This window comes from Streptomyces marinisediminis (genome assembly GCF_026262575.1).
In the GTDB taxonomy this organism is placed as follows: domain Bacteria; phylum Actinomycetota; class Actinomycetes; order Streptomycetales; family Streptomycetaceae; genus Streptomyces; species Streptomyces marinisediminis.
Genome location: NZ_JAPKFL010000004.1, coordinates 169,664 through 227,334 on the forward strand (window position 1 = coordinate 169,664; position 57,671 = coordinate 227,334).

The 57,671-nt window shown below is 76.8% G+C and carries 42 protein-coding genes and 1 pseudogene; 28 read left to right on the plus strand and 15 right to left on the minus strand.

Annotation, left to right across the window (positions count from 1 at the left end; genetic code table 11):
* Positions 1–86: 86 nt before the first annotated feature.
* From OSB71_RS05060 to OSB71_RS05105, 10 genes are all read left to right on the plus strand, one after another.
* Entirely contained in the window at positions 87–1,826 is a 1,740-nt protein-coding gene (locus OSB71_RS05060) for a serine hydrolase (RefSeq protein WP_265944625.1), read from the plus strand.
* A gap of 313 nt (positions 1,827–2,139) precedes the next feature.
* On the plus strand, positions 2,140–4,752 hold the full coding sequence (locus tag OSB71_RS05065) for a bifunctional FO biosynthesis protein CofGH (protein ID WP_265944627.1): 2,613 nt from the start codon (positions 2,140–2,142) through the stop codon (positions 4,750–4,752).
* Positions 4,753–4,879: 127 nt separating this feature from the next.
* Positions 4,880–6,007: an ADP-ribosylglycohydrolase family protein gene (locus OSB71_RS05070; protein ID WP_265944780.1), complete on the plus strand. Its 1,128-nt coding sequence runs from the start codon at positions 4,880–4,882 to the stop codon at positions 6,005–6,007.
* 153 nt (positions 6,008–6,160) lie between these two features.
* Positions 6,161–9,154: a Na+/H+ antiporter subunit A gene (locus OSB71_RS05075; RefSeq protein ID WP_265944629.1), complete on the plus strand. Its 2,994-nt coding sequence runs from the start codon at positions 6,161–6,163 to the stop codon at positions 9,152–9,154.
* A complete protein-coding gene (locus OSB71_RS05080; protein ID WP_265944631.1) occupies positions 9,151–9,576 on the plus strand; it encodes a Na(+)/H(+) antiporter subunit C in 426 nt (141 codons plus the stop codon). Before OSB71_RS05075 ends, OSB71_RS05080 begins: the two co-directional genes overlap by 4 nt.
* Positions 9,573–11,084 (plus strand): Na+/H+ antiporter subunit D, encoded by a 1,512-nt coding sequence (locus OSB71_RS05085; protein WP_265944633.1) that lies wholly within the window; start codon positions 9,573–9,575, stop codon positions 11,082–11,084. The genes OSB71_RS05080 and OSB71_RS05085 overlap by 4 nt, the downstream gene beginning before the upstream one ends.
* Positions 11,081–11,623: a Na+/H+ antiporter subunit E gene (locus tag OSB71_RS05090; protein WP_265944635.1), complete on the plus strand. Its 543-nt coding sequence runs from the start codon at positions 11,081–11,083 to the stop codon at positions 11,621–11,623. The genes OSB71_RS05085 and OSB71_RS05090 overlap by 4 nt, the downstream gene beginning before the upstream one ends.
* Entirely contained in the window at positions 11,620–11,886 is a 267-nt protein-coding gene (locus OSB71_RS05095) for an MrpF/PhaF family protein (RefSeq protein ID WP_265944638.1), read from the plus strand. Before OSB71_RS05090 ends, OSB71_RS05095 begins: the two co-directional genes overlap by 4 nt.
* On the plus strand, positions 11,883–12,245 hold the full coding sequence (gene mnhG, locus OSB71_RS05100; protein ID WP_265944640.1) for a monovalent cation/H(+) antiporter subunit G: 363 nt from the start codon (positions 11,883–11,885) through the stop codon (positions 12,243–12,245). The genes OSB71_RS05095 and mnhG overlap by 4 nt, the downstream gene beginning before the upstream one ends.
* 137 nt (positions 12,246–12,382) lie before the next feature.
* Positions 12,383–13,849, plus strand: coding sequence for a CehA/McbA family metallohydrolase (locus OSB71_RS05105; protein ID WP_265944642.1), 1,467 nt, complete (start codon positions 12,383–12,385; stop codon positions 13,847–13,849).
* Between the two features lie 7 nt (positions 13,850–13,856).
* Here the strand turns inward: OSB71_RS05105 and OSB71_RS05110 are convergent, their stop codons facing one another.
* Complete coding sequence (locus tag OSB71_RS05110) at positions 13,857–15,362, minus strand: tryptophan 7-halogenase (protein ID WP_265944646.1); 1,506 nt, start codon at positions 15,360–15,362, stop codon at positions 13,857–13,859.
* A 222-nt stretch (positions 15,363–15,584) separates the two neighbouring features.
* Between OSB71_RS05110 and OSB71_RS05115 the strand changes: the two genes are divergently transcribed.
* The 5 genes and pseudogenes from OSB71_RS05115 (at position 15,585) to OSB71_RS05135 (ending at position 23,338) form a co-directional block, all read left to right on the plus strand.
* Entirely contained in the window at positions 15,585–16,085 is a 501-nt protein-coding gene (locus OSB71_RS05115) for a pyridoxamine 5'-phosphate oxidase family protein (protein WP_265944648.1), read from the plus strand.
* A 41-nt stretch (positions 16,086–16,126) separates the two neighbouring features.
* Positions 16,127–19,351 (plus strand): non-ribosomal peptide synthetase, encoded by a 3,225-nt coding sequence (locus OSB71_RS05120; RefSeq protein ID WP_265944650.1) that lies wholly within the window; start codon positions 16,127–16,129, stop codon positions 19,349–19,351.
* A 353-nt stretch (positions 19,352–19,704) separates the two neighbouring features.
* Positions 19,705–22,647: pseudogene (gene afsR / locus OSB71_RS05125) on the plus strand (SARP-family global regulator AfsR); the annotation flags it as partial.
* A 187-nt stretch (positions 22,648–22,834) separates the two neighbouring features.
* Positions 22,835–22,981 (plus strand): hypothetical protein, encoded by a 147-nt coding sequence (locus OSB71_RS05130; RefSeq protein ID WP_265944655.1) that lies wholly within the window; start codon positions 22,835–22,837, stop codon positions 22,979–22,981.
* Between the two features lie 168 nt (positions 22,982–23,149).
* On the plus strand, positions 23,150–23,338 hold the full coding sequence (locus OSB71_RS05135) for a hypothetical protein (protein ID WP_265944657.1): 189 nt from the start codon (positions 23,150–23,152) through the stop codon (positions 23,336–23,338).
* A 161-nt stretch (positions 23,339–23,499) separates the two neighbouring features.
* Here the strand turns inward: OSB71_RS05135 and afsK are convergent, their stop codons facing one another.
* Together afsK and OSB71_RS24575 are read right to left on the minus strand one after the other, a co-directional pair.
* Positions 23,500–25,941: a protein serine/threonine kinase AfsK gene (afsK, locus tag OSB71_RS05140; RefSeq protein ID WP_265944659.1), complete on the minus strand. Its 2,442-nt coding sequence runs from the start codon at positions 25,939–25,941 to the stop codon at positions 23,500–23,502.
* 184 nt (positions 25,942–26,125) lie between these two features.
* Positions 26,126–27,484, minus strand: coding sequence for a VOC family protein (locus OSB71_RS24575; protein WP_416237195.1), 1,359 nt, complete (start codon positions 27,482–27,484; stop codon positions 26,126–26,128).
* Positions 27,485–27,667: 183 nt separating this feature from the next.
* Here OSB71_RS24575 and OSB71_RS05155 point away from each other — a divergent pair, with 183 nt between their 5' ends.
* A complete protein-coding gene (locus OSB71_RS05155) occupies positions 27,668–28,315 on the plus strand; it encodes a TetR family transcriptional regulator (RefSeq protein ID WP_265944661.1) in 648 nt (215 codons plus the stop codon).
* Positions 28,316–28,394: 79 nt separating this feature from the next.
* Here OSB71_RS05155 and OSB71_RS05160 read toward each other — a convergent pair whose 3' ends face one another.
* Positions 28,395–29,600 (minus strand): S8 family peptidase, encoded by a 1,206-nt coding sequence (locus tag OSB71_RS05160; protein WP_265944663.1) that lies wholly within the window; start codon positions 29,598–29,600, stop codon positions 28,395–28,397.
* A gap of 348 nt (positions 29,601–29,948) precedes the next feature.
* On the opposite strand from OSB71_RS05160, the gene OSB71_RS05165 reads away from it, so the two are divergent.
* Positions 29,949–31,151, plus strand: coding sequence for a flavin-containing monooxygenase (locus OSB71_RS05165; RefSeq protein WP_265944665.1), 1,203 nt, complete (start codon positions 29,949–29,951; stop codon positions 31,149–31,151).
* Positions 31,152–31,452: 301 nt separating this feature from the next.
* Here OSB71_RS05165 and OSB71_RS05170 read toward each other — a convergent pair whose 3' ends face one another.
* The gene (locus OSB71_RS05170; protein WP_265944667.1) at positions 31,453–32,025 is read right to left on the minus strand and encodes an ATP-binding protein; all 573 of its coding nucleotides are present in this window, start codon (positions 32,023–32,025) and stop codon (positions 31,453–31,455) included.
* Between the two features lie 361 nt (positions 32,026–32,386).
* A complete protein-coding gene (locus OSB71_RS05175; protein WP_265944669.1) occupies positions 32,387–32,761 on the minus strand; it encodes an STAS domain-containing protein in 375 nt (124 codons plus the stop codon).
* Between the two features lie 328 nt (positions 32,762–33,089).
* Here OSB71_RS05175 and OSB71_RS05180 point away from each other — a divergent pair, with 328 nt between their 5' ends.
* Positions 33,090–33,695 (plus strand): sigma factor, encoded by a 606-nt coding sequence (locus OSB71_RS05180; RefSeq protein ID WP_265944671.1) that lies wholly within the window; start codon positions 33,090–33,092, stop codon positions 33,693–33,695.
* Positions 33,692–34,978 (plus strand): zf-HC2 domain-containing protein, encoded by a 1,287-nt coding sequence (locus tag OSB71_RS05185; RefSeq protein WP_265944673.1) that lies wholly within the window; start codon positions 33,692–33,694, stop codon positions 34,976–34,978. The genes OSB71_RS05180 and OSB71_RS05185 overlap by 4 nt, the downstream gene beginning before the upstream one ends.
* A 130-nt stretch (positions 34,979–35,108) precedes the next feature.
* On the opposite strand, the gene purU is transcribed toward OSB71_RS05185, so the two are convergent.
* Positions 35,109–35,996 (minus strand): formyltetrahydrofolate deformylase, encoded by an 888-nt coding sequence (gene purU / locus OSB71_RS05190; RefSeq protein ID WP_265944675.1) that lies wholly within the window; start codon positions 35,994–35,996, stop codon positions 35,109–35,111.
* Between the two features lie 32 nt (positions 35,997–36,028).
* On the minus strand, positions 36,029–36,529 hold the full coding sequence (locus OSB71_RS05195) for an SCO4402 family protein (RefSeq protein ID WP_265944677.1): 501 nt from the start codon (positions 36,527–36,529) through the stop codon (positions 36,029–36,031).
* Between the two features lie 155 nt (positions 36,530–36,684).
* Here OSB71_RS05195 and OSB71_RS05200 point away from each other — a divergent pair, with 155 nt between their 5' ends.
* Positions 36,685–38,079: an ABC transporter substrate-binding protein gene (locus OSB71_RS05200; protein ID WP_265944679.1), complete on the plus strand. Its 1,395-nt coding sequence runs from the start codon at positions 36,685–36,687 to the stop codon at positions 38,077–38,079.
* A 56-nt stretch (positions 38,080–38,135) separates the two neighbouring features.
* Here the strand turns inward: OSB71_RS05200 and OSB71_RS05205 are convergent, their stop codons facing one another.
* Together OSB71_RS05205 and OSB71_RS05210 are read right to left on the minus strand one after the other, a co-directional pair.
* Positions 38,136–39,779, minus strand: coding sequence for a hypothetical protein (locus tag OSB71_RS05205; protein WP_265944681.1), 1,644 nt, complete (start codon positions 39,777–39,779; stop codon positions 38,136–38,138).
* 181 nt (positions 39,780–39,960) lie between these two features.
* Positions 39,961–41,364, minus strand: coding sequence for an NsdA family TPR-like regulatory protein (locus OSB71_RS05210; RefSeq protein ID WP_265944684.1), 1,404 nt, complete (start codon positions 41,362–41,364; stop codon positions 39,961–39,963).
* A 316-nt stretch (positions 41,365–41,680) separates the two neighbouring features.
* Here OSB71_RS05210 and OSB71_RS05215 point away from each other — a divergent pair, with 316 nt between their 5' ends.
* The gene (locus OSB71_RS05215) at positions 41,681–42,316 is read left to right on the plus strand and encodes a bifunctional DNA primase/polymerase (protein WP_265944686.1); all 636 of its coding nucleotides are present in this window, start codon (positions 41,681–41,683) and stop codon (positions 42,314–42,316) included.
* Positions 42,317–42,771: 455 nt separating this feature from the next.
* Here the strand turns inward: OSB71_RS05215 and OSB71_RS05220 are convergent, their stop codons facing one another.
* Together OSB71_RS05220 and OSB71_RS05225 are read right to left on the minus strand one after the other, a co-directional pair.
* Positions 42,772–43,728 carry an alpha/beta fold hydrolase gene (locus OSB71_RS05220; protein ID WP_265944687.1) on the minus strand — a complete coding sequence of 319 codons (957 nt, stop codon included), beginning with the start codon at positions 43,726–43,728 and terminating at the stop codon, positions 42,772–42,774.
* A gap of 698 nt (positions 43,729–44,426) precedes the next feature.
* Positions 44,427–45,122 carry an iron-dependent transcriptional repressor DtxR gene (locus OSB71_RS05225; RefSeq protein WP_265944689.1) on the minus strand — a complete coding sequence of 232 codons (696 nt, stop codon included), beginning with the start codon at positions 45,120–45,122 and terminating at the stop codon, positions 44,427–44,429.
* 120 nt (positions 45,123–45,242) lie between these two features.
* On the opposite strand from OSB71_RS05225, the gene OSB71_RS05230 reads away from it, so the two are divergent.
* Complete coding sequence (locus OSB71_RS05230; RefSeq protein ID WP_265944692.1) at positions 45,243–45,998, plus strand: SIS domain-containing protein; 756 nt, start codon at positions 45,243–45,245, stop codon at positions 45,996–45,998.
* On the opposite strand, the gene OSB71_RS05235 is transcribed toward OSB71_RS05230, so the two are convergent.
* On the minus strand, positions 45,986–47,404 hold the full coding sequence (locus OSB71_RS05235) for a PAS domain-containing protein (protein WP_265944694.1): 1,419 nt from the start codon (positions 47,402–47,404) through the stop codon (positions 45,986–45,988). The two genes, OSB71_RS05230 and OSB71_RS05235, sit on opposite strands and share 13 nt — an antisense overlap.
* Positions 47,405–48,213: 809 nt before the next feature.
* A complete protein-coding gene (pdxH, locus tag OSB71_RS05240; RefSeq protein WP_265944781.1) occupies positions 48,214–48,837 on the minus strand; it encodes a pyridoxamine 5'-phosphate oxidase in 624 nt (207 codons plus the stop codon).
* Positions 48,838–49,373: 536 nt separating this feature from the next.
* Here pdxH and OSB71_RS05245 point away from each other — a divergent pair.
* Positions 49,374–50,480 carry a citrate synthase 2 gene (locus tag OSB71_RS05245; protein ID WP_265944696.1) on the plus strand — a complete coding sequence of 369 codons (1,107 nt, stop codon included), beginning with the start codon at positions 49,374–49,376 and terminating at the stop codon, positions 50,478–50,480.
* Positions 50,481–50,707: 227 nt separating this feature from the next.
* Here the strand turns inward: OSB71_RS05245 and OSB71_RS05250 are convergent, their stop codons facing one another.
* Positions 50,708–51,550 carry an NAD(P)H-binding protein gene (locus OSB71_RS05250; RefSeq protein WP_265944697.1) on the minus strand — a complete coding sequence of 281 codons (843 nt, stop codon included), beginning with the start codon at positions 51,548–51,550 and terminating at the stop codon, positions 50,708–50,710.
* Positions 51,551–52,031: 481 nt separating this feature from the next.
* Here OSB71_RS05250 and OSB71_RS05255 point away from each other — a divergent pair, with 481 nt between their 5' ends.
* The 5 genes from OSB71_RS05255 to OSB71_RS05275 all read left to right on the plus strand — a co-directional run bounded on the left by OSB71_RS05255 (position 52,032) and on the right by OSB71_RS05275 (position 57,274).
* The gene (locus tag OSB71_RS05255) at positions 52,032–52,535 is read left to right on the plus strand and encodes a VOC family protein (RefSeq protein WP_265944699.1); all 504 of its coding nucleotides are present in this window, start codon (positions 52,032–52,034) and stop codon (positions 52,533–52,535) included.
* Positions 52,532–53,497: a 3-methyl-L-tyrosine peroxygenase-related protein gene (locus OSB71_RS05260; RefSeq protein ID WP_265944701.1), complete on the plus strand. Its 966-nt coding sequence runs from the start codon at positions 52,532–52,534 to the stop codon at positions 53,495–53,497. Before OSB71_RS05255 ends, OSB71_RS05260 begins: the two co-directional genes overlap by 4 nt.
* Before the next feature lie 210 nt (positions 53,498–53,707).
* Positions 53,708–54,595, plus strand: coding sequence for an LLM class flavin-dependent oxidoreductase (locus OSB71_RS05265; protein WP_265944703.1), 888 nt, complete (start codon positions 53,708–53,710; stop codon positions 54,593–54,595).
* Positions 54,592–55,449, plus strand: coding sequence for a PhzF family phenazine biosynthesis protein (locus tag OSB71_RS05270; RefSeq protein ID WP_265944705.1), 858 nt, complete (start codon positions 54,592–54,594; stop codon positions 55,447–55,449). The genes OSB71_RS05265 and OSB71_RS05270 overlap by 4 nt, the downstream gene beginning before the upstream one ends.
* Before the next feature lie 34 nt (positions 55,450–55,483).
* The gene (locus tag OSB71_RS05275; protein ID WP_265944707.1) at positions 55,484–57,274 is read left to right on the plus strand and encodes a gamma-glutamyltransferase family protein; all 1,791 of its coding nucleotides are present in this window, start codon (positions 55,484–55,486) and stop codon (positions 57,272–57,274) included.
* Positions 57,275–57,671 lie beyond the last annotated feature (397 nt).

Consider the following 57,671-nt stretch of genomic DNA (forward strand, 5'->3'; position numbering starts at 1 on the left):
CGGGAGGGGAACCGGCGGACGGCCCGGCCGGGGAACCCACGGAACGACCGGCGAACGGACCGGCGAAGGAGCCGACGGACGGACCCGTGAAGAGCCCGACGGACGAGCCGGCACCGGAGTCGGCGAAGGAACCCGCGGACGGACCGGCAGCGGAGTCGGCCAAGGAACCGGCGGACGAGCCGACCGAGGAACCGGCCGAGGAACCGGCGGACGAGCCGACCAGGGAACCGGCCGAGGAGCCGGTCAAGAGCCCCGCGGCGGAGCCGCCCGCCGAACGGACCAGCCAGTTCGTGCCCCTGCGCTCGGCCGACGACGCCCGCCCCGCGCGGCGCACCGGCCGGGCGGACGCGACGACGGACCCGCGCCCCGCGCCGGACGAGCCCCGGAAGGCGGGCGCCGCCGCGGCTGACGCCCCCGCGCCCCCCGGAGCCTGCGCCCCCGCGCCCTCCGCCGGAACCGCCGCCTCCGCTCGGTCCGCCGGGGCCGTTCCGGCGCCCGAGGCCGCCGAGCCGGAGCGGACGCGGCAGCAGCCGATGCCACCGGAGCCCGGGCGGCGTCCGCTCGACCTGCTCGCGGAGCTGACGAACAGACCGGCACCGCCGGAGACGCCGCTGCGGGCGGCCCTGCGCCGACTCAAGATCTACACCCCGCTGGTCGCCCTGCTGGCGGTCGTGTTCGTCACCGTGCAGCTCCTGCGCCCGCTCCCGGCCCCCGAGCTGGACCTGACCGCGAACGCCACCTACTCCTTCGACGGCGGTGAGCCGCGGATCGCCTGGCCCGAGGAGGGGCAGGCGGCGATGGAGGTGGACGGGCTCGGCTCGTTCGGCACGTCCGGCGCCCAGGAGCCGGTGCCGATCGCGAGCGTGGCGAAGGTGATGACGGCGTACCTGCTGCTGAAGGAGCACCCGATGGAGCCGGGCGAGCCCGGCGCGTCGATCCCGGTGGACCAGCAGGCCGAGGACGACGCGGGGCTGAGCGAGCAGGGCGAGTCGACGGTGGGGGTGCGGGCCGGGGAGACGATCAGTCAGGAGGAGGCGCTCAACGCGCTCATGATCGCCTCGGCCAACAACGTCGCCCGCCTGGTGGCCCGCTGGGACGCGGGGTCGGAGAAGGCGTTCGTGGAGAAGATGAACGCCACCGCCGAGGACCTGGGCATGCAGAACACCACCTACACCGACCCCAGCGGCCTGCGCGCGGAGACCGTCAGCACGGCCGAGGACCAGGTGAGGCTGGGCAAGGCGGTGATGGAGTACGAGGTCTTCCGCGAGATCGTGCGCAAGCCGTCCTACGAGGACCGCAACGGCACGTCGCACCGCAACTGGAACTTCCTCGTCCCGGAGTACGGCACGGTCGGCATCAAGACCGGTACGACGACGGCGGCGGGCGGCAACCTGCTCTTCGCCGCGACGGCCGACGTGGGCGGCACCGAGCAACTGATCATCGGGGCGGTGCTGGGCCAGCACGCGCCGCCGATCATCGACTCGGTGCTGGCGGAGGGCAAGGAGCTGATCCTCTCGGCGCAGGCCGCGCTCCGGTCGGAGACCGTCGTCCGGCAGGGGGAGGTCGTCGGCGCGGTGGACGACGGGCTCGGCGGGCGGACGTCGCTGGTGGCCACGGAGGACGTCGCGGCGGTGGGCTGGGCGGGGCTCACCGTCGAGCTGGACCTCGCCGCCGGGAAGGACGGCGTGCCGCACACGGCCGGACCGGGCACGGAGGTGGGCCACCTGACGGTCGGTGACGGCCCCGGACAGGTGCGGGTGCCCGTCGCCGTCCAGCGGGAGCTGACGGAGCCGGACGCGACCGCCAAGATCACCCGCCTCTCCTGACCCCTCCCCCACCCGCCGCCGGGCCACGCCCGGCGGAGCCCCGGTGGCGCCCGGCCGGAGCCACGGACCCGGCGCGCGACGCGGGCGTCGGGGCCGATGCCCGGCGCGGCGGGCGTCGGCCCCCCGGCGAGGGCCCGACGGGGGGCCGAGGCCCAGCCGAGGCCCCGACCAGGCCCGGGCGAGGCCCGGTTGCCGGCGCGGGCGCGGGTCCGGCCGGGCGGTTCCCGGGCGCGAGGCCGCCCCACCCGCCCCGCGCCCCCGCGCGTGGGTGCGGGGGCGCGGGGCGGGTGGGGCGGCGTCGTACGCTCGGGTAATGCATTCCGACGCGCAGCCCTCCGCCCCGTCGCCCGCACCCGCCACCCCCGCGCCCACCGCCACCGCCATGCGCCGCGCGCTCAGGCGCGCCCGGGACGGCGTCGCGCTGGACGTCGGCGAGGCGGCCGTGCTGCTCCAGGCCCGCGGCACCGACCTGGCGGCGCTGACCGCCTCCGCCGCCCGGGTGCGCGACGCCGGACTGGCGGCGGCGGGGCGGCCCGGCGTCATCACCTACTCCAAGAGCGTGTTCCTCCCGCTGACCAGGCTGTGCCGCGACCGGTGCCACTACTGCACGTTCGCCACCGTGCCCGGCAAGCTCCGCCGCGCCGGGCACGGGATGTTCATGTCGATGGACGAGGTGCTCGACATCGCGCGCAAGGGCGCCGCGCTCGGGTGCAAGGAGGCGCTCATCACCCTGGGCGACCAGCCCGAGGACCGCTGGCCGGAGGCGCGCGAGTGGTTGGACGCGCACGGCTACGACGACACGCTCGCCTACGTGCGCGCCGTGGCGATCCGGGTGCTGGAGGAGACGGGGGTGCTGCCGCACCTGAACCCCGGCGTGCTGTCCTGGTCGGACTTCCAGCGGCTGAAGCCGGTCGCGCCGTCGATGGGCATGATGCTGGAGACGACGGCGCGGCGGCTGTGGAGCGAGCCGGGTGGGCCGCACCACGGCTCGCCGGACAAGGAGCCGGCCGTCCGGCTGCGCGTGCTGGAGGACGCGGGGCGCTCGTCGGTGCCCTTCACCAGCGGCCTGCTCATCGGCATCGGGGAGACGGCCGAGGAGCGCGCGGAGTCGCTGTTCGCGCTGCGCCGGGTGGCCCGCGCCTACCACGGCGTCCAGGAGCTGATCATCCAGAACTTCCGCGCCAAGCCGGACACGGCGATGCGCGGGATGCCGGACGCCGAGCTGGACGACCTGGTGGCCACGGTGGCCGTCGCACGCCACATCATGGGCCCGGCGGCGTGCCTGCAGGCCCCGCCGAACCTGGTGGACGGCGAGTACGCGCGGCTCATCGGCGCCGGCGTCGACGACTGGGGCGGAATCTCACCGCTGACCCCTGACCACGTCAACCCCGAGCGGCCGTGGCCGCAGCTCGACCTGCTCGCCGAGCGGTCCGCCGCGGCCGGGTTCGAGCTGCGCGAGCGGCTGTGCGTCTACCCGGAGTTCGTCCGGCGCGGCGAGCCGTGGCTGGACCCGCGGGTGCTGCCCCACGTGCGCGCGCTGGCCGACCCCGAGACGGGTCTGGCGCGCCCGGACGCCGCCGTCACCGGGCGCCCCTGGCAGGAGCCGGACGAGCCGTTCACCGCCGCCGGGCGCACCGACCTGCACCGCACGATCGACACCGCCGGCCGCTCGGCCGACCGGCGGGAGGACTTCGACGAGGTGTACGGCGACTGGGCCGCGCTGCGCGAGCAGGCGGCCTCCGGCATGGCGCCGGAGCGCATCGACGGCGACGTGCGCGCCGCGCTGTCCCAGGCCGCCGACGACCCCACCGGGCTCACCGACGCCCAGGCCCTGGCCCTGCTGCACGCCGACGGGCCCGCCCTGGACGCCCTGTGCGGCGTCGCCGACGCGCTGCGCCGCGACGTCGTGGGCGAGGACGTCACCTACATCGTCACCCGCAACATCAACTTCACCAACGTCTGCTACACCGGCTGCCGCTTCTGCGCCTTCGCGCAGCGCCGCACCGACGCCGACGCGTACACGCTGTCGCTGACCCAGGTGGCCGACCGGGCGCAGCAGGCGTGGGACGTCGGCGCGGTGGAGGTGTGCATGCAGGGCGGCATCCACCCCGACCTGCCGGGCACCGCCTACTTCGACATCGCCCGGGCGGTCAAGGAGCGCGTCCCGGGGATGCACGTGCACGCGTTCTCCCCGATGGAGGTGGTCAACGGCGCCTCCCGCACCGGCCTGTCGATCCGCGACTGGCTGACGGCGGCGCGCGAGGCCGGCCTGGACTCGCTGCCGGGCACGGCCGCCGAGATCCTGGACGACGAGGTGCGCTGGGTGCTGACGAAGGGCAAGCTGCCGGCGGCCACCTGGATCGAGGTGGTCACCACGGCGCACTCCCTGGGCCTGCGCACCTCCTCCACGATGATGTACGGCCACGTCGACCAGCCCCGGCACTGGCTGGCCCACCTGCGCACGCTCGCCCGCGTCCAGCGGGAGACGGGCGGCTTCACCGAGTTCGTCACGCTGCCCTTCATCCACACCAACGCGCCGGTCTACCTGGCCGGGATCGCCCGCCCCGGCCCGACGGCGCGTGACAACCGCGCGGTGACGGCGATGGCCCGCCTCCTGCTGCACCCGCACATCACCAACATCCAGACGAGCTGGGTGAAGCTCGGGGCCGACGGCGCGGCCGAGATGCTGCGCTCCGGGGCCAACGACCTGGGCGGCACGCTGATGGAGGAGACCATCTCCCGCATGGCGGGCTCCGGCTACGGCAGCTACCGCTCGGTGCGCGACCTGCGCGCCATCGCCGAGGCCGCCGGCCGCCCCGCGCGCCCCCGCACCACCACCTACGGCGAGGTCCCCGCCGAGCGCGTCGCCGCCGCCGAGTCCTCCGACGGCCACCTCCCCGAGCTCCTCCCCGTCCTGGAGCCCTGACCCCGCTCGCCCCACCCGCCCTCGCGGCCCCCGGGGCCCTCCCGGGGCCTCCGGGCGTTCGCACGGGTGCAATACAGTGCGGGGGCTGACGGTGTCCGAGCGCGTGGAGGGGGCTGGCGTGACCGGGGTGGACGGGACCGGGGGTGGGGCGGGCGTGTGGGGGCGTGCCGAGCAGGAGGCGTTCCGCAGCCGGGTGCGCGGGTGCCTGTTGGGCGGGGCGATCGGGGACGCGCTGGGCGCGGGGGTCGAGTTCGACGCGCTGGCCGCGATCCGCGAGACGCACGGGCCGCAGGGCGTCACCGGCTTCGTGCCCGCCTACGGGCGGCGCGGCGCGGTGACGGACGACACGCAGATGACGCTGTTCACCGTGGACGGGCTGATCCGCGCGCACGTGCGGCGGGACAGCGGCGCCTGGCACCCGCCCACCGACGTGCACGCCGCGTACCGGCGGTGGGCCGCCACGCAGCACGACTGGGGGCCGGACGAGCGCAAGCGCGAGGACGGGTGGCTGGCGCGCGAGGAGTGGCTGTACGCGCGGCGGGCCCCGGGCAACGCCTGCCTCACCGGGCTCGCGGACGAGCGCATGGGCACCCTGGAGCGGCCGAAGAACCCGGAGTCCAAGGGCTGCGGGACGGTCATGCGCTCCGCGCCGTTCGGGCTGCTGGTGGGGTGGGAGCCGGCGCTGGTGTTCCAGCTCGCGATGGAGTGCGCCGCGCAGACGCACGGGCACCCGACGGGCGTCCTGGCGGCCGGGGCGTTCGCGACGATCGTGCACGCGGTGACGCGCGGGGAGCCGCTGGACGCGGCCGTGCAGCACGCGCTGACCCAGCTCGCCGTCCACCCCGGGCACGAGGAGACCACCGACGCGCTCAAGCGGGCGCTGGGCGCCGTGCGCCAGGGCCTGCCCAGCGCCGAGCGGGTGGCGTCGCTGGGTGAGGGCTGGGTGGCCGAGGAGGCGCTGGCGATGGGCGTGTACTGCGCGCTGGTCGCCGAGGACGTGCGGCACGGGCTGCTGCTGGCCGTCAACCACGGCGGCGACTCCGACTCCACCGGCTCGGTCTGCGGCAACCTGCTGGGCGCCCTGCACGGCGAGACCGCACTGCCGCCGCACTGGGTGGTGGAGGTGGAGGGCCGGGCGACGATCCTCCAGCTCGCGGACGACTTCGCCATGGAGATGACCCAGGGCTCCGCCCTGCACAGCCCCGCCACTCCGGCCGGCACCCCCGGCTGGCTCGACCGCTACCCGAGGGCCTGACGGACCGGGGCCCGGCCGGCGGGAGTCCGAACGGAGTAATCCCCCACCCGCCTGACGCCGCGTCCGTTACACCGCCGCTCCACTGGGAACACGTGGCCTGCGGCCCCCGGGCGGGGGCCGCCCTGGTTCCCGGCGGGAGAGGACGGCGAGCGCGTGCTGAGCCTGGTGGTGCTGCACCTGGTGGGTGCGGCGCTCCTGCCGGTGGTGGCGCGGCGGTTCGGGCGCGCGGTGTGGGCGGTCGCGGCGCTGCCGCCGCTGGCCGCGTTCGGCTGGGCGCTGACGCGGGCCGGTGCCGTGCTCGACGGGCAGGCGGTGACCGAGACCGTCGCGTGGGCCCCGGCGCTCGGCCTGGAGCTGGCGTTCCGCCTGGACGCGCTGTCGCTGCTGCTGGCCTGCGTCGTCACCGGCGTCGGCGTCGCGGTGCTGGCGTACGGCGCGTCCTACTACGCGGCGGGGCACGGACGGGAGGCCGGGCTGCTGCTGGCCTTCGCCGGGGTGATGCTCGGGCTGGTGCTGGCCGACCACCTGTTCCTGCTGTACCTGTTCTGGGAACTGACGACCATCGCCTCGTTCCTGCTCATCGCCGGCCGGCGCGAGGGCAGCGAGCGGCGCCGGGCGGCCGAGCAGGCGCTGCTGACGACGATCGCGGGCGGCCTGGTGCTGCTGCTGGGGCTGGTCGTGCTCGGGGAGGCGGGCGGCACCTACCGGATCTCCGCGCTGCTGGCGGACCCGCCGCGCGGCGGGCTGGTGGGCGTCGCGCTCGTCCTCGTGCTGCTCGGGGCGTTCGCGAAGTCCGCGCAGTTCCCACTGCACGCGTGGCTGCCCGCCGCGATGACGGCGCCGACGCCGGTGAGCGCGTACCTGCACGCCGCCACCATGGTCAAGGCCGGGGTGTACCTGGTGGCGCGGCTGGCGCCGGGCTTCGCCGAGGTCGCCCCCTGGCGGCCGCTGGTGCTCGTGGTCGGCCTGTACGCGCTGGCCGTGGGGGCCTGGCGGGCGCTGCGCGAGAGCGACCTGAAGCGGCTGCTGGCCTACGGCACCATCAGCGAGCTGGGTCTGATGATCGCCCTGTTCGGCGCCGGGACGCGCACGGCCGCGCTCGCGGGCGCCCTGCTGCTGCTGGCGCACGCGCTGTTCAAGGCGAGCCTGTTCATGGTCGTCGGCGTGCTGGACCACCAGGCCGGGGGGCGGGACCTGCGCGAGCTGTCCGGCGTGGCGCGGGCGCTGCCCGGGGTGTGCGCGGTGGCGGTGCTGGCGGCGGCGTCGATGGCCAAGCTGCCCCCGCTGCTGGGCTACATCGCGCAGGACGGCGCGCTGGAGGCGTTCCTGCACGCCCCGCTGACCGGGCACCAGGCGGCGCTGGCGGCCCTGTGCCTGGGCTCGGTGCTCACCGTCACCTACACCGCGCGCTACCTGTGGGGCGCGTTCGCCCGCAAGCCGGACGCGGCCGGGCCCACCCCGGTGGAGCGGCCGTCCGCCGCGTTCGTCGCGCCCGGCGCGGTGCTGGCGGTGCTCGGGTTGGCCGCCGCGGTGGCCTACCCGGTCACCGGCGCCCTGACGGCGCCGTACGCCGACCGCTACCCGGTGCTCTCCGCCGAGCCCTACAAGACGGCGCTGTGGCACGGGTGGACCCCGGCGCTCGGGATCGCCGCGCTGATCGTCGCGGCCGGTCTGGCCCTGCACGCCGCGCGCGGCCCGCTGACGCGGCTGCTGCGGCGGCTGCCCCGGCTGCCGGACGCGGAGGAGTGCTACCGGCGCACGGTGCGCGCCGTGCACCGTGCGGCCGTCACCGTCACGCGCACCACGCAGGTCGGTTCGCTGCCGCTGTACCTGACGGTCACCCTGGCGACCGTCGTGCTGCTGCCCGCCGTCGGCCTGCTGGCCGCGCTGCCGCCTCTGGAGGGCGTGCGGCCGTGGTGGACGCCGCTGGAGGTGCCGCTCGCGCTCGCCGTGCTGGCGGCCGCCGTCGCCGCCACCTTCCTGCTGCACCGGCTGGCGGCGGTCCTGGTCACCGGCGCCGTCGGCTACGGGGTGGCCGGCCTGTTCGCCCTCCAGGGGGCGCCCGACCTGGCGCTGACCCAGTTCCTCGTGGAGTCCCTCACGCTCGTCGTGGTGGTGCTGGTGCTGCGCCGCATGCCGGCCAGGTTCACCCCGGGCGGGCAGCCCCGGCTGGGACGCTGGGTGCGGGTGGCCGTGGCCGTCTCGGTGGGCGCGTTCGTCGCCGGGTTCGCGGTCGTGGCCACGCAGGCCCGGCAGACCCCGGGGGCGTCGACCGACTACCTGCGCCGGGTCTCCGAGACCGGCGGCGAGAACGTCGTCAACGCGATCCTGGTGGACTTCCGCGCGCTGGACACGCTCGGCGAGATCTCCGTGCTGCTGGTCACCGCGATCGGCGTGGTGAGCCTGGTGCGGCTGTGGCGGGGGGAGGGGCCCGAGCCCGCCGCCGCGGCCGCCGGGCCGGACCGGCCGCCGGTCCGGGCCCGGCGCACGGGCCGGACGCCGGTGCCGCGCGCCGCACGCTGGGACGAGCCGCGCGAGCGCTGGCTGCCCGGGGCGGGGGAACGGCCGGGCACCGAGCGCTCGGTGCTGCTGGAGGTCGTCACCCGGCTGCTGTTCCCCTCCATCATCGTGCTCTCCCTCTTCCTGCTGTTCTCCGGCCACTACCGGCCCGGCGGCGGCTTCGCGGGCGGGCTGGTGGCCGGCCAGGCGTTCATCCTGCGCTACCTGGTCGGCGGCCGGGCCGACCTGGGGCTGGCCGCGCCCGTCGAGCCGGGGACGCTGGCCGGCGCCGGGCTGGCCCTCGCCGCGACGGCGGGCGCGCTGCCGCTGGCGTTCGGCGCCCCGCCGCTGACCAGCGCGCTGTGGGAGTTCCACCTGCCGCTGCTGGGCGCGGTGAAGAGCTCGACCAGCCTGTTCTTCGACATCGGGGTGTACGTGCTGGTGCTCGGCGTCGTGCTCAAACTGCTGGCGGCGGCGGGCACCTCCCCGCAGACCGAGTCCGGCGCCGAGGAGGGCGACGAGGCCGGCGGACCGGAAGCCGCCGGAGGGCCCGGGGAGGCCGGGGAGGCCGGGGAGGCCGGGACCGCTGAGTCCGCTGAGACCGCCGGGAACGCCGGAGACGCCGGAGAAGGGGGGCGCGCACGGTGAGGAGCCTGGACGCCACCATGGCCGTCGTCGTCGGCGTGCTGTTCGCCGCCGGCGTGTACCTGCTGCTGCAACGCTCCCTGATGCGGGCCCTGCTGGGCTTCATCGTGCTCGGCCACGGCACCAACCTGCTGCTCCTGGTCGCCGGCGGACCGCCCGGGACCCCGCCGCTGGTGCACGGGGACGCCGGGGACACCGGGGAGTACGCCGACCCGCTGCCGCAGGCGATGGCGCTCACCGCGATCGTCATCACCTTCGGCGTCACCACCTTCCTGCTGGCCCTCGCCTACCGCTCCTGGCGCCTGTCCGGCCACGACGAGGTGCAGGACGACCCCGAGGACCGCCGCATCGGCGACGTCAGCGAACGCGCCGACGACGAGCCGGCGCCGCCCGAACCGCGCCCGGACGAAGGGGGCGCCGGATGACGCTCGCGCTCGTGTCCCTGCCCGTGCTGCTGCCCGTGCTGGCGGCCGGGCTCTCGCTGACCGCCGCCCCGCACAGCACCCGGCAGCGGCTGCTCACCGGCGCGGTGCTCTCGCTCGTGCTGGCCGACGCCGTCGCCCTGCTGGTGCTCGTGGAGCGGGACGGTCCCGTCGTCGTCCGGGCCGGGGACTGGGCGCCGCCGATCGGCATCGTGCTCGTCGCCGACCTGCTGTCCGCCCTGCTGCTGGCCCTGGCCGTGCTCGTGGCGCTCGCCGTGCTGCTGTTCGCCGTCGGCCAGGGCACGGCCGACCGCAGCGGGTCGCTGGCCATCCCCTACCACCCGGCGTACCTGCTGCTGGTGGCGGGCATCGCGCTCGCCTTCCTCTCCGGCGACCTGTTCAACCTCTTCGTCGCCTTCGAGATGCTGCTCGCCGCCTCCTACGTGCTCATCACCCTCAACGCCGGCGAGCCCCGGGTGCGGGCCGGGATGACCTACGTGATGACGAGCCTCACCTCGTCGCTGATGTTCCTGACCGCCATCGGCCTGGTGTACGCGGCCACCGGCACCGTGAACCTCGCCGACCTCGCCGACCGCGTGCCGCAGCTCGACCCCGGCCTGCGCACCGCGCTGAGCCTGCTCCTGCTCGTCGTCTTCGGCATCAAGGCCGCCGTCGTACCGCTGCACTTCTGGCTGCCCGACAGCTATCCCACCGCGCCCGCGCCCATCACCGCCGTGTTCGCCGCGCTGCTGACCAAGGTCGGCATCTACGCCATGGTGCGCACCCAGACGCTGCTCTTCCCGCGCGACGACACCTGGTGGGTGGGGGCCTGCCTCGCCGTCGCCACGATGCTCGTCGGCATCCTCGGCGCGCTCGCCCAGGACGACGTCAACCGGCTGCTGTCCTTCACCCTGGTCAGCCACGTCGGCTTCATGGTGTTCGGGCTCGCCCTGTTCGACGTCGCAGGGCTCACCGGAACGATCCTCTACATCGTCCACCACATCACCGTGCAGGCCACCTTGTTCCTCGTCGCCGGCCTCGTCGTGGACGCGGCCGGCACCCCGGAGCTCTCGCGCATGGAGCGGGGCGAGCGGCGGCGCCCGGTCCACCCGGCCACCGGCGTGTTCTTCTTGCTCGGCGCGCTCAGCCTGGCCGGCATCCCGCCGTTCTCCGGGTTCATCGCCAAGTTCGCGCTGCTGCGCGCGGCCGTCGGCCAGGGCGGGACCGCCGCCTACCTGCTGGCCGCCGCCGCGCTGGTGACCAGCCTGCTGACCCTGTACGCCATGGTGCGGGTGTGGCGCGGCGCGTTCGCCCCCGCCAACCGGCCCCCCGCGCGCCTGCGGCACCGGCGCGGCTCGCTGCTGACCGTCACCGCCACGCTCGCCATGGCGGCGACCGGCGTGCTCCTCGCCGTCGCCGCCGGGCCGCTGGCCGACCTCAGCGAGCGCGCGGCCACGGGGCTGATCCGCACCGACGCCTACCGCGACGCGGTGTGGGGAGGTGAGCGGTGAACCGCCGACCGCCGCACCGGCTGCCCGCCGTACTGTGGCTGTGGCTGCTGTGGGTCCTGCTCTGGTCGACGCCGACGGCCCTCGTCGTCACCGGCGGCCTGCTGGTGTCCGTGGCCGTCGTCTTCGCGTTCCGGCTGCCCCCGGTGAGCCCGCAGATCACCGTGCGCCCGCTGCGGGTGCTGCGGCTGGTCGGCGGGCTGCTGCGCAACCTCGTCGCGTCCGCCGCCTCCGTCGCCTGGGCCGCCGTGCGGCACGGGCCCCGGGTGCGGGCCGCCATCGTCGAAGTACCGCTCACCAGCGACAGCGACCTGCTGGTCACCGGCACGTCGATGCTGACCACCGTGACGCCGGGCAGCCTCGTCCTGGAGATCGACCGTGAGCGGGGCCTGCTCTACGTGCACGTGCTGCCGGTGGCCGGGCCCGAGGACGCCGCCGGCGAACGCGAGCGCCTGCGCCGGGCCGAGGCGGCCGTCGTCTCCGCCCTCGGCCGCGACGCCCGGGCCGCCTCCAGCCAGCCTCCCCGGAAGGAGTCCCCGTGACCGCCGTGTACGCCGTCACCTTCGCCCTGCTCGGCCTGGCCGCCGTGCTCACCACCGTCCGCCTCGTGCGCGGCCCCGGTGTGCTGGACCGCATCGTCTCCCTGGACGTGCTGGTCACGCTGCTGGCAGCCGGGATCGCGGTGGGCATCGCCGTGCGCTCCGACGGCTCGGGCGTGCCGGTGCTGCTGGCCGTCGCCCTGCTCGCCTTCGTCGGTTCCGTCACCGCCGCGCACCTGGTGGAGCGGCGGGAGGGCATGCGGTGAGCGCCGTATCGGACGTCGCCTCGGCCGTGCTGCTCCTGACCGGCGCGCTGTTCTGCCTGCTGACGGCGGTCGGCGTGCTGCGCTTCCCCGACGCCGTGTGCCGCCTGCACGCCGCCGCCAAGGCGCAGACCCTCGGGCTGCTTTTGATCCTGCTCGGCGCGGCGCTGCAACTGCCGCTCCGCTACGCCGTCCCGCTGGTGCTGGTCGCCCTCTTCCAGCTCCTGACCGTCCCGGTCACCACGCAGGTCGTCGGCCGCACCGCCTACCGCACGTCGTCGCTGCACACCCCGTCGCTCGTCGAGGACGAGCTGGCGCACCGCATCCCTCCTGAGGAGCGCGCGCCGAGCGCCGAGGGCTGACGCCGCGCCCGGCGTGCGGGCGGCGCACCGCGCCGTCCACCGGGCGTCGGGCGGGTGTCGCGCGGGGTTCTCGCGGACTTCGCCCGCGTGTGGCACCGTCGAAGGCCGGGGTCCGGGACGGCGTCGGGGGTGGCGGGGTGGAGCGACGGGTGGTCGTGGGCGGCGCGGCGGGCGCGGCGGCGCTGACGCTGGCACCGGTGCGGTTCGCCGGGGCCGGCGGGCGCGCCCGGGAGACGCGCACCCTGCGCGGGCGGCTGGCGCCGGGCGCGCCCGACTTCGTGTACCTGCCGGTGGAGGTGGAGCGCGGCGTGCACGAGATCGCCGTCTCCTACACCTACGACAAGCCGGAGGTGCCGCCGGGCACGCCGGGCAACGCGCTGGACATCGGCGTCTTCGACGAGCGCGGCACCGCCCTGCCCGGCCGCGGCTTCCGGGGCTGGTCGGGCGGGTTCCGCGACGCGTTCGCCATCAGCGCGGAGCGCGCGACGCCGGGCTACCTGGCCGGGCCGGTGCGGGCGGGCACGTGGCACGTGGTGCTGGGCCCCTACACCGTGGCGCCGCAGGGGCTGGCGTACGAGGTGACGGTGACGCTGCGGTACGGCGCCCCAGGGCGGACGCGGGAGCCGGTGTACCCGCCGGAGCGGGCGCGCGGCCGGGGCCGGGCCTGGTACCGGGGCGACGGGCACCTGCACACCGTGCACTCGGACGGGCGGCGGACCCCGGCCGAGGTGGCGGCGGCCGCCCGCGCGGCCGGACTGGACTTCATCGTGTCGACCGAGCACAACACCACCTCGGCGCACGGCGCCTGGGAGGGGCTGTGGGGGGACGACCTGCTGGTGCTGTGCGGCGAGGAGGTCACCACCCGCAACGGGCACTACCTGGCCGTGGGCACCGACCCGGGCACGTTCGTCGACTGGCGCTACCGGGCCCGCGACGACGCCTACGGGGGGTTCGCGCGGCGCGTGCACCGGGCGGGCGGGCTCGTGGTCCCCGCGCACCCGCACTGCCCGTACGTCGGCTGCCAGTGGAAGTTCGGCTACGCGGGGGCGGACGCGGTGGAGGTGTGGAACGGGCCGTGGACCGACGACGACGAGCTGGCCCTCGCCGGGTGGGACAGCCGGCTGGTGACCGACGGCGCCCACGGCTGGCTGCCGGCCGTGGGCAACAGCGACGCGCACAGCGAGCCGCAGGTCGTCGGGTTGCCGCAGACCGTCGTCCACGCCGACGACCTCAGCCGCCGCGCGGTGCTGGACGCACTGCGGACGGGCCGGTCCTACCTGGCGGAGTCGAGCGCCGTCTCGGTGCGGCTGACGGCGAGCGACGAGCGCGGCCGGCACGCCGGGATCGGGGAGCGGCTGCGCACCCGGTCCACGTCCCGTGTCACCGTGCGGCTGGAGGTCACCGGGGCGCCGCCGGGCGCGACGGCGCGGCTGCTCACCGACCAGGGCGAGTTGCGCGCGGGCCCGGCGGGGACCCTTGAGTGGCGGACGACGGCGTCGCTGGCCACCTACGTCCGCGCGGAGGTGCGCCACCCCGGCACGGGCGGCGGGCGGCCGGGGGCGATGGTGGCGCTGACCAACCCGGTGTGGCTGGAGGCCGACTGACCGGGCGTCACCGCACGTCGGGCGGCGTCGGCCGCGCCCAGTGGACGCCGTCGGGGGTGGCGACCAGGCCGCCGGGCAGCAGCGGCTCCCGCTCGCCGAAGTGGGTGTCCGGCGCGGCGCCGCGCTCCAGGGCCACGCCCTGCTCCCAGGTGCTGAGCAGCATGTCGTCGGGCTCGGGCGGGGCGTCCACCCGGTGCGCGTCGGCGGCGTCGGGGCTCGTGGCCAGGCTGAGGGCGCGGGAGGCGCGGGCCATCTGGTCGCCCACCGCGCCGGGGTGGGCGAGCGAGGGCTCCCCGGAGGCCACGCCGCCGACCAGGGACACGAAGGACTCCAGCTCGCCGGCGTCGCAGCGGGCGACCTTGCGGGCCTGCCAGAAGTAGGAGTCCCGGTCCCCGTGCACGTCGTAGAAGGCGACCAGGAACTCGTAGAACAGCCCGTACTCGCGCCGGTAGCGGCCCTCGAACTCCGCGAAGGCCCGCTCCTCGGGCAGCGTCCCGGCCAGCACGGTGTTGACCGAACGCGCCGCCAGCAGCCCGGAGTAGGTGGCCAGGTGCACGCCGGAGGAGAACACCGGGTCGACGAAGCACGCGGCGTCGCCGATCAGGGCCAGCCCCGGCGTCCAGAACGCCGTGCCGCAGTACGCGTAGTCCTTGCGCACGCGCACCCGGCCGTAGGGGCCCTCGGTGACGCGGCGCGCGCCGGCCAGGTGGTCGCGGATCAGGGGGCAGCGCTCGACGAACCCGGCCAGCGCGTCCGCCGGCGCGCCCTGGACCGCGTGGGCGGCGTCCCGGTGGACGACGGCGCCGACGCTGGTGAGGTCGGGCCCGAGCGGGATGTACCAGAACCAGCCGTCGTCGAAGGCGGCGCACAGGATGTTGCCGTCGTCCGGCGGCGGCAGGCGGTGCCCGCCGGTGAAGTAGCCGAAGACGGCGAGGTTGCGGAAGAAGTCGGAGTACACCCGGCGCCCGCCCGCCGCGCGGTGGAGGTTGCCGCGGTGACCTGAGGCGTCCAGGACGTGGCGGGCCCGGACCTCGCGGTGCCGCCCGGCCTCGTCGGCGTACCGCAGCCCGGTGACCCGGCCGCCCGGCCCGTCCCGCAGCGCCCCCAGCACGCGGTGCCGCTCGCGCACCTCGACGCCGCGGCGGCGCGCGTTGTCCAGCAGGATGGCGTCGAACCGCATGCGTTCGACCTGGTAGGCGTAGGGCGCTGGCCCGGCCAGCCGGGGCGACTCGTCGAAGGTGAACGTCCACGGCTCCGGGGAGGCGCCCCAGCGGAAGGTGCCGCCGCGCTTGACGGTGAACCCGGCCGCGCGCAGCTCGTCGGCGACGCCCAGGAGCGCGGCGACGCCGTGCACGGTGGCCGGGAGCAGCGACTCGCCGATCTGGTAGCGCGGGAAGGACTCCCTCTCCAGCAGCAGCACGCGGTGGCCCGCCCGCGCGACGAGGGTGGCGGCCGTGGCACCGGCCGGGCCTCCCCCGGCCACCACGACGTCGTACTCCGCCGCCCTGCTCACTGGCCCGGCGCGGCCGAAGTACGGCCGAGGGTCGACGTGTTCGCCACCTGGTCCTCCATCCGCCGTCGCGGGAGCCGGTGTTGCGGGCACGCTACCCGCCCCGTGTGTCAGGGTATAGCCCAAAACGCTCGGCATCGGTACCGTGTTCGGTGTTTCTTCCCCGGCCCGGCGACGGCCAGGCCCTCGCGTCCGGGCCGCCTCCGGAGCGTAAGGAGCACCGCCGTGGACACCCCTCCCCCGGCCGGGAACGGCGCGGAACAGGACTTCGGCCTCCCCGGGATGTCGCGCGCCCGGCGGGAGGCGTTCCTCGCCGAAGCGCGCGTCGGCGTGCTCGGCGTGCGGGACGTGCGGCGGGACGCGGACGGGCCGCTGCTGGCCCCGGTCTGGTACGCCTACGAGCCGGGCGGCGACGTCCTCGTGCAGACCGGCCGCGCGTCGCTGAAGGCGCGCTGCGTGCGGGCCGCCGGGCGGTTCAGCCTGTGCGTGCAGGACGAGCGGGCGCCCTACCGCTACGTCAGCGTGGCGGGTCCGCTCGTCGAGGTGCGCGACCCGGTGGACGCCGCGGTCCGCACGGCGCTGGCCCACCGCTACCTGCCCGCCGACACCGCGCCCGGCTACCTGCGGGCCACCCGCGCCCAGCTCGTGGACGACGTCACCCTGCGCCTGCGTCCGGAGCGCTGGCGCACCGCCGACTTCTCCGCCTTCGCGCAGGCGTTCGCCTGAGCCTCCGCCGCCCGCGGGGCCGCCCGTCCCAGGGAGGTGCCATGAACCCGCTGCCCGACGCGGCCCGGCCGGTGCCCGCCGCCTGGCACGGCACCGTCACCGACTACCCGCGCACCCGCTGCCTGCACCACCTCTTCGACGACGTCGCGCGCGCCCACCCCGACGCGCCCGCCGCCCGCCACCACGGGCGCGTGCTGACCTACCGCCTGCTGCACGCCCGCGCCGCCGCGCTGGCCGCCCGGCTGCGCGCGGCGGGCGTGCGCCGGGGGCGTCCGGTGGGCGTGTGCGGCACCCGGTCCCTGGAGGCGCTGGTGGCGATCCTCGGCGTCCTGCGGGCGGGCGGCGTCTGCGTGCCGCTGGACGGCGCGCTGCCGCCCCGCCGGCTGCACGCGATGGCCGAGGACGCCGACGTGAGCGCCGCCGTCGTCCTGCCGGGCAGCGGCTGCCCGGTGCGGCGCCCCGGCGTGCGCGTCGACCTGGCCGACGGCGGCCTGCTGCCGGGGGGTGACGCCGCCGCGGCGCGCGGTGGTGCGGACGGGCCGGAGGACCCCGGCACGGCCGCCGGGGAGTGCGCCCAGATCGTGTTCACCTCCGGCTCGACCGGCCGCCCCAAGCCCGTCGCCGTCCCGCACCGCGGCATCGTGCGGCTGGCGCGGTCCGACGCGCGGCTGGGCGCGCCGGGCCCGGGGGACGGCGTGCTGCACGGGTACGAGCTGTCCGCCGACGCGTCCACCATCGAAATCTGGTCCGCGCTGCTGGGCGGGGCGTGCCTGGTGCTCGTGGACCGCGACGAACTCCTCTCCCCCGCCGCGCTGGAGCGCCGCCTGCGCGCCGACGGCGTCACCGTCGCCTACCTGACCACCGGGGTCTTCCACCTGGTGGCCCGCACCCGCCCCGGCGCGCTGCGCGGCCTGCGCTACGTCTCGGCGGGCGGCGAGGTGCTGGACCCCGCGCTGGCCGCCGCCGTCACCGCCGCCTGCCCGGACACCACGGTGTGCAACCTGTACGGGCCGACCGAGAACGCGGTCGTCTCCACCGTGCACGTGCTGCGCCGGGGGCCGCGCGGCCCGGCCGCCCGCCCGCTGCCCATCGGCCGCCCGCTGGCCAACTCCACCTGCCACGTGCTGCGCCCCGACGGCCGCGCCGCCGCCGTCGGCGAGGTGGGCGAGCTGTACGTCGGCGGGGACGGGCTGGCCCTGGGCTACCCCGGCGACACCGCGCTCACCGCCGCCCGCTTCGGCGCGCACCCCGCGCGCCCCGGCGAGCGGCTGTACCGCACCGGAGACCTCGTCCGGTGGCGTGCCGACGGCGCGCTGGACTACCACGGGCGCGCCGACCGGCAGGTGAAGGTGCGCGGCCACCGCGTGGAGCCGGCGGAGGTCGAGGCCCGGCTGCGCGCCTGCCCGGAGGTGGGCGAGGCCGTGGTGGTGTGCGGCGGGGCGCCGGGCGGCGGGCCGGCGCTGGCCGCGTTCGTCACCCCGGCGGGCGACGGCGCTCCGGTGCCCCTGCCCCGGATACGCGCCCGCCTGGCCGACTGGCTGCCCGCGCAGGCCGTCCCCGACGTGCTGCGCTGCCTGCCCGCGTTCCCGGTGACCGAGGGCGGCAAGGTCGACCGGCGACGGCTGCGGGCGCTCGCCCGCGATGACGCCGCCGCGCCCCGGCCCGCGGCGGGGGCGGGGGCGGGGGCTGCGGTGGGCCACGGCGAACCGCTCGCCACGCTCGCCGGGATCTGGCGCACCGCGCTGCGCGCCGACCCCGCGCCCGGCGACGACTTCTTCCGCCTGGGCGGCGACTCGCTGCGGGCCGCCGAGGTCGTCGCGCGCACGCTGGCGGCGCTCGGGCTCGACGCGGCGCACGGCAGCCGCCTCGTCCGGGCCCTGCTCACCGACCGCACCCTCCAGGGGTACGCCGCCGCGGTGCGCGCCCTGCGCCCCGGGGAGGACGACGGCGCCCGCAGCGCCCCGCCCGCCCGGGGACCGCGCCGGCCGGAGGCCCGCGCCGCCCCCGGGCCCCCGGTCGGCTCGGTGGGCGGGGCCGCCCCGGAGCCGCGGGAGGCGGTGGACTTCGCGGCCGAGGCCCGGCTCGGCTTCCCGCTGCCCCGCGCCCGCGGCCCGGCCCCCGCCTGGCGCACGCCCCGGCACGTCCTGCTCACCGGCGCCACCGGCTTCGTCGGCGCCTACCTGCTGGACCGGCTGCTGCGCCGCACGGACGCCACCGTGCACTGCCCCGTGCGCGCCCGCGACCCCGGCCACGCCGCGCGCCGGGTGGCGGCCAACCTCACCCGCTACGGCCTGTCCACCGACGGCCTGGCCGACCGGGTCGCCTGCGTGCCCGGGGAGTTGGGCGCGGCGCGGCTCGGGCTGGCCCCCGAGCGGTGGGCGGCGCTCGGGGACACGCTCGACCTGGTGCTGCACTCCGGCGCCCGGGTCAACTTCCTCTACCCCTACGGCGCGCTGCGCGCCGCCAACGTGGGCGGCACCCGCGAACTGGTCCGGCTGGCCGCCCCGCGGCGCGTGCCGGTGCACTTCCTGTCCACGGTCGCGGTGCTGGCCGGGTGCGGCGTCGCGGGCGCGGACGAGGTGGCCGAGGACGCGCCACTGGCCCACCCCGAGGCGCTGAGCATGGGGTACGCCGAGAGCAAGTGGGTGGCCGAACGCCTGCTGCGGCACGCCGCCGACGCGGGCCTGCCCGTCACCGTCCACCGCCCCTACGAGGTGATGGGCGACCAGGAGCGCGGCGTCTGCAACACCGAGACGGCGATCTGCTCCCTGCTGCGGGTCGTCGTCGACACCGGGCTCGCCCCGGACATCGCGCTGCCGATGGACTTCGTCCCCGTGGACCACCTGGCCGACGCGGTCCTCGCGCTGGCCACCGGACACCGGGCCACCGGGCGCACCTACCACCTCACCAGTCCGCGTCCGGCGCTTCTGGGCGACGTGCTGGAGCGCCTGCGCGCGTTCGGCTGCCCGGTGCGCACGCTGCCCTACGCCGCCTGGGTCGACCACCTCGTGCGCTACGTCGGCCGCCACCCGACGAGCCCCACGGCGCCGTTCGTGTCCCTGTGCGTGGACGCGTGCCGCACCGCCGACATGTCGGTCAAGGAGATGTACCTGCGCGGCACGTTCCCCCGGCTGCGGCGCGACAACGCCGAGCGCGACCTGGCGACGGTCCCGGCCTGCCCGCCCACCGACGCCTCCCTCGTCGACCACTACCTGCGCCACCTGTTCCGCACCGGCTACCTGACGCGCCCGCACGGCGGCGGATGACCCGCGCCCCGTCCGCCCGCACGGCCGGGCGCCGCGCCCCGGCCCCGGGCGCTGCCGCCCGCGCGAACCCCGCCCCGCACCCGGCCCCGCGTCCGGTCCGGGACGCCCCGCGCGGCGGACCCCGGCGCCGCCACGGGGCTTCCGCTCCCGGCACGGGCGGCGCCCCGAGGGCTCTTTTCGGCCAACCGGACGGCCGGGGTGGGGCAGCGCCGGGCCCGCGGTGTCTTGTAACTTCTGTCAGTTGGCGGGTGACGCGTGGCCACGCGGGCGCGCTGGGTGAGGTGTCAGACCAGCCATAGCGTTCGGGGGGAACTGCCCATTCCGGCAGGGAGAGGGCAGACTGTGGGGCACGCGGCACCGCACGACGGGAACACCCGGAACACGAGGGGGCACTCATGGTCGCCGACCCGGGCACGGGGCTGCGCTTCGCGGTGTTGGGCCCCATACGGGCCTGGCGCGACGGGGAGGCGCTGAACACCGGCTCACCGCAGCAGAAGGCGCTGCTCGGCGCGCTGCTGCTGCGCGGCGGACACACCGCGACCGCACCGGAGCTGGTGGACGGCATCTGGGGCGAGGAGCCACCGCAGCAGGCGCTCGCCGCGCTGCGCACGTACGCCTCCCGGCTGCGCAAGGTGCTCGGGGCGCAGACGCTGGTCAGCGAGTCCGGGGGCTACGCCATCCGCACGGGCCCGGCCGCCCTGCTGGACGCCGACGAGGCAGCCCGGCTGGCCGGCGAGGCGGAGAAGGCCGCGCACGCCGGGGACCGCCAGGGGGCCCGCGCCCTGTACACCGAGGCGCTCGCGCTGTGGGACGGCGAGACGCTGGCCCACGTCCCCGGCCCGTACGCCGCGACCCAGCGCACCCGGCTGGAGGAGTGGCGGCTCACCCTGCTCGAACACCGGCTGGACCTGGACCTGGAGACCGGCTGCCACAGCGACGCCGTCTCGGAGCTGACGGCGCTGACCTCCGCCCACCCGCTGCGCGAGCGGCTGCGCGAGCTGCTGATGCTGGCGCTCTACCGCAGCGGCCGGCAGGGCGAGGCGCTGGCCGTCTACGCCGACACCCGGCGCCTGCTCGCCGAGGAGCTGGGCGTGGACCCGCGCCCGGAGCTCTCCGACCTCCAGCAGCGCATCCTGCGCGCCGACGACTCCCTGTCCGCGCCGGCCGAGGCCGCCGCCGAGCCGTCCTTCGTCCGCCCGCACCAACTCCCGGCCACCGTGCCGGACTTCACCGGCCGCGCCACGTTCGTCACCGAGCTGAGCTCGCAGCTCGCCACCGCGGAGGGGCGGATCATGGCCGTCTCGGCGGTGGCCGGCATCGGCGGGGTGGGCAAGACGACGCTGGCCATCCACGTCGCGCACGCCGCCCGCGAGCACTTCCCCGACGGGCAGCTCTACGTCGACCTCCAGGGCGCCAGCGCCAGCCCCGCGGACCCGCAGGCCGTGCTCGGCGCCTTCCTGCGCGCGCTGGGCACCCCCGACACCGCGGTCCCCGACGGCCTGCACGAGCGGGCCGCGCTGTACCGCTCCCTGCTGGCCGGGCGGCGCGTCCTGACGCTGCTGGACAACGCCCGCGACGCCGCGCAGGTGCGGCCGCTGCTGCCCGGCACCGAGGGCAGCGCCGCGCTCATCACCTCCCGGGCCCGCATGATCGACCTGGCGGGCGCACACCTGGTCGACCTCGACGTGATGAGCCCCGAGGAGGCCATGACCCTGTTCACCCGCATCGTGGGCGCCGAGCGGGTCTGCGCCGAGCGCGAGGCGGCGATGGACGTCGTCGCCGCCTGCGGCTTCCTGCCGCTGGCCATCCGCATCGCCGCCGCCCGCCTGGCCGCCCGCCGCACCTGGACGGTCGCCGTGCTGGCCCGCAAGCTGGGCGACGAGCGGCGCCGCCTGGACGAGTTGCAGGCCGGCGACCTGGCCGTGGAGGCGACGTTCGAACTCGGCTACGGCCAACTGGACGCCGAACAGGCGCGCGCCTTCCGGCTGGTGGGCCTGGCCGACGGGCCCGACATCTCGCTCGCCGCCGCCGCCGCGATGCTGGACCGTGACGCCGACACCGCCGAGGAACTGCTGGAGTCCCTGGTGGACACCAGCCTGCTGGAGTCGGCCGCGCCCGGCCGGTACCGCTACCACGACCTGCTGAGGCTCTACGCGCGTGCCTGCGCCGGGCGGGAGCACCAGACGGGCGAGGGCGACGCGGCCCTGTCCCGGCTGCTGGACTTCTACCTCGCCACGGCCACCGAGGTCTACCGCCTGGGCCGCCCCGGCGACCGCGTCCCCGCCCACCTGGCGCCCACCGACCGCCCCGGCCTCGTCTTCCCGGACCGCGCGGCCGGGCTGAACTGGCTGTTCACCGAGGCCGACTGCCTGCTGGGGGCGGCCAGGACCACCGCGCCGGCGATGCTGCGACGGGCCGTGGACCTGCTCATCGTCGCGCGGAACCTGGCCGAGTCCGGCTCCTACGTGCGCCAGGCGGTCCAGATCGCCACGGACCTGCTGGCCCTCGCCCAGCGGACCGGGGACCGCCACAGCGAGGGCCGGGCGCGCACGGTCCTGACCGTCGTCAACGTCTCCTCCGGGGCGCTGACGCAGGCGGAGGAGCACGGCCGCGCGGCCCTGGCGCTGGCCGAGACCACCCGGGACCCGCTCGTGCTCGGGCAGGTGCGCAACGAGCTGGGCATCGTCCGCACGTACCAGGGCCACTACACCGAGGCCAAGAAGAGCCTCAGCGCGGCGCTCGACGCGTTCCGCCTGGACGGCAACCGCGCGGGCGAGGCGAGCGCCATGAGCAACCTCTCGCGGACGCACGGCGACAGCGGCTTGCCCCAGGAGGCCCTGAAGCTGGCCCGGCAGGCCCTCGCCATCTACCAGGAGCTCGGCGTCACGCTGCGCATGGCGAACGGCATGTACGCGCTCGGGGTGGCCCTCAGCTACACCGACCAGCACGCCGAGGCCCTGGACCACTTCAGCAGGGCGCTGACGATCTTCGAGAGCAACCGCATGGCCCTGTGGGAAGGCATGACGCGCTTCCGGATGGCCCGGTGCCAGCTCGAACTGGGCAACGTCTCCCAGGCGATGAGCCTGTCGGAGCAGGCGCTGACCAAGCTGCGGGGCATCGGCGGGGACTGGCGGCACGGCCAGGTCCTGACCGTTCTGGGCCGCTCGCTGCACGCCCTGGGCCAGACGGACCGGGCCCGGGCCTGCTGGCAGGAGGCGCTGCACAGCTTCCAGCAGCTCCGGGTGCCCGAGAGCGTCGAGGTGCAGCGGCTGCTCGACGCCTCGGTCACCGTCTGAGGGCTTCGGCCCCGCCGCCGCGTTCATCGTTCGTTTATCGCCGTTGGCCATGCTCAGGACATCGACGCGTTTCCGCCAGGCCGGGGTGACGCGTCGGCGTTGGGGGGGTGCCCGTCCGGCGGTTGGCGGGGGAGCCGCCGGTCGGGCTCAGGCCACCGGCAACAACAACGGGGAAAGAGAGACGGACATGACGGAGCAGGAGAAGCGGAAGATCGTGGTCAAGCCGCTGGGCGAGGGGGAAGGCCCGGCCGACGCGGTGGCGATGGGGGACGGTCACATGACCGGTGAGCCCCAGCACCGCGAGCCCGGGGCGTCGCACAAGCCCACCGACTGACCACCGCCTCGGGGGAGGCGAGGGGACCGGCCACGACGGCTGAGAGGGGAGTCGTCGTTGCCGGTCCCCAACGCTTGTTCTCAGCCAATTAGTTCATGTATTCACTGTTCTGACCGGCTTGCGGCTAACGTCCTCTTCGTAGGCATTCCCGAGGAGTTGGAGAACCCCATGACCTGGACCAAGAAGCTGCTCGTCGCCGCCGCCGTCACGGCCGGGGTGTTCGGCGCCGTCGCGGCCCCCGGGCTCACGGACGGGGCCATGACCGCCCCCGTCGCGTCCGACAGCCACATCACGGTGGCCCCGACGGGCGACGGCCACATCCTCGTCGCCCCGAGCGGCGACGGCCACATCTCGTGACCCCCCGAGCGCCCCGCCCGCCGATCCGGGCGGCGGGGCGCTCACCACGCGTCCCGTGCCCGCCCGAGCGCCCCGGCCCCGCCCACGGAGCCGGGGCGCTCGCGCGTCCGCCTGGACGCCCGCCGCGGTGCCGGCGCCGGCGCCGCGCGCCGCGCGGGCGGTCAGGCGGGTAGCCGGGTGCCGTGCTCGGCGTCGAGGGCGTAGACGCAGCGGTCCTTGCTGCACGCGTACACCACGCCCCCGGAGACCAGCGGCGGCCCGGTGATCTCGCCGTCCGTGGCGAGCTTCCAGCGGAGTTGGCCGCCGACCGCGTCCAGGGTGTAGAGCGACTGGTCGGTGGAGCCGAAGTGCACCCGGCCCTCGGCGGCGACGGGGGCGCCCACCAGGTCGCCCTGCGCCTCGAAGCGCCAGCGCCCGGTGCCGGGGACGGCGTCGATGGTGTAGAGCGCGCTGCCGCTGGCGACGTGCACCAGGCCGTCGGCGACGACGACGGGCTCGGCCGAGGTGCGCGGCTGGGTGGGGATGCGCCAGCGGTCGTGCCCGGTCGCCGGGTCCAGGGCGTAGACGACGCCCCGGTAGTCCGCGACGTACACCCCGCCCCCGGCCACCGCGGCGCCGGGCGCGAACGCGGCGGGGCTCAGGAAGGGGTCGGGGCCGTGGAAGCGCCACCGCTCGGTGCCGGTGGCCGCGTCCAGGGCCAGCACGCGCGAGCCCGCGCAGACGTAGAGCGCGCCGTCGGGCGCGGGCAGCAGGCGCACGGGCACGCCGCCGGTGGCGGAGGCGTCGCCCACGGGGTACGTCCAGCGCTCGGTGCCGCTGCGGGCGTCCAGCGCGTACAGGTGGCCGTCGGCCCACAGGTGGACGGTGCCGGCGTGGAGCACGGGGGCGGCGTCGGGGGTCTCGAAGTCGCTCTGGGCGCCGGTCAGCTCCCACAGGCGCTCGCCGTCGGACGCCGACCAGGACTGCACGGCGCCGCCCCGGGTGGCGGTGACGACGACGCCGTTCCCGGCGCGCAGCGCGTAGACCCAGCCGTCGACGGCCGTCTTCCACCGCTCGGTGCCGTCGCGGGCGTCGAGCGCGAACAGGCTGGGGCCGTCGGAGGCGTGCACCCGGCCGTTCGCGACGGCCATGGACCAGGCGACGTCGCGCGTCTTGAACCGGCGCCTGCCGGTGGTGGTGTCCAGGGCGTGCACCTCGAAGGAGGTGACATAGAGCAGGTCGTCCGCGACGGCCGGGGTGCCCCAGACGTCGTTGGACATGCGGAAGCGCCACGGCCGCCAGCGTCCGGGCCCGGCGGGGCCCGGCGCCGGGGCGGGCGTGGCGGGCGACGCCGCGGACGGCGCGACGGGGGCCGGTGCGACGGCGGACGGCGTGGGCGTGCCCGGGGACGCGCCCACGCCGGCGGGCGGGCGGACCCACTCGGCGGCCGGAGCCGGGGCGGGCTCCCGGCGCACGTCGGCCCGCAGCGGCCCGGGGCCGATGGGCGCGGGGGCGCCGGGCAGGTGCACGGGCGAGCCGTCGGCCGTGCCGGGCGGCGCGACGGCGCCCACGCTCACCGGGGCGGGCCCGGACGGCGGGCCGGGGGCGTGCGGCGGCGGCGCGGGCACCTGGGGCGGCACGGGCGGCGGCGCGGCGGGGGCGGGCCCGGCCGGGGCGGGCCCGGGGGCGTGCCCGGGGCCGCCGACCGGGCGGCGCGGGGGCCGGTTGCGCCCACCGCGCTTGCGCTCGATCAGCTCCACGGCGCCGCCGGGCAGCCAGGCCGAGGCGGTGCCGCTGTCGTCCCCGCCGGAGGAGAACAGGTGCGGGGCGAGCTGGGCCTGGAGGTCGGCCGGGGTGGGGCGCTGCTCGGCCTCCATGTGCATGCAGGACTCGATCAGCGGCCGCAGATCCCCGGGCAGCCCCTCCAGGTCGGGCCCGTCGCGCAGCAGCATGAACACCGTCTCCACCGGGTTCGCGCCGTGGAAGGGGGCGTGCCCGGTGGCGGCGTAGACGAGCGTCGAGCCGAGCGAGAACACGTCGCTCGCGCCCGTCACGCTGCGCGAGTCCTTCGCCTGCTCCGGTGACATGTAGGCGGGCGTGCCGACGGCGACGTTCGTCATGGTCAGCCGGGTGTTGGAGACGCCGGAGGCGATGCCGAAGTCGATGACCCGGGGCCCGTCCTCGACGACGAGCACGTTCGACGGCTTCAGGTCCCGGTGCACCAGGCCCGCGCTGTGGATGGACTGGAGCGCCTCGGCGATGCCCGCGGCCAGCCAGCGCACCGCCTGGGTGGGCAGCGGGCCGCACTCGGTGACGATCTCCTCCAGCGAGGGCGCGGGCACGTAGGCGGTGGCCAGCCAGGGGATCGCCGCGCGCGGGTCGGCGTCCACGACGGCGGCGGTGTAGAAGCCGCTGACGGCGCGGGCGGCCTCGACCTCGCGGGTGAAGCGCACGCGGAAGAGCTGGTCCTCGGCCAGCTCGGTGCGCACCGTCTTGATCGCCACCCGGCGACCGGAGGCCGACCGGGCGAGGTAGACCAGACCCATCCCCCCGGCGCCGAGCCGCCCGAGCACCTCGAACGGACCGATCCGGCGCGGATCGTGCTGGGTCAACTGATCCACCATGCCCTGTCACCTCCCCGTGGGGGCCCGACGTCGTTCCCGCCCCGCGCAGCTTCTCACCGCTGCCCGGTGCCAGCGGTCCCCGGCCGATTCTTCCTGTCCAGCGCCCCGGAGGCGAACCCGGGGGCGGTTCGGTCGAGTCTCCCGCACTCCCCCACAAAGCGGGTCCCCGCGCCCCCGGCGGCGCTCAGTGCTCCCCGCCGTGCCGCGCGCTTTGCTCCGGCTCCGCGGGCGGCGCCCCGGCGGCCCCGGTGCCGAGGACGGCGAAGGCCGCGCCCTGGTCGTCCGCGAGCACCGCCCAGCGGCCGTAGGGGCCGGTCTCGGGCCCCCGGGTGACGCGCCCGCCGAGCCGCCGGGCGGTCGCCGCGGTCGCGTCGCAGTCGGCCACGGCGAAGTAGGGCAGAAAGTGCGCGGGGAGCGCCTCCGGAGTGCCCGGGGGCACCAGGCACCGGGCGACGACGGCGTGCTCCTCGTCGGCGGGCTCGCCCCCCGGCACCCACACCACCCGCTCCGCCACCCCGGCTTCCGTCCCCGCCTCTCCGGTACCCGCCCCGTCGGAACCGGCCACACCGGCCGCGTCGGCACCGGCCGCACCGGCCCCGTCGGCACCGGCCGCACCGGCCGTGCCGTCGGCATCGCGAGCACCGGCCGCCCCGGGCGCGCCGGGTCCACCGGCGGTTTCCCGCCCGGCCTCGCCCGGCGCCGCCTCGCCCGAGGTCTCCGGACGCGGGTCCGGCCCGCCCGGGGCGGTGCGGTCCGGGGCCACGTCACCCGCGGAGCCGGCGCCCGGGGGCACCTCACCCGAGGTCGCCTCACCCGAGCGCTCCCCACCCGAGCGCTCCTCGTCCACGGGGTCGGGCCCCGGAACCGTCTCCGCCGAGCCCGCCCCACCCGCAGGGGCGCCCTCCGGGCCCGTCCGCTCCGGGGCCGTCCGCTCACCGGGGTCGCCGGGGCCGCCCGGGGCGCCGGGCCGGGGCGGCGCGTCCGGCCCGCCGGGGTCCCCCGGCTCACCCGGTTGGCTCAGGGCCCGGTAGCCGAAGACCTCCGGGTAGAAGGCGTCGACCGCGCGGGGGTGGCGGGTGAAGAGGTCCACCCACCGGTACGCGCCCGGTTCGCCCAGCGCCTCGAAGCCTCGGTGGGCGCCGGGCTGCCACAGCCCGAACACCGCGCCCCCGGGGTCGGCGGCGACGGCCATGACCCCGGCCGGGCCGGTGCCGACGGCCCGCGGTTCGGTGATCACCTGGCCCCCGGCCGCGCGCACCCGCCCGGCGGTCGCCTCGGCGTCGGGCGTGGCCAGGTAGACCGTCCACACCGTGGGCATCCGGCCGTCGGTCTTCTGCATCAGCCCCGCGACCCGCCGCTCGCCCGCCCGGGCGGCCGCGTAGGAGCCGGGGCCGGGGGCCGCGTCCTCGAAGGTCCAGCCCAAGAGGCCGCCGTAGAAGCGCCTGGCCGCGGCCAGGTCCGCGACCATGGCGTCGGCCCAGCAGGGCGCCCCCTCCGCGAAGGCCGCCGCCGTGCCGGTCGGTCCGTCCGTCAGTGCCGCCATGGGACGCGCCCCTTCCTCCCGGGATGTCCGGTTCACCGTATGGTCCCACCGCCGACGGGGTTCGGCCCCCGCTGCCGGGCCGCCCGGGGTACCCGGACGGCCCGGATCGCCGCGCGGTCGCGGTCGGGTACCCGTTTGCCTGTGGGCAGATGCGGGCAAATCCCCCGTCGGTAAGCTGACGACATGACAGGAACAGTTCGAACTGTTGACGGCCGGGTGGCCGGACGGCGCGGGCAGGCGACGCGTCAGAAGCTGCTCGACTGCCTCAGTGACATGCTCAGCTCGTCGCCCTACCGCGACGTCAGGGTCATCGACGTCGCGCGCAAGGCGGGCACCTCGCCCGCGACGTTCTACCAGTACTTTCCCGACGTCGAGGGTGCGGTGCTGGAGCTGGCCGAACGGATGGTCAAGGACGGCGGCCGGCTCACCGACCTGGTCTCCGGCCGCTCGTGGACGGGCAAGGCCGGGGCCAGAGCCGCCGAGGAGCTCGTCGACGGCTTCCTGGCGTTCTGGCGCGAGAACGACGCCATCCTCCGCGTCGTCGACCTCGCGGCGGCCGAGGGGGACAAACGATTCACCAAGCTGCGCACGAAGCTGCTGACGCCGGTGACCGGCACGCTGGCGGACGCCGTCCGGGAGCAGCAGGCCAAGGGCCGCGTCGACCAGGGGGTCAGCCCGGCCGCCGTGGCCGGCTCGCTGGTGACCATGCTCACCGGCGTGGCCGGGCACCAGAAGGGCTTCTCCGCCTGGGGCGCGAAGCAGGCCGACATCAAGCCCGCCCTCACCCTCCTGGTCCACCTCACCGTCACCGGGCGCAAGCCCGCCCGCTAGCGGCACGGGCCGAAGCGCCCGGTGCCCGGACCTGTCACCGGGACGCCGCGCGCGCACCGGCCCCCGCCGGGCGGCGCCGTCAGCCGGTGGGGCGTGTGTAGAGCAGCCGGTCGGGAGCCCCGGACCGGCCGGTGACCGCGCCGGTGGTGGCGCGGGAGGTCAGCGTGGCGGCGACCCGCCCCGGCGAGGCCAGCGGCTGCCGGGCCAGGACGAGCGCCGCCGCCCCCGCCACCTGCGGCGCCGCCATCGACGTGCCCGAGCGCGTCGCCGTCGCGGTGTCCGAGGTGTGGCCCGCCGAGACCACCGCGTCGCCCGGCGCGAACAGGTCCACGCAGGAGCCGTGGTTGGAGTAGGCGGCGCGCGCGTCGTCGCGGGACGTGGCGGCCACCGTGAGCACGGACGGTTCGCGCGCGGGCGACTGGCCGCAGGCCGGGGCGTTGCTGTTGCCCGCCGACACCGCCACGGTGACCCCCGCCCCCACCATCGCGCGCACGGCCGCGTCCTTCGCGTCGCTCGCGCTGCCGCCGATGCTGACGTTGGCCACGGCGGGCCGCTGGGCGTTGCGCGCCACCCAGTCGTACCCGGCCAGCACGTTCGCGGTGGTGCCCAGGTTGTCGCAGTTCAGCACCTTCACCGCCACCAGCCGCACGCCCTTGGCGACCCCGTGCGTGGCGCCGCCGAGCCCGGCCGCGACGTGCGTGCCGTGGCCGTGGCAGTCGGACGCGGTGGTGGTGCCGTCCACGAAGTTGTAGCCGTAGCGGGCGCGGCCGCCGAACTCCCGGTGGCCGACGCGGATGCCGGAGTCGACGACGTAGGCGGTGACCCCGGTGGCCGTGGTGTCGTAGGTGTAGGCGTCGTCCAGCGGCAGCCTCCGCTGGTCGACCCGGTCGAGGTGCCAGCCGGGGTCGGTCTGCGTCCCGTCGCCGCGTTCGAGGCGGTTGGGCTCCACGAAGGCCACGGCCGGGTCGGCCGCCAGCCGGCGCGCCTGGCGCTCGGTGGCCCGGACGGCGAAGCCCCGCAGCGCGCTGGTGTAGGTGCGCTCCACCGCGCCGCCGTGCGCGCGCGTCAACTGCCGCGCCCGGTCGCGCACCTGAGCGGCGCCGGTGGTCCGCCGCTCGTCCATGACGACGATGTACTCCCCCGCGACGACGGGCCCGCGGTCCGCTCCGCGCACTGTGCCCAGCGGCTCCGGTTCGCCCGCCGCGGCCCCGCCGACGGTTCCGGCCAGCACCGCCACCACCACGGCGCCCACCGCGCCCAGCCGCCATCTGGTCCGTATCCGCACGCCCGTGCCCTCCTCGCCCCGCCGCTTCCGCACCCGACGGCCTGCCGGGCGCGGGGGCACTGTAGCGCCGGATCGGCCGGAACGACCCCGGCCCCGCGCCACCGTGACCGAGCGTCGCGGGCCGTCGGGGCGGCGGTCCGGACGCGAGCGGGACGGCGAGCGGACGGGAAGCGGAACGCGACACGGGACGGGAGGCGGAACGGGAAGCAGGACGGGAGGCGGAACGACGGGCGGGACGGGAAACGCGGGAAGAGGCGCCGCGCGTCTCCACGGCGGTGACGGGCGGCGGGTGGCGGACCGTGCCGGGCGGGCCACGCGGGGCACGCGGCCCGCACTAAGCTCATGGGCATGCCCACGCCCGCTCACGAGTCGACGCCTGTCCACATAGTCGGCGCAGGCCCCACGGGGCTGGCCGTCGCCGCCGCACTCACCGCGCGGGGGGTGCGGACCGTCCTGCTGGAGAAGTCGCCCGGCGCGGGCGGCGCCTGGCACGGCCACTACGACCGCCTGCGGCTGCACACCACCCGGCGGCGCTCCGGACTCCCCGGCCGGCCCATCCCCCGGGCGGCGGGGCGGTGGCCGGGCCGGGACGACATGGTCCGCTACCTGGAGCGGTACGCCGAGGAGCACCGCCTGGAGATCGCCGCCGGGGTGGAGGTCACCCGCGTGGAACCGCTCGCGGAGGCGGCGGACTCCGGCCCCGGGGCCGCGCGGTGGCTGCTGCACGGGAACGGCGGGCGGCGGCTGCGCGCGCCCGCCGTCGTCGTGGCGACCGGCTACTGCCACACCCCGCACCTGCCCGACTGGCCGGGGCGGGACGGCTACACCGGGGAGCTGCTGCACTCGGCGCACTACCGCGACGCCGCGCCGTACGCCGGGCTGGACGTGCTCGTGGTCGGCGCGGGCAACAGCGGGGCGGAGATCGCCGCCGACCTCGCCGACGGCGGCGCCGGCCGCGTCCAGCTCGCCGTCCGCACCCCGCCGCACATCCTGCGCCGCTCGGCGCTGGGCTGGTCCGCGCAGACGACCGCGATCCTCACCCGGCGGCTGCCGCTGCCGGTGGGCGACCGGGCGGCGGCGCTGGCGGCCCGTGCCACCGTCCGCGACCTGAGCGCCCACGGGCTGCCCCGTCCCCGTCCGGGCCTGCACACCCGGGCCCGCGCCGGTTCGGCGCCGCTGTACGACGCCGGGCTGGTCCGCCGCGTCCGCCGCGGGCACGTCGAGCCGGTGGCCGCCGTGGAGTCCTTCGACGGGGACAAGGTGCACCTGGCCGACGGCACGGTCCTCTCCCCGCAGGTGGTCGTCGCGGCGACGGGCTACCGGCCCGGGCTGGAGGAGCTGGTGGGCCACCTGGACGTGCTGGACGCGCACGGCACACCCCGGCCGCACGGCCGCCGGGCCGCCGCGCCCGGGCTGTTCTTCGCCGGGTACGCCCAGCCCGCCAGCGGGCCGCTGCGGGAGATCGCGCGCGAGTCCGACCGCGTGGCGAAGGCCGTGGCCCGCGCGGTGGACGGTGGGCGGCGCGGCGGCCGGGCGGCGCGCCGGGCCTGAGCACACCGAACCCGAGCCCGCCGAACCCGAGCCCGCCGGGCCGCCGCCCGGCCCGAGCGCACCGGCCCGGTTCGGGGACGGCCGGTGTGGCGGGTGCCGCGCGCCCTGCGCGACGGCGGCAGGCCGCCACCCGGCTCATCGACGACGACCCGCACTCGCCGAGGAGCGACCGGAGCCCCCGGCTCCGTACGACCCTCGGCGTCCCCTCGCGACGAATCGCTCCCGACCAGGGTGATCAGCCGCATTTCCGAGGTCAACACCCGAGCTGGACCAGACCAGGCGTTCGCCCGGCTATGCCCGGTTATCTCCCGCGCCCCGGATGCGCGTACGCCTGCGGCGCCACGGGCCCGGCGGCCGGCTCCGCGGGCGACGCCGGGACGGCCGGACCGCCGGGAGCGCCCGGGACGGCCGGACCGCCCGGGACCGCCGCGTCCGGACCGGCCGCCGCCGCGACGAGCGTGCGCCCGCCCCCGCAGCCGTCCAGCTCGCACCAAATGCGCTTGCCCCGGCCCTCCGGCTGCCAGCCCCAGCGGTCGGCCAGGCCGTGCACGAGCTCCAGGCCGCGTCCGCCGGAGTCCTCGTCCCCGGCCCGGCGTCGGCACGGGGGGCAGTGGCTGGCGTCCGCGACCTCCACCCGCACCGCGCCCGCCCCTCCGGCGCGCGGCTCGGGCAGCAGTATGCGCAGCACGGCCGGCGCGCCGGTGTGGACGACGGCGTTGGTCACCAGCTCGGAGATCAGCAGGATCAGCGTCTCGCCCAGCGGGCCGTCCGCACTGATCCCGGAACCGGCGAGCCGTGACCTCGCCCACCGCCGGGCGCGGCCGACCTCGGTCGGGTCCGCACCGATCTCCAGTTGCGCCTGAAGCATCTGCACCGTTCACACCACCAGTACCGACGTGGTCACGTGCCGTGACCCCGGAGCAAGACAGCCTGCTCGACACGCCACCGCCCGAACAAGCACGTAAGGCGTATTCCGGCGCAAAGGAGTACCTGTCCCGCACACTGTGCGACGCCCGCCGCGCCGACTCGAACGCGGACGCACCCGGCGCCGCGCCCCACGGAGGGTACCGGAGGCCCGCGCGACCCGACCCCGCGCGTCCGGCACGAGGCCGCACCGGGCACCCACGACCCCGCACGGACCCCGGGTGGTCACGCAGGGTGAGCGCGGCGGCCGTTCATCGGACCGGCGAGGGGCGGCTGCGGGGCTTCGGGCCGTCAGCGGGCGCGCGGAGTGGTCAGGCCGTCAGCGGGCGGGCGGAGATGTCCGTGGCGGCGTCCAGGTCGGAGTAGCAGGCGAACAGCCGCCGCACGCCGAGCGCCGCGAGCACCCGGTTGACGTGCGACCCGTCCACCGCGCCCTGGGCGGGCAGGATCAGCCGCAGACTGCCGGAGCAGGCGTGCATCAGGCGCCGCGCGGCGATGAGCACGCCGACGCCGCTGGAGTCGCAGAACAGGACGCGCGAGAGGTCGAGCACCACGTGCAGACGACCGTCCGCCACCGCGTCGTGCACGTGGTGGCGGATCGCGGGCGAGGTCACCAGGTCGAGTTCACCGGAGACGCGCAGGACGGTCCACTCCCCGCGCTCCTCCTCAACCACCGTCAACGACACGTACCGAAGCCTTTCCTCGCCCTGCCGGAATCGGTCCTTCCGCTCGGCTGCCCAGCCGCTCGCGGTCGGAAACGACGTCCCCCACCCGACCCTAAGCCCAAGCGGCGCCGGCACCACCCACGATTCCCGCGGCACCGGTCGGCCCCGCCCGGAACGGCATGTGATGTCCGGCATGTCCCGGGCCGCTCGGCGCTCCGGTGGCCCACCGCGTCACGGTGTCGCCACGATACGGAGCCGCTCCACCCCGGAGACTTTGCCGCAAACCGCCCTGCGGTGCCACCCCCTTCACCTACATTCGACGGTACGCCGAGGTCTGGGGGTCGAGACGATGGCACACGACACACCACCGCGCTGGGACCGCAAGATGCAGCAGCGGCTGGTGCGCGGCGAGGCCGCCGCGCTCGGGGAGCTGTACGACCGGTTCGCTTCCCTGGTGTACGGCCTGGCCTACCGGGTGCTGGACGAGGAGGGCGCGGCGAGCGCCGTCACCCGGGAGGTGTTCGCGCGGGTGTGGGAGCACCCGGACGCCTACCGGCCCAAGGACGGCCCGCTGCGCTCCTGGCTCGCCGCGCTCACCCGGCAGGAGGCGGTGCACAGCCTGCGGGTCCGGCACGAGGCCGACGGCGGCCCGCCCGAGGAGTTGGAGCAGCGGGTGCGCGTCGCCTCGGCCGCCGCCCGCGCGGACTACATCGTCACCGCCATGCCCTACACGCTCCGGGCGGCGCTGGAGCTGGCGCACCGGGGCCGCCGCACCTACCCCGAGGCCGCGCGGGACCTGGGCGTCACCGACGCCGAGGCCCGGCGGCGGCTGCGGCTGGGCCTCCAGCTCCTGTCCACGGCGACGCCGCTGCTCCCGCCCGGCCCGGCCGACCCGGCAGGCCCGGCCGGTTCCACCGGGCCCGCCGGGACAGCCGGGCCCGAGGTCCGGTCGTGAGCGGCCCGCCGCTGCCGGGCGGCGACGTGGGGCCGGACGGCGCGGCGGAGCCGCCGCGCATACCCCCGCAGCGGTCGTCCGCCGACGGCCACGGCGCCGAACCGCGGACCACACCGCACCGCGACCCCCTCCAGCCGGCCGGCCGCCAACCCCCGGCCGACCTCCTGCCGACGCCCGGGCCCGAGGCGGCCGAGTACGACCACGGCACGCTGAAGTCGCTGCTGGGCGCGTGGGCGCTGTCCGCCTGCCCGGCGGGCGAGGCGATCGCCGTCGAGGCACACCTGACCGACTGCGCCGCCTGTGCCGAGGAGGCGCTGCGGCTGCGGGACGCCGTCGGCCTGCTGCGCCGCGAGGAGAGTCTGGACCTGGACCCGCGCCTGCGCTCCCGGGTGCTCGCCGGCTGCCTGGACCGGCGCCCGCCGCGCATCCCCGTCCCGGAGTGGGCCGGGCCCTACGACGCGCAGACGGCGCGGCTGGACGCGCTGCTGCGCGACATGGGCGGGAGCGAGTGGGGTGCGCGGGTGCGCCTGCGCTGGTTCGACGGGCGGCGGCCGCAAACCCGCACCGCGACGGTCGCCGAGGTCGTCGGGCACCTCACCGCGATGGACGGGCTGGTGGCCGGCGCGCTCGGGCTGCCCGACCCGCTGGCCGTCCCCGCCGACCCGGCGGTCGTCGCGCGCACCGAGGCGTACTGGCGGCAGATGGCCGAGCAGTCACCGCCCGCGGTGCGGGAGCCGTGGCGCACGCAGACGCACACGCTGGTGCAGGCGGCCGCGTTCGCGGTGGGCCGCACCGAGGACCTCGTGGTACCCGGCGCCGGACTGCCGCTCGCGGACGCCTTCCTGGATCGCGCCTTCGAGTGCTGGGTGCACGCCGCCGACATCGCGGAGGCGGTGGACTACCCGCACGAGCAGCCGACCCCGGCCCACCTGCGCCTCCTGGTCGACCTGGCCGCCCGCATGCTGCCCGCCGCCCTGGCCGACCGGCGCAGATCCGGGCTCGCCGCTCCGGCGCGGACGCTGACGGCGGCGGGCGCACCCGGCCGCTCCCTGCACCTGGAGATCGAGGGTGCCGGAGGCGGCGACTGGTACATCCCACTGGACTCCCCCGGCGCGGTGGGCTGCGAGCACCGCACGGTCGCCCACGTCGCGCTGGACGGGCTGGAGTTCTGCCAGCTCGCCGCGGGCCACGTGGCACCGGACGACGCGGCGGCGGGCGCCGTGGGCGACCGGGAGGCCGTCCACGACGTCCTGCTCGCGACGGCCTCGCTGAGCCGGATGTGACGCCCGCCGCGCGAGGGAACGCTCGGCGCCCACCCCCGGCACGCGCCCACCCCGTGGACCCACTCGGTCCCGGCAACGCCGCGAGCGGGTGCCGGGCGTCGCGCCGGGGCGGACCCCGGCTGACGCGGCACTACGCGAAGACGACGGTGCGGTGGCCGTTGAGCAGCACCCGGTGCTCGCTGTGCCACTTGACCGCGCGGGCCAGCGCCTGGCACTCCACGTCGCGGCCGACGGCGACGAGCTGTTCCGGCGTCACCTCGTGGCCGACGCGCTCGACCTCCTGCTCGATGATCGGCCCCTCGTCCAGGTCCGCCGTCACGTAGTGCGCGGTCGCGCCGATCAGCTTCACCCCGCGGGCGTGCGCCTGGTGGTAGGGCTTGGCGCCCTTGAAGCTCGGCAGGAAGGAGTGGTGGATGTTGATGATCCGCCCAGGCAGCGCCTTGCACAGATCGTCCGAGAGCACCTGCATGTAGCGGGCGAGGACGACGAGTTCCACGCGCTCGGCCGCCACCAGGTCCAGCAGCTTCGCCTCGGCCTCCGCCTTGGTGTCCCGGGTGACCGGGATGTGGTGGAAGGGGATGCCGTAGGAGCCGACGAGCTCGGCGAAGTCGGTGTGGTTGGAGACGACGGCGACGATCTCCACCGGCAGCGCGCCGATGCGTCCGCGGAAGAGCAGGTCGTTCAGGCAGTGCCCGAACTTGCTGACCATCAGCACCACGCGCATCCTGGCCTCGGCCCGGTGGAGCTGCCAGTCCATCGCGAAGCTGTCCCCGATCGCGGCGAACGACGCGCGCAGCTTGTCCAGCGTCACCGGCGGATCGGCGCTGAAGTGGACGCGCATGAAGAACAGGCCGGTGTCGTGGTCGCCGAACTGCCGGCTGTCCTCGATGTTGCAGCCGGTCATGAACAGGTAGCTGGACACGGCGTGCACGATGCCCTGTTTGTCCGGGCAGGAGAGCGTGAGGACGTACTGGTCGGCGGGGGCCGGGTCAGGGGCGGCGGCGGGCGGCGGCGTCATGGGCACCAGGGTGGCACATCCGGCGCCGCGGCTCAGGCCGCTCGCAGCATCACGGCCAGCACCTCCAGGGACTTCGGCGGCTCGTCCGGGTCCTCTCCGTCGCTCCCGGCGAGCAGGACGTGGGCCTCCCGGGCGGCCTGCCGCGCCTCGGCCCAGCCGGGGTGCTCCAGGTACGCGGCCACCGGGGCGTCCGCGCCGACCTGGTGGAGAATGCGCAACACCCGCAGCACGGCGGCGTCCACGGCCGCCGCCTCCGCGGCGTCCCGGAAGACCGCGCCGACGTACTTCTCCGCCGACCAGTGATCCAGCCAGGTGTCCTCCACCAAGCGGTAGACGGCGTCCGTCACGTCCCCGTAGCCGGGACGCCCGGCGAGCCAGTACGTCTGCTGGAAGACGGGGTCGGAGAGCATGTGCAGCGCCGAGCGCACGTTGCTGCGCCAGCGCCACCACGGCATGTCGTTGACCGGCATGCCGCCCATGGTGGAGTACCGACGGCCGCTGCGGGAAGGGCTCTCGTGGGCTTGCACGGTCACCGATCGTACGTTCCGCCCCCGCGGGGCGTTCCGGGAGGTGCCCGCCGGACGGCCACGCGGCCCCGACCTCGGCACTCCCGTTCTTCACCTGCAGGCCACGTCCGGTTCGGCTGCCATCACTCCGTCGTTACGTGTGCCCGGCAGGCTCGCCTGACATGACCGCCTGGCGCGCACTCCGCGACCCCCGTCCCGTCACCGCCGCCGCCCTCGCCGTCGCCGCGCTCGCCGCCACGGTCACCGGGTGCGGCGCACTGCCCGGGAACTCGGCCAACGCGCCGATCACCGTCATGACCTGGGCGCCACACGATACCAAGGCCACCAACATGCCCGGCATGACGGCGGTCGCCACCGCCTACGCCCGCTGGGTGAACGACAACGGCGGCATCAACGGCCGCGAGCTGAAGGTCGTCACCTGCGACGAGGGCAACGACAGCGTGCGCGCCGCGCGGTGCGCGGAGCAGGCGCGGGACGTGGGCGCCGTGGCCGTCGTCGGCTCCTACACCCAGCACGCCCGCACCGTCATGCCCGCGCTGGAGGTGGCCGGCATCCCCTACCTCGGCGGCTACGGGCTCACCGAGGAGGAGCTGTCCAGCCCGCTGTCCTTCCCCGTCAACGGCGGCCAGCCCGCGCTCGTCGCGGGCAGCGGGCGGCAGCTCGCCGACGTCTGCGGACAGGTGGCGCTCGTGCGGCCCGACACCATCGCGGGCGACGAGCTGCCCGGTCTGTTCAACGCCGGGCTGCGCACCGGCCGCGCCGCGCCCGCGACGGACGTGCGCGCCCCGGAGGACTCCGCCTCCTACACCGACGAGGCCCGACGCGCCCTGCACAGCGCGGGCGTGGCGGCCGGGGACGCCCCCGCGAAGGGCGCCGAGCCGGACACCGGCGGGTACGCCACGGTCGCGGAGACGGCGCCGACCGGGTCCGCGGCCGAGCGGCCCGGCGGCCCCGGCGACACGGCGGACGACCCGGGCGACCCGGAGTCCTGCGTGGCCACCGCGCTCGGCGGCCGCACCGGCACCTTCCTCGACTCCTTCGCCCGGGTCCGCGACGACGCCTCGGCCGTGACGCTCGCCTCCGTCCTCGGCAGCGTCGAGCAGTCGCTGGTGAACCGCACCGGCGGCGCGGACAGTTTGCTGGAAGGCAGCTACGTCACCAGTTGGTACCCGGCCGCCCAGGAGCCGGTGTGGGACGAGATGCGGGGCGTCCTGGACACCTACGCCTTCGGGGACAACCGCATCGACCCGGCCGACCCCGGCGTGCAGACGACGTGGGTCGCCTACACCGTGCTGCGCTCCGTGCTGCGGTCGATGGGCGACACGGAGATCACCCACCGCACCTTCCACCAGGCGCTGGACGACACCGGGCCGGTCAGCACGGGCGGCATCACCCCGGAGCTGAGCTGGCACTACGACGACCTGCTCGCCGCGCCGTCCTACCCGCGCATCGTCAACGCGATGGTCAACTTCCAGCAGGTGCGCGGGGGTCGCCTGGTGGCCAGCCAGAAGGAGCCGGTCGACATGGGCGGGACCCTCGAGGAGCTGATGAGCTGACCCGGGCGGGGCCATCCGCCGGGCGGCCCTCCGGCGGGGCCCGCCCGGTCACGGGGTCAGAGCTGCGTCGGCTGCCGTTCGGTGAGCCCGTGCTCGCGGGCGACCGGGTTCCACAGCTCCGCGGCCTGCTCCTTGGCCTCCGTCGCCTCGCCGCTCGCGGCCGTCGCCTCGGTCAGCGCGTCCGTCGACTTCGCCTGGCCGCCGGGGCAACCGCCGTCGGCGGCCACGTCGTCCGCCCAGTCGGCGTAGTGCTCGTCGGCGGCGGCCGACGCCTCCCACGCCGTGGTGAGCCGGTCCGCGAGCCGCTCGTGGTCGGGGAGCAGGTCGAGGTCGAGCTCCCCGAGCCGGGAGACCAGGTCGTTGCGCTGGTCCGCCGCGTCCCGCAGGTCCGTCGCGGCCTGGTCGAGCTTCCGGCACTCCTTGATGCGCTGCACCGAGCTGATGACCGTGTCGCGGCTGGCGTTGCTGTCGGCCAGCAGCTCGTCCAGGGCCCGCGCCTGGTCCTCGACCGTCTCGCCGCCCTCCGGCTCGCCCCCGGCGGACGGCTCGGCGCTGGCCTGCGGCCGAGCGGGCTCCTTCGGGTCGTCCCCGCCGCTCATCGCCGCGCCGACGATCAGTCCCGTGCCGACGATGACGACGGCGGCGATGGCACCGACGACGTAGGTGGTGCGCCTGCGGCCGCCGGACCCGCCCGGGCCCGCCGGCTCGGGGCCGCCGTGGCCCGACCCGCCGCCCGGACCGGGGGGCGGCGGCTGGTGTCCGGCGGGCGGATAGCCGTACCCGGACGGACCCTGCGGGTAGCCGTAGCCGGTCGGGGGCTGCTGCGGGTAGCCGTACCCGGGCCCGGGCCGCTGCGGGTAGCCGTACCCGGGCGGGCGCGGGGCGGCGGGCGGCGGGGTGGCACCGGCCGCCGGGCGGAAGAGGCTGTCGAACTCGGCCGGGGGCGTCCTGCCCTGGTCGGGCGCGGCCGACGGGGCGCCGAACGGCTCGCCGGGCGACTGCTGGGGCGGCGGCTGGTGCGGTGGCCGGTGCTGGCCGTGGGGCTGCTGCGGCTGCGCCGGGTGGTGCGGGGACTGGCGGGGGACGCGGCGAAGCTGCTGCGTGGCCTCCGGGTTGCCCGCGGCCTGCTCCGGGTGCCCCTCCCCGGGGTAGGGCGGGATGACGCGGGTGGCGTCCGCGTCGCCGGGCGCGCCCTGCGGAGGCAGCAGCCGGGTCTCCTCGCCCGCTCCGGCCTGGCCGGGGTAGGGCGGCGGGTCGCCGTAGGCGGGCGCGGCGGGCTGGGGCGGGAGCAGCCGCGTCTCGTCGTGCGCACCGGGCGCGGCCTCGGCCGGGGGCGGCTGCGCCGGGGGTGGGGCGTACGGCGCGGGCTGCTGCGGCGGCAGGAGCCGCGTCTCGTCGTGCGCCCCCGGCACGGCGGGCGGCCCCGCCGGGGGAGCGGGCGGCTGCGCCGGGGGCGGCGGCTGGTGCGGCGGGGGCGGCGGCTGGTGCGGCGGGGCGGCGGGCTGGTGGGCGGGTGGCTGCTGCGGCGGGGCGGCCGCGTCTCCCGGGCCCCAGGGCTGGCCCCACGGCTGGCCCCCGGACGGTGCGGCCTGCGGGGGCTGCGGGGTCTCGTGCTGCCGGGGGTGCCACGGCCGGCCGCCGTTCGACGGCAGGACCACACCTTCGCGCGGCTCGTCGCCCTGTCCGCTGTGCGCTGTCACCGACCGGCTCCTTAGACCTGTGCACCGATCACGCCCACCCGACCCGTACGGAGGGCGCGTTGACCTCACGGCCCCCGTGACGGGATGCCAGCGGGTCACGCTACCCGGTGTCCCGCACAGGCGACCACGTCGTCCCCCGCACGGGTCGCCGGAGCCGCCCGCCGGGTGTCCGGTGACGGGGTCAGGCGCCCACCGTCGCCTCCGCGCTCGGGCGGGCCCGCTCGGCGAAGGCGCGGACGATGTCCTCCCCGGCGAAGGGCTCCAGGCGCTGGTGGAAGGCGTCCAGGTACTCCTGGCCCCGCTGCGAGCGCAGCCCGCGCAGCGCGTCCAGCGCCTGGGCCGCGGTGTGACACGCCTCGTCGACGTGGCGCTGGGCGGCCTGCGCGTCGGCCAGGAGCAGCAGGTCGATGGCCCGCCGCCGGGTGCGCGACTCGGGGTGCTGGGCGAGCGCCTCCTCCGCGCGGCGCCGGGCGGGCCCGGGCTGGCCGAGGTCGCGGTGGCAGTGGGCCAGCTCGTCGGCGAGGTAGGCGGCGTCGAAGTGGGCGATCCAGGCCGGGTCGTCGCCCGCGTCCGTCGCGGCCTGGGCCCGCTCGAACGCCGACAGGGCGCGGCCCGCGGCCACCTGGCAGGCCCGGTTGTCGCCGATCAGCGCGTGGCCGCGGGCCTCGGCGGCGTGGAACATGGCCTCGGTGCGCGGCGTCACCCGGCCGCGCGTGCCCTCCTGGGCGGCGCGGGCCAGTTGGGCGATCTCGCGCGGGTTGCCGAGCGACGCGGCGAGGTGGCTCATGCCCGCGGCCAGCACGTAGCCGCCGTACGCGCGGTCGCCCCCGGCCTGTGCGAGCCGCAGCGCCTGGATGTAGTGGCGCTGGGCCAGGCCGGGGCGCCCGGTGTCCACGGCCATGTACCCGGCCAGCTCGCTGAGCCGGGCGGCGGCGGCGAACAGCGCCCGGCCGACCGACTCCCGGTAGGAGCCGGCCAGCAGCCCCGAGACGACGCCGCTGAGGTAGTGGGCGAGGACGGGGCGCACGTGGCCGCTGCCGAAGCGGTGGTCCAGGTCGGACAGGGCCGCGGTGGTGGCCCGCACCGCCGCCACGTCGCCGGGGCCGACGCGCGGTCCGCTGCCGCGCTCGACCTGGGCGTCCGGCGCGGAGATCAGCCAGTCCCGGCTCGGCTCGACCAGCGCGGAGGCGGCCGCGGAGTGCCCGGTGAGGAAGTCCTGGCTGCCGACGTCGCCGCGCCACAGCTCGCGGGCCAGCTCGACGGCCTCGGGCACGTCGGCCGCGTACCGCAGGCCGATCGACGAGCCCTGGTCCCGGCCGACGGCCATGCCGATCTCGTCGACGGTGACGGCGCGTCCCAGCTTGCGGCCCAGCGCCTTGGCGATCATCGCGGGCGCCTGCCCGCGCGGCTGCTGGCCGCGCAGCCAGCGGGCCACGGAGGTCTTGTCGTAGCGCAGGTCGAGCCCGTGCTCGGCCCCGGCGAGGTTGACGCGGCGGGCCAGCCCGGCGTTGGAGCAGCCCGCCTCCTCGATGAGGGCGGCGAGGCGGTCGTTGGGCTGGCGCGCGGTGAGCGGTCTTGCGGCCATACGGTGTCCCCTTCGGACCGACGAGGGTGCGGGCGACGCACCCGGGAGCGCACCCGGTGTGGTTACCCAGCCACATCGCCCGGTGCGGTGCGCGCCCCCCGCCGTGCACCCGTGCGCCCCCGTGACCGACCACGTGCACCACCGTCACGTGGTTGCCGTAACGTTGCGCCGCGCGGAACCACCCGGACGGCCGTAACCCCGGCCCGGCGGCGCAGTTGGGATCTGCGTGGAAGAGACGACCGCAGTCACTTTGGCCCCTGCGGCCCCGACGGCATCACCCCTGCGCCCCCCGGCGCCCGCCTCGGCGCCGCGCCCGGTGCCCGGCCAACGCGGCGACACCCTGCTGGACCACGCCGTGCGCTACGCCGGCGAGCGGCACTGGGACGTACTGCCCGGAAGCTGGCTGGAGATCGTCGACGGCGTGCCGCGCTGCGTCTGCCGGGAGGCGATGTGCCCCTCCCCCGGCGCGCACCCGCTCCGGTCGGCCTGGGCGGCGGAGACCGCGGGCAGCGGCCCCGGCGCCCGCCGCCTGTGGGAGCGCACGCCGTTCGCCTCCGTGCTGCTGCCCACGGGCCGCACGTTCGACGCCGTGGACGTGCCGGAGGTCGCCGGGTGCCTGGCGCTGGCCCGGATGGAGCGGCTGGACGTGCCGCTGGGCCCGGTGACGAGCACGCCGCACGGCCGCATGCTGTTCTTCGTCCTGCCGGGCGCGGCGGCGAAGGCACCGGGCGTGATCCGCCGGCTGGGCTGGTCGCCCGGCGCGCTGGACCTCACGACGCGGGGCGACGGCGACTGGGTCGCCGCACCGCCGACGCGGGTGGGCGCGCGCGGCTCCGTGCAGTGGGCCCGGCGCCCCACGGCCGCCAACCGCTGGCTGCCCGACGCGGACGCGCTGCTGCCACACCTGGCGTACGCGTGCGGCCAGGAGGCCGCCACCTCCCGGGAGCGGTGAGCACGCGGCGCCCCCGGCCACGGCACGCGAACGCCGCCCCTGCCGCCAGGCCATCCGCACCCCCGGGCCGAGGGCCGCCCGCCCAGGCAACCGCCCGCGCCGCTCGGGCAGACGCCCGCACCACCGCACCACCCGGGCCGACGGCCGCGCCGCCCGCACCGACGGCTGCCGCACCGCCGCCTGTACGCCCGCGTCCGGCACGACAGGACGCGGGCGCGAGCACCTGGGCCGTGACCACGACAACCCACCCGTGCCGCCCGGACCGCCGGGCCGGGCCGGGCCGACGGTCGGCGCCTGCGCCGCCCGTGCCGCCCGCGTCGACGACCACCCACCGGCTGCCCGTGCCGCCCCGGGCCGACGGCCGCCACTTTGGCCCACGGCCCGGGGGCCTCGCGTCGACGCGCAGGGGAGCGTGCCGGGCGTCTCGCGCCCGCCGTCGGCCAAGCCCCGGTGCGTCAGCCGAGGTGGGGCACCGCGTCCGCCGGGAAGTGGCGGGCCAGGAACGGGTCGACCGCCCGGCGCCAGGCGGCGGGCTGGTCGTGGTGGACGAGGTGGCCCGCGTCGGCGACCTCCGCGTACTCGCCGCGCGGCAGGACGCGCACCATCTCCTGCGCCTCCGCGCGGCCGAGTTCGCCGTCGACGCCGCGGACCACGAGCGCCGGGCAGCACACCTGCGCCAGCTCGTCCCAGTGCGCGTCGTGCACCCACGCCTCGCGCGCCTGGAGCATCTGGCGGCGGGAGAACACCGGACGCCAGCCGTCGGCCCGCTCGGCCATGACCTCGGCGTAGAACTCGCCGCGGGAGGGGCTCGGGCGCTCCAGGACCGGGTCCTCCGCCCCGAACCAGCGCCGGACGTCGGCCAGCGTCGCGAAGGGCAGCGGCCAGGAGCGGAACCACGCCTCCCACTGGCGTTGGGAGTGCTCGCCCAGCGCGGACGCCCGCATGTCGCAGATGACCAGGGCGCGGACCAGGTCCGGGCGGCGGGCGGCGAGCTGCCAGGCGGTGAGCGCACCCATGGAGTGGCCGATCAGCGCGACGGGGCCCAGCGCCAGTTGCTCGATCGCGGCCTCGGCGTCGTCGACGAACGCGTCCCGGTCGAACGGGCCGTGCTCGGGCTTGTCACTGCGGCCGTGGCCGCGCTGGTCGAGCCCGACGGCGCGGTAGCGGTCGGACAGCCAGCGGGCGGTGGGGGCCCAGTGGGACGCGCGCCCCATGAGCCCGTGCAGCAACAGCACGGCCGGCCCGGGCGGCCGCTCGCCGTCCGGCGCGCCCCGTCCGGGCGGGACGCCGGCCCGCGCGTCCGGGCCCGGCCCGGAGGCGCGCCGACCGGGCAGCACCTTGGGCGGATCGGTGTACTCCCAGGCGGCGAGCCGCAGCCCGCCCGAACCGGTGACATCGATGCGTCGCACCATCCGATCCGACACCCCCGTTCCCGCGTCCGTCGCAGTCACTGCCGCCCCTGCCGCTTCCTCGCCCGCCGCCCGGGGCACTGCCCGGACGCGCGACGCACACCCCACGCTATCGAACGACCATTCGAACAGAGGGGAAAGCCACCCAACTTCCCTCGTACGTGTGACGGCTCACCACGGTTGACCGCCGCCCCCACGGGGAGAGACCTAGCGGGAGACGGGCGTCGCGCACAACCGGGAGGTACCGGGCGCCCGTGGGAGCGGCCCGGGACGCTCGGGGACTCGGGCCGCACCCGGAGGGGGCGGCGGGGAGCATGGCTCCGGCCGCGCACGGCGCCGGGGTCCTGACGTGTTCGGGGCACACCCTCCGCCCTCTTCTCGCTCGTGCCGGTGGACCGGCGTGCGGCCACTCACAGCCGACGTGGAGCCAACAGGGTGTCACGCCGCGCAGCCGTCCGGGCGCGTTCCGCTGAACTTCACCGGGAAGAGGCGGCCTTGACATCCCGTTCGCCGCGAACCGGCGAGGCCACCGCGCGCGGACCGCCCCCGGCCCGGCCGGGGCGGCTCTCGCCGGGCGAGCCGTCCCCGCCGGTCCGGTCGACGCCCACCGCCCGCGCCGCTTCCGCCGGTCCGGGGTCGTCTCCGGCGTGCCCGGCCGCCCGCCTCCCGACCGCTCCGCGCTCCCCCGCCGTCCAGCGCTCCTACCGCCGGGCGACGAAGACGTGGGCCGCGATCTCGGCGCGCAGCTCCGCCGCCTCGCCGCCGCTGCCGACGTGGACGCCGCCGCCCGCGCCGGCCGTGGCCGTCACCACGGAGCCGGGCTGCACACCGGCGCGGCGCAGGGTGTACATGAGCTGCGCGTCCGTCTGGATCGGCTCGCCGATGCGCCGGACGACGACCGTGTTGCCGTCCGGGCCCGGCGCGAGGTCGGCCAGGCTCACCATCGCGTCCGCCAGGAACGGCTCCCCGTCCGCCGTCTCGCCCAGCTCCTCCAGGCCCGGGATCGGGTTCCCGTACGGCGACTCCGTGGGGTGGCGCAGCAGCTCCAGCACGCGCCGCTCCACCGCCTCGCTCATCACGTGCTCCCAGCGGCACGCCTCGGCGTGCACCTGCTCCCACTCCAGCCCGATCACGTCGACCAGCAGGCACTCCGCCAGGCGGTGCTTGCGCATGACCCGGGTGGCCAGCTTGCGGCCCTCGGCCGTGAGCTCCAGGTGGCGGTCGCCCGCGACCGTCAGCAGGCCGTCGCGCTCCATGCGGGCGACCGTCTGGCTCACGGTGGGGCCGCTTTGGTCCAGCCGCTCGGCGATGCGGGCCCGCATGGGGACGACGCCCTCTTCCTCCAGCTCCAGAATGGTGCGGAGATACATCTCGGTGGTGTCGATGAGTCCTGACATCGCTGTACGTGCCCCTCGTCCGGTGCGGTGGCCCTGGCCTCAATTCTGACGCATCGCGCCGACAACCGTTTCCGGCGGCACCCTGGTCCAGACCTGTGCGGTCCTCTACCGTGATGCCCCATGAGCGCGAGCGAGCTTGCCGGGCGGTACTTCGACAGCGCGATCGACCTGCTGAGCGAGGTCAGGGACAAGGAGGCGGAGTCCGTCGCGGCGGCGGGTGCGCTGCTGGCGGACACCGTGGCGGCCGACGGCCGGCTGTTCGCCTGCGGCGCGGGCCACTCCTCCCTCGTCGCCCAGGACGTGGTGTACCGGGCGGGCGGCCTGGCCGTGCTGAACCTGCTGCCGGTGCCCGGCGCCGTGGGCGTCGACGTCGTCCCGGCGACGCTGGGCAGCGCGCTGGAGTGCGTGAGCGGGCTCGCGGACGCGGTGCTGGAGACCTCCCCGGCGCGCTCCGGTGACGTGCTCGTGGTCGTCTCGCTGTCCGGCCGCAACCCGCTGCCGGTGGAGCTGGCGTCCGGGGCGCGCGAGCGCGGGCTGCGCGTCGTCGGCGTCACCTCGGTCGCCTACGCGCACGGCACCCGCTCGCGGCACTCCTCGGGCACCTTCCTCAAGGACCACTGCGACGTCGTCCTCGACACCCGCGTCCCCGTCGGCGACGCGGTGCTCGAACACCCCGGCGTGCCCGCGCCCTTCGCGCCCGCCTCCACGGTGGTGGCCTGCGCGCTGCTCCAGGCCGCGGTGGCCGCGGCCACCGAGGAGCTGACCGCGCGCGGCCTCACCCCGCCGCTGCTGCGCTCGGGCAACGTGGACGGGGGGCACGCGTGGAACGAGCGGGTGATGGCCGACAACGCCGAGCGGATCTTCTACCGGCGCTGAGCGGGCGGCCGGTGCGGACCGCCGCGGGCCCCCCGCTCGCCGCGCACCGCCTGGGCCAGATCCACGGAGGCGGCGATGCGCACCGCGATGTCCTGCCCGTAGGTGAGGTCCGCCCGGTCGAAGCCGCGCCGGGCCGGGCCGCGCAGGAACGTCACGACGCCCAGCGTCCGGCCCCGGCTGCGCAGCGCCGTGCACATGCCGTACGCCGTCCCCTCCGGCCACGAGCGGGCCTGGGCCCACTCCGGCGAGGTGCTGCCGCCCGCGCCCGTGCGCACCGGCCCGCCGTGCTCGAACGCCTGGAGCGCCGGATGGTTGGCCATGTAGGGCACGGGGAGACCACTGTCCGGGTGCGGGTGCCAGTGCTCGTGCGCCCCGCCGGGAGCGTGCGCGGCGCGGACGAGCCGGGCACCCGCGGCCAGGTCGAGCAGTGCGTGGTCGGCGTAGCCCGCGAGGGCGAAGTCCAGGTGGACGGCGGCGGCCTCCATCGGGTCCTCGCACTCGGCCGCCGCGCGCGCGGCCCGGTGGAGCTGGCTGTCCCGGAACCGGGTGCGCGCCGCCTGCTGCTCGGCGAGCTTGGCGTCGGTGACGTCGTGGAAGAGCCACGCCACGCCCAGCGGCACCGGCTCCTCGGCCAGCGGCGAGGACAGCCGCAGGAAGCCGCTGCGCCAGCACCGGCGCAGCGGCGGCTCCACCGGGCCGTCGCCGCCGGGCCGCAGCGTCACCCACAGGTCGGCCGGCGCGGGCGGCGTGCCCTCGCCCAGCACGTGCTGGAGCGCGCCCTCCAGCTCCTCCAGGCCGTTGCCGAGCACGTCGCCCAGCGGGCGCCCCAGCAGGCCGCTGCGCCGCACCCCGAAGGCGCGGGCGGCGTGCGTGTTGACCACGGCGGGCCGCAGGTCGGCGTCGATGAGGACGACGCCCCAGGAGGCGTCGTCGAACAGCGCCTCGCTCAGCGCGATCGACCGCTCCAGGTCGATCTGGGCGTGCGCCTCGCTGAACGCGCAGTAGACGCCCGCCGGTTCGCCGGCGGCGTTGCGCACCCGCGAGGACTGGGTGCGCACCAGCACCCGGCCGCCGCCCTTGGTGAGCAGCGCGAACTCGTGCACCTGGCGGCCGGGCGCCGTCATCGCCGCCATGAGCCGCTCCTCGACGTCCTGCGCGTCGGCGTTGCGCACCGCCCAGCCGGCCATGCCGCGCCGCCCGACCGCCTCCGCCGCGCTCCAGCCGAGCATGCGCTCGGCCTCCCGGTTCCAGTGGGTGACGACCCCGTCGGCGTCGAACGCGCACAGCGCGGCGTCCATACCGTCCAGCAGGGCGGCGAGCAGGCAGTCGCCACCCTGCTGGGCGGCAGGCCCCACCTCCGACTCGCCGGCCGCGGACTCGGAGTGGGTTTCAGGCTGAGCGGACATCTGGCACCCCCGGGCCTTTCGTGCACGTTGCACACAGGATCATTCAACGCGAACGTGACCCAGCGCACAGCTTAATCCGAAAAATCGTTGCCCCCCTGAAATTCCCTTGCACGGGGGCCGGGGGCCCGCGTTACCGTGCGGGCACACGGGAAAGGAGGTGATCCGGTAGATGAGTGACCACCGGACGCGTGAGGTGACTGCGGCCTGAGGCCGTTCGTCGCTCAACCAGCACGGTCGGCCTCGCCGGCCTAGATCCACGCAGTCACCCGGCCCGCGGGCTGCCGGTTCGTCCGACCGGCCCCGTCGCGATCCCCGCGACGCGGAGCAGCCCGCGGGCCGCTTCGCGTTCCCGTCCCCGCACGGCCGCCCGCGGCACGCGCCCACGAGGGCCACCTGACGGTGCAGGCGCCCTCCACCCGCACCGGCCTCCCCGGCGCCCGGCTCCGCCCGGCCGGGGCGCCGCGACCCACGCGGCGGGACCCCGGGCCCCGCACGGCCCCGGGCACCGGCGGACCCGCGACGGCCCTGCCCCCGCGCATCGGGCGGCCCGGGGCAGGCGGGCCCGCCTCGTCGACGCGCACCCGCCGCGCAGAACCCGGGCGCGCGGGCCGCACGGCGGACACCCCGCCCGGCGCGTGCGGCCGGGGCACGGCCGGGCCACGCGACGGACCGCGCCACCCCCACCGTCCCGCCGCTCCGCTGTGCTGGCGTGAGCGCCGCGGGCCGCGCCCGCCCGCGGCGGGCGCGGCCCGGGTCGCGCGCGGTTCGGGTGGCGGACGTCCGCCCCCGGCGGGCCGGTGCGGGCGGGGTCAGGGGGCGAGGCGCTCGATCGTCCAGGCGGTGTCGGTACGGCGGTAGCGGAGGCGGTCGTGGAGGCGGTTCTCCCGACCCTGCCAGAACTCCACCGTCTCGGGGGCGACCCGGTAGCCGCCCCACTCCGGAGGCGCCGGGACGTCCGCGCCCTCGGGGTAGCGCGCGGCCAGCGAGGCGTACAGCTCGTCCAGCTCCTCCCGGGAGGCGACCGCCGAGGACTGCCGGCTGGCCCACGCGCCGAGCTGCGAACCGTGCGGGCGGGTGCGGAAGTACGCCGTCGTCTCGGCCCGCCCCGTCCGCCGGGCCCGCCCGGAGACGACCACCTGGCGGGCGATGCCGTGCCACGGGAAGAGCAGCGAGACCCAGGGGTTGCCCTCGATGTCGCGGCCCTTGCGGGAGCCGTAGTGCGTGAAGAAGACGAAGCCGGCCCGGTCGTAGGCCTTGAGCAGCACCGTGCGGGAACCGGGCCGCCCCTCGGGGCCGACCGTCGACAGGACCATGGCGTTGGGCTCGTGCAGCCCGGCCGCTTCCGCGTCGTGGAACCAGTGGGCGAACTGCTCGAACGGTTCGGGCGCGAGGTCGGCTTCCCGCAGGCCCTCGTGCCGGTAGTGGGCCCGCATCGCCGCCGGGTCCAGGGCGCGCCGCGCCCGGCGAGCGGCGTGCTCGGCCGAGGACGCGGCGGCCTCCGCGAGCCGCGCCGCCTCGACGGCGTAGTCGGCGGGATGGGCGCGGTGGACCGGTGCGGCGTCGGAGGGGCCGGCTTCGGGCCCGGTGGAACCGGGCACGCCGCCGGGCGCGTCGTCGTGGGCGTCGTGGGCGTCAGAGGCGTCGGACACGCGCCTCATCCTGCATCATGGCGCTCCCGGCCCGTCCGGCTGGTGGGCGAGTCTGCCCGCTTCGCCCGGGCTTCACACCTGGCCGGACCCAATCGCCGCGTGTGCCATTCCTCACGCCCGAGCCCGGGGTAACGAACCGGCCGAAATCGCCGCCCGTCGAGGTGTGGGGCGCCCGGACCGGGGCTATCGTGTTCGATCGCGCCCGAGACTGGGAGGACCACCAGCTCAGACCGCGCCACCCAGGATTCCGGCGACGGACCGCCAGCCCGGACGGCACCCGGGCGGCGGAGCCGTTCCGACCCATCACGAGGAGCCGCCTGATGTCCGATTTCGTCCCCGGCCTTGAGGGAGTCGTCGCGTTCGAGACGGAGATCGCCGAGCCCGACAAGGAAGGCGGCGCCCTGCGCTACCGGGGCGTCGACATCGAGGACCTGGTGGGTCACGTCTCCTTCGCGAACGTGTGGGGCCTGCTGGTGGACGGCAGCTTCAACCCGGGCCTGCCGCCGGCCGAGCCCTTCCCCATCCCCGTCCACTCCGGGGACATCCGGGTGGACGTCCAGTCCGCGCTGGCCATGCTCGCCCCGGTGTGGGGCCTGAAACCGCTGCTTGACATCGACGCCGAGCAGGCCCGCGAGGACCTGGCGCGGGCCGCCGTCATGGCGCTGTCCTACGTCGCCCAGTCCGCACGCGGGCAGGGGCTGCCGATGGTGCCGCAGCGCGAGATCGACAAGGCGGACACCGTCGTCGAGCGGTTCATGCGGCGCTGGCGCGGCGAGCCGGACCCCAAGCACGTCGCCGCCGTCGACGCCTACTGGACGTCGGCCGCCGAGCACGGCATGAACGCCTCCACCTTCGCCGCCCGCGTCATCGCCTCCACGGGCGCGGACGTCGCCGCGGCGCTCTCCGGGGCGGTGGGCGCCATGTCGGGCCCGCTGCACGGCGGCGCGCCCTCGCGCGTGCTGCACATGATCGAGGAGATCGAGCGCACCGGGGACGCCACGGCGTACGTCAAGCGCCAGCTCGACCAGGGCGAGCGCCTGATGGGCTTCGGCCACCGCGTCTACCGGGCCGAGGACCCGCGCGCCCGGGTGCTGCGCCGCACCGCGAAGGAGCTGGGCGCACCGCGCTACGAGGTGGCCGCCGCGCTGGAGCAGGCCGCGCTGAAGGAGCTGCGGGCCCGCCGGCCCGACCGCGTGCTGGCCACGAACGTCGAGTTCTGGGCCGCCATCGTGCTGGACTTCGCGGAGGTCCCGGCGCACATGTTCACCTCGATGTTCACCTGCGCGCGGACGGCGGGCTGGTCGGCGCACATCCTGGAGCAGAAGCGCACCGGCCGCCTGGTGCGCCCCTCCGCGCGGTACACGGGCCCCGGGCAGCGCGGCCCGCACGAGATCGAGGGCTACGACGCCCTGGCGACGCGGGGCTGAGGACGGCCACCCACCCCTCCGCACGCACGCACCGGGGCCCCGCGCGTACCACCCCGCGCGGGGCCCCGTCGGCGTCCCGGCCCGTCGGCGTCCCGGCCCGTCGGCCCCGCGCCGCCGGGCCGGCCGCGGTGCACGCGAGCACCGCGCAGTGCCCCGGGCTCGCGCACCGGGGCGCGAACCCACGTCCGCGAGCGGCCGGGCGCGGCGGGCCGGGCGGCGGTGGCGGGTCAGGCCGGAGCGCCCTCGCCGGGGGCGTCGCGCCACGCGCCGCGGGCGGCCGCCGCGGCGGCGTACTCCTCGACCGTGCGGGCCGGGCGGCCGGTGACGCGGGAGACCGTGTCCCGGGGCTCGGTGCCGCCGAGGTCACGCAGCGCGGCGAAGGCGGCGAGCTCCTGCTCGACCGACTCCGCCGACCGGCCGAGCGCGCTCTGCGCGGCCCGGTAGTCCTCCGGGTCGCCGGAGAACCGCAGGGGCCGCCCGACGGCGTCGGCGATGCGCTCGCACACCTCGCCGAAGGACAGCGCCTGCGGGCCGGTCACCTCGTACGTCCGGCCGGTGTGCCCCGGCTCCGTCAGGACCCGGGCGGCGACGGCCCCGAGGTCTTCGAGGTCGACGAACGCCTGCCGGCACTCCCCGACGGGCACCGTCAGCTCCCCGGCCAGCACCGCCTCGCGGAAGGGGCCTTCGTCGAAGTTCTGGTCGAACCAGTCGGAGCGCAGGACCGTCCAGTCCGCGCCGGAGTCCTTGACCGACTCCTCGGCCCGCAGCAGCCGCTCGTCCCCTATCGCCTCGATGGCCCGGCTGGAGAGCAGGACGAGGCGCCGCACCGCGAGGTCCGCCGCCAGCCGGGCGAACCCCGGGGCCACGGGGACCCCCTCGGGGGCCATCACGAACACCCGGTCGACGCCGCGCAGCGCGGGTTCCCAGGTGGTCTCGTCCGCCCAGTCGAAACGGGTGGGGCCGTGCCGCGAGGCGGGTCTGACCGCTGCGTCCAGGTCCCGCAGGTGCGTGACGACACGTCGGCCGACGGAACCGGTGGCGCCCAGAACGAGGATCGGTGAGGGGTCCATGTCTTCCCGAACGATGGGGGACGGAAGGGGGAAACGGCCCCGGCCGCGCCCGGTCACGGGCGGCCGCCGACCGTCACGGCACACGTTCCTCTGTACCTCGTCTCACAAACATCTGACCTGGTTCTGATTCTCCTCCGTTGACGCCCGGAAATTCCCCGAAGCAGAATTTCCCTAACGTCGCCACCATGCTGACCCGAGGTCAGCAAATTTCCTCCTCGCCCGTGTCCCGGTCCGGCGCGGGCGCTCTTCCGGCGCTTTCCGGGCGCACTCCGCACGCTTTCCGCAAGCTTTCCGCACACAGGCGACCCGCACGCGGCGCGGACGCACCGCTTCTTGACGGCCACCCGCCATGCGCCTCGGCCACGCGCCACCCGTCACCCGCGGCCGTCAGCGGCTGTCGCCGCAACCCGGTACGCCACCCGCTGTCCGACACCCGCTGTCCGACACCCGCTGTCCGACGAGAATCCGGAAGGAAGCAGAGATGCCCCTGACCGAGCAGACGACGGCACCCCGCGCCGCCCCGCCGGCGCTCGCGCCGCGCATCCACCACGTGGGGGTGCAGACGGCCGACCTCGACAACTGCCTGACCTGGTACCAGGAGTTCTTCGGCGCGGAGAAGAGGTGGGAACTCGACCGCTTCTCCGACCTCACGCTGAGCCGGCTGCCGGGCATCGGGCGGCTGGTGGAGGTCGCGGTCGGCGACCTGCGCTTCCACCTGTTCGACCGCTCCGACCACGACCGCCGCGTGCCGCCCGAGGAGTCCCACCAGTTCCAGCACGTGTGCCTGCGCGTGGACGAGCCCGAGGAGCTGACGGCCGTGCGCGAGCGGTGGGTCGAGCTGTACGACTCCGGGCGCTTCGCCTTCGCGCGCCAGGACGGGCCCACCGAGGTCGTCGTCGACGAGGACGGGGTGCGCAGCCTCTACCTCTTCGACGTCAACGGGCTGGAGTACGAGTTCGCCCACGTCCCGGAAGGACACCGATGAGCACCTTGGCCCCGCACCCGGCACCCGGTGCCGTCCGGGTCGGCGACTGGGACTTCGGTGACTTCCCCTACGGCCTCGAACCCCTGGCGCTGCCCCCGGCCGGCCAGGCCCGGGCGGGGGCAGGGCACCGGCCCGTGGCGCCCGCGCCGTGCGAGCCCCGGCGGATCTGCCGGGAACTGCGCGCGCTCACCGGCACGGGCGCGGCGGCCGCACCCCTCGGCGTGCCCCCGGCCCACTCCTACGACCAGCTCTTCTGGTTCCGCTGGATCACCGGCCACCAGGTGACGTTCGCCCTGTGGCGGCTGATGGGCCGGGTCCTGGAGGAGCTGCCCCGGCCGGACGCCGTCCCCGGCCCCGCCGCGATGGCCCGGCTGGAGTGCTACACCCTCGGGTACTGCGCCATGCTGCTCTACAGCGGTTCGTGCCCGCGCGACCTGTACCAGAGCCTGATCCGGCCGGCGATGTTCCTCCAGCACCGGGGCTTCAGCGGCACCTGGGCGCCGGACTTCGTGCAGGTGCGCGGGCTGATGCGCGGACGCCCCCTGCCGTGGCTGCCGGACGGGCGGGCCGCCGGGGTGCGGGCCGCCGTGGAGGTCCAGCAGGCGATCCACGACAGCGTCGCCGCCCGGCTGGTGCCGAACGGGCGGTCCCTGCTCCAGCAGAGCGTCGCCGAGAGCCCCGTGCGGCCGTCGGAGCGCACGGCCGTCCTCTACGACAACTTCTTCATGACGCTGCGCGGCCCCGTCCCGGACGCGGACGTCGCCGCCCAACTGCTGCGCCGTCTGCGGGCGGTGGGCCTGGACCTGGCCGTCAACGGCCTGTACCCGCTCGGCCGGGACGACGAGCCGGAGGAGGAGGGGAGCGGGCTGGTGGCCGGCTGCGAGCGCCGCCTCGGCCCGGTGCTGGCCACCGCCGCCGCCCACGCCGCCGACCTCGCCCGCCCGACCGGGTCCGCCGCCTGACGCCCGCCCGTCCGCCGCCCCGAAGGCCGACGTCCCGACGTCCCGACGTCCCGACGTCCCGACGTCCCGACGCCCGGACGCACGCCGTCCGACGGGCACGGTCCGACAGCCGCGCCCCGGTCACCGGCTGCGGCCCGAGGACCTGCAACGGCGGCGCCCCCGCCCCGGGCGGTGCCCTGCCGCCGCCGAGTCGAAAGGAGATCCGAGCACATGCGCCACGGAGTTCTGCTCCTGCCCGAGCACCGCTGGTCCCGGGCCAGGCAGCGGTGGAAGCTGGCCGAGGAGCTGGGGTACGACCACGCCTGGACCTACGACCACCTGATGTGGCGCTGGCTGAGCGACCGGCCGTGGTTCTCGGCCGTGCCCACCCTGGCCGCCGCCGCCGAGGCCACCTCGCGCATCACGCTGGGCACGCTGGTGGCCAGTCCCAACTTCCGGCACCCGGTGGACTTCGCCAAGGAGCTGGTGTCGCTGGACGACGTCTCCGGCGGCCGCGTGGTCTGCGGCCTGGGCGCCGGTGCCGACGGCTACGACACCCGCGTGCGCGGCGACCGCCCCCTCTCCCGCCGGGCGCGCGGGGCCCGCTTCGAGGAGTTCACCGGCCTGCTCGACCGGCTGCTGCGCGAGGAGCGGACCACCTTCCACGGGGAGTGGTACACCGTCGAGGACGTGGTGGTGCGGCCGGAGTGCCTGGCGGCGCCCCGCCTGCCCCTGGCGGTTGCCGCCGCCGGACCGCGCGGCATGGCCCTGGCCGCGCGCCACGCGGACACCTGGGTCACCAGCGGGGCCCCCAACCTCTTCGAGACCGAGCGGTACGACCGGCTGGTCCCGCTGCTCAAGGAGCAGCTCGCGGCGGTGGACGACGCGTGCGCGGCCCAGGGCCGCGACCCGGCGACCCTGCGCCGGCTGCTGCTGACCGGTGCCTCCGTGGGCGGTGTCCTGGACTCCGTGGGCAGTTACCAGGACGCCGCTGGGGTCTTCGAGGACCTCGGGTTCACCGATCTCGTCGTGCACTGGCCCCGTCCGGAGTTCCCCTTCCAGGGGCGCGAGGACGTGCTGCTGGAGTTCGCCTCCGCCCGGTGGGGAGGCAGGCCGTGACGCTCCCCTTCGAGATCGTCGGCATCTTCGGCACCGGCCCCGGGGGCGGCAGCCCGCTGGCCGTCGTCCACGGCGCCGAGGGCCTGGCCGCGGCGGACATGGCCTGGATCGCCGCGCGGCTGCGGGCCGACGAGGCCGCGTTCGTCCTCCCGCCGACCGCGCCGGAGGCCACCCACCGGGTGCGGGTCTTCACCCGCCGCGGGGAGTCGCCCTTCGGGGGGCACTCCGCCGTGGGCACCGCCGTGGCGCTGGTCCGCTCCGGGCGCCTGCCCGCCGGCCGGGTCGTCCAGCAGTGCGGTGAGCGGCTGCTCACGCTGCGGGCGGACGCCGAGCGCGCCACGGTCACCGCGACCGGGCCGCAGCCGGCCGACGCGCTGGACCCCGGTCCGCTGCTCGAAGCCGTCGGCCTCACCGGGGACGACCTGGACGGCGGCCCGGTGGCGGCCGCGGGGTTCGGGCCGCGCTTCCACCTGCTGCCGGTGCGCCGTGGCGCGGTCGCGGCGGCCCGGCCCGACCCCGCCGCGCTGGAGCGGGCGGACCTGCCGGACGTCTTCGTCTTCCACTGGGACGCGGCCGCCTCCACCGCCACGGCCCGGCTGTTCGCCCCCGGGTACGCCATCGCGGAGGACCCGGGCTGCGCCTCGGTCGGTCTGGCGCTCGGCGCCTGGCTGGACGCGCGCGGACTGCCGGGCGGGGGGCTCGCCTTCCGGATCGAGCAGGGGGCCGAGCTGGGGCGCCCGGCCGTCCTGGAGTGCACGGCCGGCTCCGGTGACGGCCCGCTGACCGCCACGGTCGGCGGGCGGGCGCCGCAGGAGCTGACCGGAGAGATCACCGTGCCCGTCCCCCGGCCGTGAAAGCCGTCCCCGCCGCCCGCAGGAAGGTCCTCGCATGCTGCTGCGACCCGAACTCCACGGCACCCGGGGTGCCGTCTCCTCCACCCACTGGCTGGCCTCGGCGGCCGGGTCCGCGATGTTCGACGAAGGGGGCAACGCCTTCGACGCCGCGGCGGCCGCCGCCTTCGTCGTCCAGGTCGTCGAACCGCACCTGAACGGCCCCGGCGGCGACGTGCCGATCCTGCTGCACGACGCCCGGCACGGCGACGTGCGGGTGATCTGCGGGCAGGGGCCGATGCCCAGGGCCGCGACGATCGAGCACTTCCGCGGGCTCGGGCTGCGCGCGGTGCCCGGCTCCGGCCTGCTGGCGGCCTGCGTCCCGGGGGCCGTCGGCGCCTGGCTGACGCTGCTGCGCGACCACGGCCGGCTGCCGCTGGCGACCGTGCTCGCCCCGGCCGTCCACTACGCGGAGCGGGGCCACCCGCTGCTGCCCAAGGCCGCCGCCATGATCGGGGCGATGGCGCCGCTGTTCCGCACCGAGTGGCGCGAGTCGGGGCGTACCTACCTGCGCGCGGACGGCAGCGCCCCCGCGCCCGGAGAGCGCGTGCGCAACCCGGCGCTCGCGGGCACCTACCGGCGGCTCGTCTCGGCGGCGGCCGGGGCCGGACCCGCGGCGGGCGCCGACGCCGCGCTGCGCGCCTTCCACGAGGGGTTCGTCGCCGAGGCCGTCGACGCCTACACCGAGCGCGCCGAGATGGTCGACGCCACCGGACGGCGCCACCGGGGCCTGCTGCGCGGCGCGGACCTGGCCGACTGGCGGCCCGGTGTCGAGGACCCGGTGTCCCTGGAGTACCGGGGGCACCTGGTGCACAAGCCGGGCCCCTGGTCGCAGGGGCCGGTCTTCCTCCAGCAACTGGCCCTGCTGGAAGGGTTCGACCTCGCGGGCGCGGGATTCGGCAGCGCCGACCACCTGCACACCGTGACGGAGGCCGCCAAGCTCGCCTTCGCCGACCGCGAGGCCTGGTACGGCGACCCCCGTCGCACGGAGGTCCCCCTCGACGGGCTGCTCTCCCCCGAGTACGCGGCGCGGCGCCGGGCCCTGATCGGCCCCCGCGCCTCGGACACCCTGCGGCCCGGCTCGCCGGAGGGGCGGACGCCGCGCCTGCCGGACCTCGCCGCGGACCCCGAGGTGCGACGCGAGCACGGCTGGCAGGAGCAGTTGGCCGACGGCATCCCCGCCGTCCCGCTGCTCAGCCAGTCCAAGGGCGACACCTGCTGCGTGACGGCCGTGGACGACGAGGGCAACCTGGTCGCGGCCACCCCCAGCGGCGGGTGGCTGAAGAGCTCGCCGGTCGTCCCGGGCCTCGGTTTCCCCCTGGGCACGCGGGGCCAGATGGCCTGGCTGGACGCGGACCACCCCAACGCCCTGGCCCCGGGCAAGCGCCCCCGCACGACCCTCAGCCCCTCGCTCGTCCTGCGCGACGGACGCCCCCACCTGGCCTTCGGCACCCCGGGAGGCGACCAGCAGGACCAGTGGACGCTGCACGCCTTCCTCGCCCACGTCGACTTCGGCATGGGCCCGCAGGAGGCGGTGGAGGCCCGGGCGTTCCACACCGACCACGCGCCGTCCTCGTTCACGCCCCGCGTCTCCCGGGCGCGGGGGCTGACCGTGGAACGCGGCTTCGACGCGGCGGTCCTGGCCGACCTGCGCGCCCGGGGCCACGAGGTGCGCGAGGTCGACGCCTACTCGCTGGGCAAGGTGTGCATGGCCGGACCCCGGGCGGACGGCGGCGTGCTCGCGGCCGCCAGCCCGCGCGGCGGCCAGGCGTACGCCGTGGCCCGCTGACCCGCCCCCGGCAGCCCGGCTCCCGCCCCGGGGCCGGAGGGCCAGGGCCCCGCCCGGACGCCCAGGACCGCTCGCGGTGACCCGGGCCACGCCCGGGACGGCCCGGTCGGCGCCACGGCCCCCGGTCCCGCTCGGGGAGCCGCCGCGCCGACCACGACGGGCCCAACCCTCACGGGCCGTGGCCGCCACGGGGCGACGCCGCCGCGCTCGCGGCGGCTCGTCGCCGTCCCCCCACCGGCGCGCCGTGCCGCGCGCCGGACCAGCACCCGAGGTCAGTACCCCTGACCGGAAGGAGTTCTCCGCATGCCCGCGATACGCGCGACAGGAGTACACGAGGGCGAGGGCCAGGCAGGCCCGTACGCCACCGGCCACCGCGGCCACGGTCCGGCCGGTGCGG

Bases quoted from the DNA above. Each gene is read 5' to 3' on its own strand.
- OSB71_RS05065 (WP_265944627.1), top strand. From the start codon at position 2,140: ATGCATTCCGACGCGCAGCCCTCCGCCCCGTCGCCCGCACCCGCCACC.
- OSB71_RS05275 (WP_265944707.1), top strand. From the start codon at position 55,484: ATGCTGCTGCGACCCGAACTCCACGGCACCCGGGGTGCCGTCTCCTCC.
- OSB71_RS05235 (WP_265944694.1), bottom strand. From the start codon at position 47,404: ATGTCCGCTCAGCCTGAAACCCACTCCGAGTCCGCGGCCGGCGAGTCG.
- OSB71_RS05265 (WP_265944703.1), top strand. From the start codon at position 53,708: ATGCGCCACGGAGTTCTGCTCCTGCCCGAGCACCGCTGGTCCCGGGCC.
- OSB71_RS05210 (WP_265944684.1), bottom strand. From the start codon at position 41,364: ATGGCCGCAAGACCGCTCACCGCGCGCCAGCCCAACGACCGCCTCGCC.
- purU (WP_265944675.1), bottom strand. From the start codon at position 35,996: ATGACGCCGCCGCCCGCCGCCGCCCCTGACCCGGCCCCCGCCGACCAG.
- OSB71_RS05085 (WP_265944633.1), top strand. From the start codon at position 9,573: ATGACGCTCGCGCTCGTGTCCCTGCCCGTGCTGCTGCCCGTGCTGGCG.
- OSB71_RS05155 (WP_265944661.1), top strand. From the start codon at position 27,668: ATGACAGGAACAGTTCGAACTGTTGACGGCCGGGTGGCCGGACGGCGC.
- pdxH (WP_265944781.1), bottom strand. From the start codon at position 48,837: ATGCGGGCCCACTACCGGCACGAGGGCCTGCGGGAAGCCGACCTCGCG.
- OSB71_RS05130 (WP_265944655.1), top strand. From the start codon at position 22,835: ATGACGGAGCAGGAGAAGCGGAAGATCGTGGTCAAGCCGCTGGGCGAG.
- OSB71_RS24575 (WP_416237195.1), bottom strand. From the start codon at position 27,484: ATGGCGGCACTGACGGACGGACCGACCGGCACGGCGGCGGCCTTCGCG.
- OSB71_RS05135 (WP_265944657.1), top strand. From the start codon at position 23,150: ATGACCTGGACCAAGAAGCTGCTCGTCGCCGCCGCCGTCACGGCCGGG.
- OSB71_RS05200 (WP_265944679.1), top strand. From the start codon at position 36,685: ATGACCGCCTGGCGCGCACTCCGCGACCCCCGTCCCGTCACCGCCGCC.
- OSB71_RS05255 (WP_265944699.1), top strand. From the start codon at position 52,032: ATGCCCCTGACCGAGCAGACGACGGCACCCCGCGCCGCCCCGCCGGCG.
- afsK (WP_265944659.1), bottom strand. From the start codon at position 25,941: ATGGTGGATCAGTTGACCCAGCACGATCCGCGCCGGATCGGTCCGTTC.
- OSB71_RS05165 (WP_265944665.1), top strand. From the start codon at position 29,949: ATGCCCACGCCCGCTCACGAGTCGACGCCTGTCCACATAGTCGGCGCA.
- OSB71_RS05120 (WP_265944650.1), top strand. From the start codon at position 16,127: ATGAACCCGCTGCCCGACGCGGCCCGGCCGGTGCCCGCCGCCTGGCAC.
- OSB71_RS05250 (WP_265944697.1), bottom strand. From the start codon at position 51,550: ATGGACCCCTCACCGATCCTCGTTCTGGGCGCCACCGGTTCCGTCGGC.
- OSB71_RS05180 (WP_265944671.1), top strand. From the start codon at position 33,090: ATGGCACACGACACACCACCGCGCTGGGACCGCAAGATGCAGCAGCGG.
- OSB71_RS05245 (WP_265944696.1), top strand. From the start codon at position 49,374: ATGTCCGATTTCGTCCCCGGCCTTGAGGGAGTCGTCGCGTTCGAGACG.
- OSB71_RS05220 (WP_265944687.1), bottom strand. From the start codon at position 43,728: ATGGTGCGACGCATCGATGTCACCGGTTCGGGCGGGCTGCGGCTCGCC.
- OSB71_RS05230 (WP_265944692.1), top strand. From the start codon at position 45,243: ATGAGCGCGAGCGAGCTTGCCGGGCGGTACTTCGACAGCGCGATCGAC.
- OSB71_RS05260 (WP_265944701.1), top strand. From the start codon at position 52,532: ATGAGCACCTTGGCCCCGCACCCGGCACCCGGTGCCGTCCGGGTCGGC.
- OSB71_RS05225 (WP_265944689.1), bottom strand. From the start codon at position 45,122: ATGTCAGGACTCATCGACACCACCGAGATGTATCTCCGCACCATTCTG.